At 33.3% G+C, this 57,671-nt stretch carries 52 protein-coding genes (2 of these 52 only partly in view); 21 read left to right on the plus strand and 31 right to left on the minus strand.

Annotated features, from left to right (window positions below; genetic code table 11):
- Positions 1-616 carry the end of an Ig-like domain-containing protein gene (locus DMA14_RS13610; protein WP_111425170.1) on the plus strand. It extends 1,073 nt beyond the left edge of the window, so only the last 616 of its 1,689 coding nucleotides appear in the window; the start codon falls outside the window, past its left edge; it ends in the stop codon at positions 614-616.
- On the opposite strand, the gene DMA14_RS13615 is transcribed toward DMA14_RS13610, so the two are convergent.
- The 5 genes from DMA14_RS13615 to DMA14_RS13635 all read right to left on the minus strand — a co-directional run bounded on the left by DMA14_RS13615 (position 613) and on the right by DMA14_RS13635 (position 5,981).
- Positions 613-1,380: a nitrilase family protein gene (locus DMA14_RS13615; protein ID WP_111425171.1), complete on the minus strand. Its 768-nt coding sequence runs from the start codon at positions 1,378-1,380 to the stop codon at positions 613-615. The genes DMA14_RS13610 and DMA14_RS13615 overlap by 4 nt on opposite strands.
- A 36-nt stretch (positions 1,381-1,416) precedes the next feature.
- Entirely contained in the window at positions 1,417-2,193 is a 777-nt protein-coding gene (locus tag DMA14_RS13620) for a DeoR/GlpR family DNA-binding transcription regulator (protein ID WP_111377477.1), read from the minus strand.
- 268 nt (positions 2,194-2,461) lie between these two features.
- A complete protein-coding gene (locus DMA14_RS13625) occupies positions 2,462-3,208 on the minus strand; it encodes a succinate dehydrogenase/fumarate reductase iron-sulfur subunit (RefSeq protein WP_111365707.1) in 747 nt (248 codons plus the stop codon).
- A gap of 95 nt (positions 3,209-3,303) precedes the next feature.
- A complete protein-coding gene (locus tag DMA14_RS13630) occupies positions 3,304-5,304 on the minus strand; it encodes a fumarate reductase/succinate dehydrogenase flavoprotein subunit (RefSeq protein WP_111425172.1) in 2,001 nt (666 codons plus the stop codon).
- Between the two features lie 11 nt (positions 5,305-5,315).
- Entirely contained in the window at positions 5,316-5,981 is a 666-nt protein-coding gene (locus tag DMA14_RS13635) for a succinate dehydrogenase cytochrome b subunit (RefSeq protein ID WP_111425173.1), read from the minus strand.
- Between the two features lie 356 nt (positions 5,982-6,337).
- Between DMA14_RS13635 and DMA14_RS13640 the strand changes: the two genes are divergently transcribed.
- Positions 6,338-7,699 carry a hydroxymethylglutaryl-CoA synthase family protein gene (locus DMA14_RS13640; protein WP_111425174.1) on the plus strand — a complete coding sequence of 454 codons (1,362 nt, stop codon included), beginning with the start codon at positions 6,338-6,340 and terminating at the stop codon, positions 7,697-7,699.
- Positions 7,700-7,924: 225 nt separating this feature from the next.
- Here the strand turns inward: DMA14_RS13640 and DMA14_RS13645 are convergent, their stop codons facing one another.
- From DMA14_RS13645 to DMA14_RS13655, 3 genes are all read right to left on the minus strand, one after another.
- Positions 7,925-8,407 carry a hypothetical protein gene (locus DMA14_RS13645; protein ID WP_238989971.1) on the minus strand — a complete coding sequence of 161 codons (483 nt, stop codon included), beginning with the start codon at positions 8,405-8,407 and terminating at the stop codon, positions 7,925-7,927.
- Between the two features lie 90 nt (positions 8,408-8,497).
- Complete coding sequence (locus tag DMA14_RS13650; protein ID WP_111425176.1) at positions 8,498-8,938, minus strand: GNAT family N-acetyltransferase; 441 nt, start codon at positions 8,936-8,938, stop codon at positions 8,498-8,500.
- 17 nt (positions 8,939-8,955) lie between these two features.
- Positions 8,956-10,443, minus strand: coding sequence for a bactofilin family protein (locus DMA14_RS13655; protein ID WP_238989973.1), 1,488 nt, complete (start codon positions 10,441-10,443; stop codon positions 8,956-8,958).
- 32 nt (positions 10,444-10,475) lie between these two features.
- Between DMA14_RS13655 and DMA14_RS13660 the strand changes: the two genes are divergently transcribed.
- Positions 10,476-10,892 carry a helix-turn-helix domain-containing protein gene (locus DMA14_RS13660; RefSeq protein ID WP_111425177.1) on the plus strand — a complete coding sequence of 139 codons (417 nt, stop codon included), beginning with the start codon at positions 10,476-10,478 and terminating at the stop codon, positions 10,890-10,892.
- Between the two features lie 56 nt (positions 10,893-10,948).
- Here DMA14_RS13660 and DMA14_RS13665 read toward each other — a convergent pair whose 3' ends face one another.
- The 3 genes from DMA14_RS13665 to DMA14_RS13675 all read right to left on the minus strand — a co-directional run bounded on the left by DMA14_RS13665 (position 10,949) and on the right by DMA14_RS13675 (position 14,264).
- Entirely contained in the window at positions 10,949-11,503 is a 555-nt protein-coding gene (locus DMA14_RS13665) for a hypothetical protein (RefSeq protein ID WP_111425178.1), read from the minus strand.
- Positions 11,504-11,716: 213 nt separating this feature from the next.
- Positions 11,717-12,751 (minus strand): hypothetical protein, encoded by a 1,035-nt coding sequence (locus DMA14_RS13670; protein WP_111425179.1) that lies wholly within the window; start codon positions 12,749-12,751, stop codon positions 11,717-11,719.
- A 337-nt stretch (positions 12,752-13,088) separates the two neighbouring features.
- Positions 13,089-14,264, minus strand: a complete 1,176-nt coding sequence (locus tag DMA14_RS13675) for a DUF5018 domain-containing protein (RefSeq protein WP_111425180.1) — start codon at positions 14,262-14,264, stop codon at positions 13,089-13,091.
- A 374-nt stretch (positions 14,265-14,638) separates the two neighbouring features.
- Here DMA14_RS13675 and DMA14_RS13680 point away from each other — a divergent pair, with 374 nt between their 5' ends.
- Positions 14,639-15,931 carry an aminopeptidase P family protein gene (locus DMA14_RS13680; protein ID WP_111425181.1) on the plus strand — a complete coding sequence of 431 codons (1,293 nt, stop codon included), beginning with the start codon at positions 14,639-14,641 and terminating at the stop codon, positions 15,929-15,931.
- Positions 15,924-16,838, plus strand: coding sequence for an alpha/beta fold hydrolase (locus DMA14_RS13685; RefSeq protein ID WP_111425182.1), 915 nt, complete (start codon positions 15,924-15,926; stop codon positions 16,836-16,838). The genes DMA14_RS13680 and DMA14_RS13685 overlap by 8 nt, the downstream gene beginning before the upstream one ends.
- A 303-nt stretch (positions 16,839-17,141) precedes the next feature.
- Here DMA14_RS13685 and DMA14_RS13690 read toward each other — a convergent pair whose 3' ends face one another.
- On the minus strand, positions 17,142-17,660 hold the full coding sequence (locus DMA14_RS13690; protein WP_111425183.1) for a ferritin: 519 nt from the start codon (positions 17,658-17,660) through the stop codon (positions 17,142-17,144).
- 89 nt (positions 17,661-17,749) lie between these two features.
- Complete coding sequence (locus tag DMA14_RS13695) at positions 17,750-18,106, minus strand: hypothetical protein (RefSeq protein ID WP_089057086.1); 357 nt, start codon at positions 18,104-18,106, stop codon at positions 17,750-17,752.
- Between the two features lie 179 nt (positions 18,107-18,285).
- Here DMA14_RS13695 and DMA14_RS13700 point away from each other — a divergent pair, with 179 nt between their 5' ends.
- Together DMA14_RS13700 and DMA14_RS13705 are read left to right on the plus strand one after the other, a co-directional pair.
- Positions 18,286-19,089 (plus strand): TIGR00266 family protein, encoded by an 804-nt coding sequence (locus DMA14_RS13700; RefSeq protein ID WP_111425184.1) that lies wholly within the window; start codon positions 18,286-18,288, stop codon positions 19,087-19,089.
- A gap of 165 nt (positions 19,090-19,254) precedes the next feature.
- Positions 19,255-20,031, plus strand: a complete 777-nt coding sequence (locus DMA14_RS13705; RefSeq protein WP_111425185.1) for an alpha/beta fold hydrolase — start codon at positions 19,255-19,257, stop codon at positions 20,029-20,031.
- Between the two features lie 170 nt (positions 20,032-20,201).
- Here the strand turns inward: DMA14_RS13705 and DMA14_RS13710 are convergent, their stop codons facing one another.
- Positions 20,202-20,534, minus strand: a complete 333-nt coding sequence (locus DMA14_RS13710) for a roadblock/LC7 domain-containing protein (RefSeq protein WP_238989974.1) — start codon at positions 20,532-20,534, stop codon at positions 20,202-20,204.
- Positions 20,535-20,806: 272 nt separating this feature from the next.
- On the opposite strand from DMA14_RS13710, the gene DMA14_RS22745 reads away from it, so the two are divergent.
- Positions 20,807-20,950, plus strand: coding sequence for a hypothetical protein (locus tag DMA14_RS22745; protein WP_157957707.1), 144 nt, complete (start codon positions 20,807-20,809; stop codon positions 20,948-20,950).
- Between the two features lie 6 nt (positions 20,951-20,956).
- Here DMA14_RS22745 and DMA14_RS13715 read toward each other — a convergent pair whose 3' ends face one another.
- The 7 genes from DMA14_RS13715 to DMA14_RS13750 form a co-directional block, all read right to left on the minus strand.
- Positions 20,957-21,631, minus strand: coding sequence for an ATP-binding cassette domain-containing protein (locus DMA14_RS13715; protein ID WP_111425187.1), 675 nt, complete (start codon positions 21,629-21,631; stop codon positions 20,957-20,959).
- Positions 21,632-21,928: 297 nt separating this feature from the next.
- Positions 21,929-24,691, minus strand: coding sequence for a PD-(D/E)XK nuclease family protein (locus tag DMA14_RS13725; protein ID WP_111425189.1), 2,763 nt, complete (start codon positions 24,689-24,691; stop codon positions 21,929-21,931).
- A gap of 63 nt (positions 24,692-24,754) precedes the next feature.
- Positions 24,755-26,218, minus strand: a complete 1,464-nt coding sequence (locus DMA14_RS13730; protein WP_111425190.1) for an OmpA family protein — start codon at positions 26,216-26,218, stop codon at positions 24,755-24,757.
- A gap of 113 nt (positions 26,219-26,331) precedes the next feature.
- On the minus strand, positions 26,332-27,525 hold the full coding sequence (kbl, locus tag DMA14_RS13735; protein WP_111425191.1) for a glycine C-acetyltransferase: 1,194 nt from the start codon (positions 27,523-27,525) through the stop codon (positions 26,332-26,334).
- 82 nt (positions 27,526-27,607) lie between these two features.
- Positions 27,608-30,766: a UvrD-helicase domain-containing protein gene (locus DMA14_RS13740; protein WP_111425192.1), complete on the minus strand. Its 3,159-nt coding sequence runs from the start codon at positions 30,764-30,766 to the stop codon at positions 27,608-27,610.
- Between the two features lie 84 nt (positions 30,767-30,850).
- A complete protein-coding gene (locus tag DMA14_RS13745) occupies positions 30,851-31,447 on the minus strand; it encodes a lipoprotein signal peptidase (RefSeq protein ID WP_111425193.1) in 597 nt (198 codons plus the stop codon).
- A gap of 119 nt (positions 31,448-31,566) precedes the next feature.
- Positions 31,567-31,782, minus strand: coding sequence for a hypothetical protein (locus DMA14_RS13750; RefSeq protein WP_111425194.1), 216 nt, complete (start codon positions 31,780-31,782; stop codon positions 31,567-31,569).
- Positions 31,783-31,963: 181 nt separating this feature from the next.
- Here DMA14_RS13750 and DMA14_RS13755 point away from each other — a divergent pair, with 181 nt between their 5' ends.
- Together DMA14_RS13755 and DMA14_RS13760 are read left to right on the plus strand one after the other, a co-directional pair.
- Positions 31,964-32,320, plus strand: coding sequence for a roadblock/LC7 domain-containing protein (locus tag DMA14_RS13755; RefSeq protein ID WP_109190909.1), 357 nt, complete (start codon positions 31,964-31,966; stop codon positions 32,318-32,320).
- 35 nt (positions 32,321-32,355) lie between these two features.
- A complete protein-coding gene (locus tag DMA14_RS13760; RefSeq protein ID WP_111425195.1) occupies positions 32,356-32,736 on the plus strand; it encodes a hypothetical protein in 381 nt (126 codons plus the stop codon).
- 259 nt (positions 32,737-32,995) lie between these two features.
- Here the strand turns inward: DMA14_RS13760 and DMA14_RS13765 are convergent, their stop codons facing one another.
- From DMA14_RS13765 to gdhA, 5 genes are all read right to left on the minus strand, one after another.
- Positions 32,996-33,376, minus strand: a complete 381-nt coding sequence (locus DMA14_RS13765) for a TraR/DksA family transcriptional regulator (RefSeq protein ID WP_008465297.1) — start codon at positions 33,374-33,376, stop codon at positions 32,996-32,998.
- A gap of 6 nt (positions 33,377-33,382) precedes the next feature.
- Positions 33,383-36,784, minus strand: coding sequence for an isoleucine--tRNA ligase (gene ileS, locus DMA14_RS13770; RefSeq protein ID WP_111425196.1), 3,402 nt, complete (start codon positions 36,782-36,784; stop codon positions 33,383-33,385).
- A gap of 130 nt (positions 36,785-36,914) precedes the next feature.
- On the minus strand, positions 36,915-37,628 hold the full coding sequence (recO, locus tag DMA14_RS13775) for a DNA repair protein RecO (RefSeq protein ID WP_111425446.1): 714 nt from the start codon (positions 37,626-37,628) through the stop codon (positions 36,915-36,917).
- A gap of 86 nt (positions 37,629-37,714) precedes the next feature.
- A complete protein-coding gene (porZ, locus tag DMA14_RS13780) occupies positions 37,715-39,997 on the minus strand; it encodes a type IX secretion system anionic LPS delivery protein PorZ (RefSeq protein ID WP_111425197.1) in 2,283 nt (760 codons plus the stop codon).
- 126 nt (positions 39,998-40,123) lie between these two features.
- Positions 40,124-41,467, minus strand: a complete 1,344-nt coding sequence (gene gdhA, locus DMA14_RS13785; protein ID WP_111365653.1) for an NADP-specific glutamate dehydrogenase — start codon at positions 41,465-41,467, stop codon at positions 40,124-40,126.
- Positions 41,468-41,794: 327 nt separating this feature from the next.
- Here gdhA and DMA14_RS13790 point away from each other — a divergent pair, with 327 nt between their 5' ends.
- Positions 41,795-42,586 (plus strand): THC0290_0291 family protein, encoded by a 792-nt coding sequence (locus tag DMA14_RS13790; RefSeq protein ID WP_111425198.1) that lies wholly within the window; start codon positions 41,795-41,797, stop codon positions 42,584-42,586.
- Positions 42,587-42,772: 186 nt separating this feature from the next.
- Here DMA14_RS13790 and DMA14_RS13795 read toward each other — a convergent pair whose 3' ends face one another.
- The gene (locus tag DMA14_RS13795) at positions 42,773-43,915 is read right to left on the minus strand and encodes a cystathionine gamma-synthase (RefSeq protein ID WP_111425199.1); all 1,143 of its coding nucleotides are present in this window, start codon (positions 43,913-43,915) and stop codon (positions 42,773-42,775) included.
- A 104-nt stretch (positions 43,916-44,019) separates the two neighbouring features.
- On the opposite strand from DMA14_RS13795, the gene DMA14_RS13800 reads away from it, so the two are divergent.
- Entirely contained in the window at positions 44,020-44,763 is a 744-nt protein-coding gene (locus DMA14_RS13800; protein WP_111425200.1) for a DUF3298 and DUF4163 domain-containing protein, read from the plus strand.
- Positions 44,764-44,840: 77 nt separating this feature from the next.
- Entirely contained in the window at positions 44,841-45,668 is an 828-nt protein-coding gene (locus DMA14_RS13805; RefSeq protein WP_111425201.1) for a hypothetical protein, read from the plus strand.
- A gap of 126 nt (positions 45,669-45,794) precedes the next feature.
- Here DMA14_RS13805 and DMA14_RS13810 read toward each other — a convergent pair whose 3' ends face one another.
- Positions 45,795-46,940 (minus strand): ATP-binding protein, encoded by a 1,146-nt coding sequence (locus tag DMA14_RS13810; protein WP_111425202.1) that lies wholly within the window; start codon positions 46,938-46,940, stop codon positions 45,795-45,797.
- A 108-nt stretch (positions 46,941-47,048) separates the two neighbouring features.
- Complete coding sequence (locus DMA14_RS13815; protein ID WP_111425203.1) at positions 47,049-47,804, minus strand: SDR family NAD(P)-dependent oxidoreductase; 756 nt, start codon at positions 47,802-47,804, stop codon at positions 47,049-47,051.
- A gap of 184 nt (positions 47,805-47,988) precedes the next feature.
- Here DMA14_RS13815 and DMA14_RS13820 point away from each other — a divergent pair, with 184 nt between their 5' ends.
- Complete coding sequence (locus DMA14_RS13820; protein WP_111425204.1) at positions 47,989-48,798, plus strand: DUF4382 domain-containing protein; 810 nt, start codon at positions 47,989-47,991, stop codon at positions 48,796-48,798.
- 124 nt (positions 48,799-48,922) lie between these two features.
- Here DMA14_RS13820 and DMA14_RS13825 read toward each other — a convergent pair whose 3' ends face one another.
- The gene (locus tag DMA14_RS13825) at positions 48,923-49,429 is read right to left on the minus strand and encodes a GNAT family N-acetyltransferase (protein WP_111425205.1); all 507 of its coding nucleotides are present in this window, start codon (positions 49,427-49,429) and stop codon (positions 48,923-48,925) included.
- 18 nt (positions 49,430-49,447) lie between these two features.
- Entirely contained in the window at positions 49,448-50,323 is an 876-nt protein-coding gene (locus DMA14_RS13830) for an aldo/keto reductase (protein WP_111425206.1), read from the minus strand.
- A gap of 212 nt (positions 50,324-50,535) precedes the next feature.
- Between DMA14_RS13830 and DMA14_RS13835 the strand changes: the two genes are divergently transcribed.
- The 7 genes from DMA14_RS13835 to DMA14_RS13865 all read left to right on the plus strand — a co-directional run.
- On the plus strand, positions 50,536-51,540 hold the full coding sequence (locus DMA14_RS13835) for an AAA family ATPase (RefSeq protein WP_111425207.1): 1,005 nt from the start codon (positions 50,536-50,538) through the stop codon (positions 51,538-51,540).
- Between the two features lie 139 nt (positions 51,541-51,679).
- Positions 51,680-52,543 (plus strand): DUF58 domain-containing protein, encoded by an 864-nt coding sequence (locus DMA14_RS13840; protein WP_111425208.1) that lies wholly within the window; start codon positions 51,680-51,682, stop codon positions 52,541-52,543.
- 188 nt (positions 52,544-52,731) lie between these two features.
- Complete coding sequence (locus tag DMA14_RS13845; protein ID WP_111425209.1) at positions 52,732-54,366, plus strand: hypothetical protein; 1,635 nt, start codon at positions 52,732-52,734, stop codon at positions 54,364-54,366.
- On the plus strand, positions 54,366-55,367 hold the full coding sequence (locus DMA14_RS13850; protein WP_111425210.1) for a vWA domain-containing protein: 1,002 nt from the start codon (positions 54,366-54,368) through the stop codon (positions 55,365-55,367). The genes DMA14_RS13845 and DMA14_RS13850 overlap by 1 nt, the downstream gene beginning before the upstream one ends.
- Positions 55,368-55,510: 143 nt before the next feature.
- Complete coding sequence (locus DMA14_RS13855; protein ID WP_111425211.1) at positions 55,511-56,545, plus strand: vWA domain-containing protein; 1,035 nt, start codon at positions 55,511-55,513, stop codon at positions 56,543-56,545.
- A 132-nt stretch (positions 56,546-56,677) separates the two neighbouring features.
- The gene (locus DMA14_RS13860) at positions 56,678-57,451 is read left to right on the plus strand and encodes a tetratricopeptide repeat protein (protein ID WP_111425212.1); all 774 of its coding nucleotides are present in this window, start codon (positions 56,678-56,680) and stop codon (positions 57,449-57,451) included.
- Positions 57,452-57,539: 88 nt separating this feature from the next.
- A protein-coding gene (locus tag DMA14_RS13865) for a BatD family protein (RefSeq protein WP_111425213.1) crosses the window boundary here: on the plus strand, positions 57,540-57,671 show its start. Its footprint extends 1,614 nt past the window's final position; 132 of the gene's 1,746 nt are visible here — the first part of the coding sequence; it begins with the start codon at positions 57,540-57,542; its stop codon lies off the right edge, out of view.

The raw sequence follows: 57,671 nt of genomic DNA on the forward strand, positions 1-57,671 counted from the left end.
CGAAACTCCTTTAGTAAAGTTTGACAAATCTAAAATCAGATTGGTTAATAAAGATTCTGTTGCCGTTCCTTACACTACAGAATATGACGAATTTGACCAAAAACTATATATTGATTTCAAAAAAGAACCTTTAGATAAATATAGTTTTACTTTCTTACCAGGCGCTTTGACCGATTTTTACGAAAAAGCAAACGATACTTTATCATACAAACTCGCCACTAAAGAATATGCCGATTACGGAAATATTACACTGAACCTAAAAAATGTAAAACGTTTTCCTATCATTGTCGAATTGACCAATAAGAAAGGAGATGTTGTTTTAGCCGAAGGATATTCTGAAGGCACAACTACTCTAGAATTCAATTTATTGCAACCTGATGTTTTTACTGTTCGCATTATTTATGACGACAATAAAAACAAACAATACGACACTGGTAGTTTCTTAGAAAAGAGATATTCTGAAGAAGTATTTTACAACCAAGAAGAATTTGATGTCCGTGCCAATTGGGATCGAATCGAAACCATTGACCTAAGCATTCCGTTTAATCCAGAAGTCGAGAAAAAACAAGACGATAAAAAGAGAAAAGAAGCCGAAAAGAAACGAAAAGCTTTCTAAAGCCTAATTTCGAACTGATCTTTATCGCTTAAAAAGTCTAATTTTTTACGCGTTTCATACATGGTGTTTTTGTCTAATTCTATGACAAAGACACCATTTTTTTCTTGTGGCTCTAAAATATAATTGCCTAAAAAATCTATTGCCTGCGAATGACCAATATGTTCAAAATTATGAGCATCCTTCCCTATTCTATTTACTCCAATTACATAAGAAAGATTTTCTATTGCTCGTGCTTTTAGCAAAGCATCCCAACCATTGGTGCGTACTTTTGGCCAATTGGCCACATACAAAATAAGGTCGTAATTTTCTGCATTTCTCACAAAAACAGGAAACCTCAAATCGTAACAAATCTGAAGACATATTTTCCAATCTAGATAATCTACAATTACTTTTTGATTTCCGCGCGTATACACTTTATCTTCGCCTGCAAGAGAAAATGAATGACGTTTATCGTAATATTGAACTTCGCCAGACGGAAAAACAAAAATCATTCGATTATAATACTTTCCATTTTCTGCAATGACTACACTTCCTGTAATTGCTGTATTTTTTTGTTTTGCTTTAAACTTCATCCAACCAATTGTTTCGCCTTGCATAGTTTCAGCAACTTCAGAAGCATTCATTGTAAATCCAGTTGAAAACATTTCTGGAAGTACAATCAAATCTACGTTCGAATCAATCTCATTAATTTTTGAATCGAAGTTTTCTCTATTTTTACTGGCATTCTGCCAAAAAAGATCGGTTTGGATTAAAGCAATTTTCATTTTTATAATGGTATGAAAGTCAAAAACACCTTAAAATTATACGACAATAAGACTCGGAACGGCACTTTTATAAGCCTGCAGTTTTTCATGATTCGGCTCTACTTCTGTGATTACATAATTTACCTCAGATAAATTGGCAATTTTCATTTTAAGAACCGTATTTAATTTTTCAGTAATGGTTAAAACCGCTGTTTTTCTAGAAGCATTAATCATGGCTTTTTTCACCTGAACGGTTTCCCAGTCAGAATCTGAATAACCTCCCTCAACATCAAGAGCATTTGTTCCTAAAACCAAAAGGTCTGCTTTTATGCTCGCTAATTGCTGAAAAGCTTCTCCGCTCACACACATTTGGCTGTAAGAAGAAATACTTCCGCCAATCATAATGGTTTTAATATTAGGTTTATCTAAAAGCTGAACAGCCGTTAAAGCAGTAATAGTAAAAACAGTCAGATTAAGATCGTTTGGTATTAAACGGATAAATTCACGAATGGTAGTTCCTCCGTCAACAATTAAAACCATTCCATCATGAAGAAGATCTACTGCTTTTTGCGCAATAACTTGTTTCGCTTCTACTGCATAAGTCTGATTCAATGAAGAATAGTGATAACCTTTGGTCATAGCACCACCTTTTACTTTAATTATAAGTGCTTCGGCATCAAGTTCGTTTATATCACGTCGAACGGTATCCTCAGAAACACCAAGTTTTGCCGAAAGAGTTTCAAAACTCACGCGCGTATGCAAGTTGATCTCTTTTAGGATATGATTTTTACGTTCTTCTTTGCTGTAATTTAAAACTTCATTTTCAGTGCTCATGCCAATTATTTTTTTCTTCTTACAAAAATAAACATTTCAACAAACAATTCATCGAAACAAAAAATCAAATTAGCGCATTACATCAATTTAAAACTCAACAGGAACACTTTTACTCCAAAAGCCAAAAATCACTTATCTCAAACCCTTTTATACAATAAATCGAGAACTTATATAGATATTAACCCAATTACAGAATAAATTGATAGAAAACAAAAAAAACGCTTCCGTCGTAACGGAAGCGTTTTCTAAATATATACTAAATTGTGTATTATCCTTTTAAGCTTGCTGCTAAATACTCACGGTTCATACGTGCGATATTTTCAAGCGAAATTCCTTTTGGACATTCGATTTCACAAGCTCCTGTATTTGTACAGTTACCGAAACCTTCTAAATCCATTTGGTGAACCATGTGTAAAACACGATCTGTTGCTTCAACTTTACCTTGTGGCAATAGTGCATATTGAGAAACTTTTGCAGCAACGAATAACATTGCTGAAGAGTTTTTACAAGTTGCAACACAAGCTCCACAACCAATACAAGCTGCAGCGTCGAATGATTTGTCTGCATCGTCTTTTGGAACTGGAATAGTATTCGCGTCGATTGTATTTCCTGAAGTATTTACAGAGATAAATCCTCCAGCGTGCTGAATTCTATCAAAAGAACTTCTGTCAACTACTAAATCTTTAATTACAGGGAAAGCTTTTGCTCTAAATGGCTCGATAAAAATTGTATCGCCATCTTTAAACATACGCATGTGCAACTGACAAGTTGTAACTCCTCTGTCTGGTCCGTGCGCTTCTCCGTTGATGAATAAAGAACACATTCCGCAAATTCCCTCACGACAATCGTGGTCAAATGCTACTGGCTCTTCTCCTTTGTTGATTAAACCTTCGTTAAGAACGTCTAACATTTCAAGGAAAGACATGTCTGGTTCGATTCCATCGATAGGATATTCTACAATCCCTCCTTTATCTTGAGCGTTTTTTTGACGCCATATTTTTAATGTAAGTTTCATACCTTTTTCGTTTGAAAGTCATAAAGTCGAAAGTCGAAAGTCGCTCGGCACATTTTGCCTTTTGACTTTAAGACTTTGGGCTTTCGACCAAATTCTTATTTATAACTTCTTTGAACTAATTTAATGTTTTCGTAATTAAGAGGTTCTTTGTGCAATACTGCATCACTTGGTTTTCCTTTGTATTCCCAAGCTGCAACGTATGCAAAGTTTTCGTCGTCACGAAGTGCTTCCCCTTCTTCTGTTTGATACTCCTCACGGAAGTGACCTCCACAAGATTCGTTACGGTGTAAAGCATCTTTCGCGAACAATTCTCCTAATTCTAAGAAATCGGCAACACGAGTTGCTTTTTCTAATTCTTGATTAAATTCGTAAGCACCTCCAGGAACTTTTACATCTTTATAAAACTCTTCACGTAAAGCAGCAATTTCTTCGATAGCTTCAGTTAAACCTTTAGCATTACGAGCCATACCTACTTTATTCCACATAATTTTTCCAAGTTTTTTATGGAAATAATCTACAGAATGTTTACCGTTGTTATTGATGAATTTATTGATTTGATCTACAACCGCTTTTTCAGCTTCAACGAATTCTGGTAAGTCTGTAGAAATTTCTCCCATTTTAATATCTGGAGCTAAATAATCTCCGATAGTGTATGGCAATACGAAATATCCATCAGCTAAACCTTGCATTAAAGCAGAAGCTCCAAGTCTGTTTGCTCCGTGATCAGAGAAGTTAGACTCTCCAATTGAGAAACATCCAGGAATTGTAGTCATTAAGTTATAATCAACCCAAGTTCCACCCATTGTGTAGTGAACCGCTGGGTAAATCATCATTGGTGTAGTATAAGGATCTTCGTCAACGATTTTGTAATACATTTGGAATAAGTTTCCGTATTTACTTTTCACGATTGCAGCTCCTAATCTAGTTACCAAAGCAGCATCTTTATCATCTAAACCTTTTACATAAGCATCTTCAGTTCCGTAACGTTTGATAGCTGCTGCGAAATCTAAGTAAACTGCTTCTCCAGTTTTGTTAACTCCAAAACCAGCATCACATCTTTCTTTAGCCGCACGAGACGCAACGTCACGAGGCACTAAGTTACCAAACGCAGGATATCTTCTTTCTAAGAAATAATCTCTTTCGTCTTCAGATAAATCAGTTGCTTTTTTCTTTCCTTCACGGATTGCCTGAGCGTCTTCTAATTTTTTAGGCACCCAAATACGACCGTCATTACGCAAAGACTCAGACATCAAAGTCAATTTAGACTGGTGATCTCCTGAAACTGGAATACATGTTGGGTGAATTTGCGTGTAGCAAGGATTTGCGAAAAACGCTCCTTTTTTATGAATTTTCCAAGCTGCTGTTGCGTTACTTCCCATAGCATTTGTTGAAAGGAAAAATACGTTTCCATATCCTCCAGAACCAATTACTACCGCGTGAGCAGAATGTCTTTCTATTTTTCCTGTGATTAAGTCACGAGCGATAATACCTCTCGCTTTTCCGTTCACGATTACAATGTCAAGCATTTCGTGACGGTTGTACATTTTAATTTTTCCACGACCAATTTGACGGTTCATTGCAGAATAAGCTCCTAACAATAATTGTTGTCCTGTTTGACCTTGTGCGTAAAATGTACGAGAAACCAAAGTTCCTCCAAAAGAACGGTTATCTAAAAGTCCGCCGTATTCACGAGCTAATGGCACCCCTTGAGCCACACATTGGTCGATAATATTACCTGAAACTTCAGCCAAACGATAAACGTTTGCCTCACGAGCACGGTAATCACCACCTTTTACAGTATCATAAAACAATCTGTAAATAGAGTCACCGTCACCTTTATAGTTTTTTGCCGCGTTGATACCTCCTTGTGCAGCAATAGAGTGCGCACGACGTGGAGAATCTTGGAAACAGAATGCTTTTACGTTATATCCTAACTCAGCCAAAGTAGCCGCAGCCGAACCTCCAGCCAAACCTGTACCAACTACGATAATATCTAAATTACGTTTGTTAGCAGGGTTTACTAAATTAATATGATCTTTATAATTTGTCCATTTGTCCGCTATAGGACCATTTGGAATTTTTGAATCTAATGCCATTATAATTGATATTAATTATTGAAATGATGAAATAAAGCGATAATTACGAAAAGCGCTGGAACTACAACTGCAAACCAGTAACCTACTTTTGATAAAAATCTTGAGTATTTGTTGTGCATCCCTACAGATTGAAGAGAAGATGCAAACCCGTGCCATAAGTGAAATCCTAAAAGGATGAAAGACACACAGTATAAAGCTGTACGAATTGGGTCGTGAAATTTGTGAACTAACTCACCATAATACCTTGTAGCATCTGGCGCTGTACCTGCAATATATTTGTAGGTAACTTCAGGAAACCAGAAATCATAAAAGTGCAATCCTAAGAAAGCTAAAATAACCAATCCAGAAATAATCATATTTCTAGAACTCCAAGAAGCATTCGCAGCTCCGTTGTATTTAGCGTACGCGATTGGTCGTGCTGCGCTGTTTTGAGCCGTAAGAATAAATCCCATTACGAAGTGGAAAATTACTCCAATTGCCAAAATTGGCTGCATTACGTACTGAATCAGCGGATTGTATCCCATAAAGTGAGAAGCTTCATTGAAAACGTCTTCACTAATAATAGAAATAAAATTTAAGGAAACATGCAGCGCTAAAAACGTGATTAAGAATATTCCCGAAAGAGCCATAGCTACTTTCTTTAAGATGGAAGCATTCAATAGTGCAGATTGTGCCATAAGTGTTAAGTAGTTTGTTTTAAAAAATTACACAAAAATAATTCAATTACAAAAGAACTACAACCATTTCGCTCTTATTTATAATGATTTTAAAATAGCCTTGTTCTACGTACTTTTACGTACAGAAACAAAGTTGCTAAAAAATAATTCACTATAGCAAACCGCAAAACACTGCTTTTTAACCAATAGCAAGAGAATTCAATTCTAAGTAGATTACCAAAAATTTATCATATTGTTATTTTATTCAAAGTTTTGATTTATTTTCTTCAAAAGTGCTCTTCAGCAGAAATTTTGTCTAAGTAAAAAATTGTCATTCCGTAACATAGTTTTACCTTTAGCGGCTCAAAAAAATAAGAATGAAAACAGGAATTGATGCTATTTCGTTTGATGTAGCAAACATACATTTACCCATAAAAACTTTGGCAATCGCCAGAAATATTGAACCAGAAAAATTAGAAAAAGGTCTTGGATTACTAAAAATGACTTTTCCAGACGTTCACCAGGACGCAGTTGTTTTTGGAGCAAATGCTTTAACCAAGCTTATCATTGATAATAAAATTGATTTAAAAGAAATAAGCCGAATCTATGTTGGTACCGAAAGCGGCATTGACAGCTCAAAACCAATTGCTTCTTATTTAATTAGTTTAATGGAGCAAAAATTTGGTGAAGATTCTTTGGCAGAATGTGATGTTGTTGACTTTACTTTCGCTTGTATTGGCGGAGTTGACGCTATGCAAAACTGTCTAGATTTTGTAAAACTGAATCCGACTAAAAAAGCAATTGTAGTTACTTCTGATTTTGCAAAATATGACTTAAATTCTGGAGGAGAATATACTCAAGGTGCTGGGGCGGTTGCCATGTTAATTTCTGCAAACCCAAAAATCATTGCTTTTGATGATAATTGGGCAACGAGCACAAAAGGTGTTTTTGATTTCTTTAAACCATACAGAACCATTTCTAAGGAAGAAATTACCAAAAACACTAACAACGATTCTTGGTTTGACAATTTAGAAGCCGAAATCGAAATCCATAAAGATCAGCCGGTTTTTGACGGACAGTATTCGAATCAATGTTATATGGATCGTACGCGCAATGCTTACTTTTCATTCAAAAAATTAAAAAATACTACCGAAACTTTATACAACACTTGGCATAGTATTGTAATGCACTTGCCATATTCTTTTCAAGGAAGAAGAATGTTATCTGAAATCTACGCTTTAGACAGTGCCGAAAAAATTATCGCCGATGATATTGCACCTGCAGATTATCAGACAAAAATTAAAGAAGTGGCAAAATCTGATGATTACAGAAGTTTTGTAACCGAGAAATTACAACCAGCAGAATTGGCATCTTCATTAATAGGAAATCTTTACACTGGTTCTATTTTTATGGGATTGTTGTCGACTTTGTCTCATTTTTATGATACAAACAAAGAAGTTTCAGGAACTAAATTCGGTTTCTTAGCTTACGGAAGCGGATCAAAATCGAAAGTTTTTGAAGGAACAATTCAGCCAGAATGGAAATCGGCTTTAGAAAACGTGAAACTTTTTGAAAATTTAGCGGAAAGTGTAGAAATTGATTTCAATACTTACGAAAGTCTTCATAAAAAAGAGCAAAAACAAAGCATAAGAACTCCTAAAAACGAATGGGTTTTAGATAGAATCGAAAAAGAAATTCCTGTTCTGATTGGAGCGAGATATTACAAATGGATTGACTAATTAAATTTCTCCCGATAGCTATCGGGACCAAATTCCAATAAAAAAGAACCGAAGCATCTTACTTCGGTTTTTTTATTTTACACACAGTTTGTCATTCTGAGGAACGAAGACACGAGCGATAGCGAACTGGCGAAGCAATCACACTAGGCACTCGACAAAGACTGGCGATTTTGCATGCGGAATCTCTAGTGTGATTCTTCGTTCCTCAGAATGACAAGATTGTGTTTAAAACTTTGACAAAGATCGTGGCACATAAAGCAGCAATCCCAATCCTAAAACAAAAACCGCACAACTTAAAACCATCAAAATTCCATTTTTCAAAGCAAAAAAAGAAAATCCCACAGCAACCGAACCAACAATTACCATTAAGGACTTTAAGGTTTCTGTTTTTATAAAAGCAAATGCATGCAAAGCCAAACCAAGAAAAAGTAAAGACGGACCAACAGCCACAAACGGATAAAAAATCAATGGTGAATTATTAATATGCTGACTTAACTGTTCTTTTGCAATTTCATTATTTCCATAACTTGACATGATAAAATCGATTGTACAAAGTCCGATATGCGCAATAACGCCTAAAGCTGTCAAAACTGAAGCTACTTTATTTGCCTTTGTTTTAGGAAATACATCATTAAACGAAAGCAAAAAACAGGCGCCAATTAAATTGAACCAATGCGCAAAATCTATCGATTCGCTTAAACTTGGCAAAAGTTTAGAAAAAAATAAATAACTGACTAGAAAAAAGGCTAACCCGATCAAGCAAAATTGTTTTGTATTCATAGTTTGTTTTCTCAACTTTTATAATTTATAAATCGTAAACTTATTATGACTCAAAGTAAAACCGAGATTTTCATAAATTGCTACATTCTCAACTCGCTTTTTATTTGTGGTTACTTCGATACTTTTTAAGTTATTTTTCTCAGCAAAATCTAAAATTTCATTTATTAATAATCTTCCAACGCCTTGACCACGAAATTTTTGATGAATAAAAAACTCCTGAATCTCGCCAACCAACCCGCAATGATGTAGCAAATTTTGGGTATGAAAACTAATAAATCCTAAACCTTCATTTTCGTTTTCAGCAATGAGATACAGATTTTTTGGATTTGAAATGTTTTCATTAAATATCATTTCGAAAACTTCAAAATCTAGAATTTCATTTTCGAGTTCACAGATTGATTTATAGACGAAGTCTAGGTCGCCGTTTTGTATTTTTCTGATTTTAACATTTAACTCCATAATCTACTTTACAGATTTTACAAATATTCATTCAACCCAAGTCGTTCAAATTTCTGTTTATACTTTTGTACATAATTATTCCACCCCTCATCATTTTTATAAACAGAAAAAGCATAATCAACGGTTTCTTTACTAAAATGATTTCCAAAAACATTATCTAAATATTCTATTCCAGAATCGATTACTTGTTTTAAAACCTGTAATTTATCAATTCCAGTTGCTTTACAAGCTTTATCCAGCCACAATCCTTTTCCAATTTTCACATATTCTACAAGGAGATTTTCTGTTATAAACGGAGAAGGAACATCGTTAATATCGGGTTCGTACCTTCCGTTTTTAAAAACCAACAATATCAGATCTTCCGAATAATATTCTGATGGAATTAATCTCAACATTGCACCGTTTTCTGCCGCTTTAAAACAAAGTTCTTTGGTGATAAATTCATCAGGAATTACCTGAATTGCAAAACCATCTTTACTGACTAATTTTTCGCAGAGCTCAGAAGTTATTAAATCCTGATCGATAAATGGCAAAGCATGAAAAGTAATATCTAATGCCAGATTGCAAAGTTCTTCGGTTTTAAACTGCTTCGGAACGAGTTTAAGATCTCGGTAATTTGCCAAAACACGATCACGCCAATATTCGTAAGTTTTAGCTGGCGGATTGTTTTGTTTTAAAACCAATTCGCCTCTTGCCAAATCTCTTTCTAATTCTTCAAAAGTTTCAATTAACGGATTATCGAGTAATTTTCTAAGTTCGTTTGAAATAATTTCTTCGTCGGTTTCATCGTCATATTCGCATTCATTTTTTGGATCAATTTCATCTCTATCATTATAATAAAACAAGTCTATTTTCTTTTCTGTAAATGCCGTATTGTGGTCTGTAATGATAAAAATCGGAGAATTTATCGAACCCAAACAATTGAAACTTCCATGATTGTAATACGTCATCACAACTTCTTTTGCTGTAATATTTCCCTTTACTTCAACATTCGCTCCGCCAAGCAAAAGGCTTTGACAATTTACGCTTCCACTAATGAAAACATACGGACCATAATCGCCTTCGGCATTAATAATTGAACCGCTTACAGAAAGATCTCCGTTTATAAAAATGCCTTCAATTCTTATTTCTTCAATATTTTTAGTCGGAAGATTTAGCAAATTGGCCAACCATTTTTTCTCTTTATTTTCATAAAGATCTAAATAAAAACTTCCTTCAAAATTGACATCTTCTTCTGCTGTCAGAAAAAAATCCTCGTCTTGCCATTCATCAAAATAATCGAACTTTTCATCTTCAGTTAAAAAAGGATATTTGGCTTTAATTTCGGCTATTGTAATTAATTTGAAATTGGAAGTCTGCATTTTATTGGTATTATTGGAAGTATTTTTTTGAATATCAAGATTACGTAATTCTAAATTCAAAACCAATTCGATAGTCAGAAAAATTGTATTTTTACTCCACAAAAAAGAACTTGCAACTGCAAACTTGTTTTCTGCATAAACCAAAAATGTAAAAGAATTTTAAATATCTTTGAATCATGAGCACAGCAATAAAACCAAAACATATCGGCAGAAACATTAGCCGAATTAGAGAACTGAGAGATATGAAGCAGGAAGCGCTTGCTATTGCACTTGGTGTTAGTCAGCAATCTATTTCTAATCTCGAAGGAAGTGAAAACGTTGATGATGAAAAATTAAACAGAGTTGCAGAAGCTTTGGGAGTTACACCTGAAGCAATAAAAAACTTTTCTGAAGATGCTGTTTTTAATATTATTGGGAATACTTTCGAAATAGAAAACAATACTGGTTCTTCGGTGATAAGTCATGGATGTACTTTTAATCCGATTGATAAACTTATTGAATCTTACGAAGAGAATAAAAAACTTTATCAACAGTTAATTCAAGCTGAAAAAGAGAAAGTGGCTCTTTTGGAGAAGTTACTTGATAAGAAATAGAAAATTCTTTTTATATAAAGAAAAAAACCGAAGTTTTGATTGGCTTCGGTTTTTTTTTATTGAAGATTTTTTAGCCAATCAATCCATTTTTTTTGAAGAACATTTAAATCTTCTGGAGTTGATTTCATCGAAACTGAGCCAAAATTTTCTCCTGTTATAATCGTCAATAATCTATTGGCTCTTCCAGCAATTGTAAATAAATCATCATTTACTATAAACCCATGTCCATAACTTTTTAAATCTCCACTTTCTATTCTTTCAAAGATGATTAAATCGGCACTACTCACAAGACCAACTTCTTTTTTGTTTGTTATTCGATTTATTAATTGTGGAATTATCTTTTCGTAATTAAAAGCTATCCAATATTCAGCATCAAACAAATACCCATATTCCTGATTATTATTGATTTTATCTAAAATAAATTCCATTGAATAATTTTTGATCTTTTCTTTATTGCTTTCATCAAGCCAATTGAATTGATTTTTTTGTTCATCTATTGCATTTTGAAACTTCTGAGAAATCTTTGGATCTTTTGGAAATTTCAAATTTAAAGCATTAGTCTGCGCAAATGAAATATTGGAGATAAATATTAAAATAAGGAGATTTTTCATTCCGTTGTTAGGTTTAGAATATTATTAGCCAATATACAAAATCGTTTAAAAGATAATTAAATGTAAATCTGCATGAAACAAAAATCGCCAATCTTTGTAGAGTTACTTGCGGAGATTTCTCGCTCCTCGAAATGACAAGATTGTGGTTTACTACAATTTTGAAAAAAAACCGAAGCTTTGAAATTTCAAAACTTCGGTTTTTCTTTAGTTATTCTATTTTTTAACTGACTCCATTTTTTTTATTTTGGTTTTCAGTATTTTTAATTCTTGTTCTTGTTTTTCACTTTTCTTATTTTGCTTTTCCAATTTCTTGTTTTGCTCTATTGTATATAAAGTTAATTCTTCAATTTTCTGCAAAAGTTTCATTTGAAATTCTTTCATTTCAAGTCCGTTTGCAATCATTTCTTTTGCTGGAGCAATTTCTGGAAGGTGCTTATTTTGAGTCACAAATTCTTCCAATTTATTCAAATCCATTAATTTATAATCGTCCTCAAAAACAAAATCACAACCTCCTAGTAAATCAACTTTTATCTCTTTTGCTCTAATTGTTCCACAAACATCAAGTTTATAAGCTGGATTGACTGTGCCAACTCCAACATTTCCATCTAAAGTAATAACCATTCTATCATAGTTAGTATAGTCTGAACCATTCCAAAATGTGGTATGAAAACGAAGATCTCCATATATAGAGCTTCCAGCTGGATTAGGATTTACAGAATAAATTCCTGGTCCACCTCTTCCAAAACTCAATCCTCCACGATATGTCACTTGTCCTCCCATTGGAGTAAGTGTTCCTGAAATTTTTTCACTAATAACCAGTGTAGGCTCTTTGCCATTTGGCAGAATATTATTTTCAGTTCTTCCTGAATAAGATGCAAAATCATTATAAACTGCTGAATTCCCAGTAATTTCCAATTTAGCACTTGGTACAATGTTTCCAATACCAACTTTACCATTCTCTGGCTGTATAACAGTTCCACTTCGAAAATATGAGGATCCACCATCAATAATAATACCCGTATTAAATGATAATTTAAGCTGTTGAAAATTTGGTGCAATCCAAGCTCCACCTGTTCTATATATTCCATACCCTAACGGATCACTCTTATACCAAGTTATCCCATCTGGCACATTACGTCCATCATCAACATTATTAAAATTAATTGAATTGTGCAATTCATAGGTTTGAGCATTCATAGCTTGAAATAAAATCAAAACCCAGAAAGCAAGTAAATTTCTAATTTTCATTTTTTTATTGTTTTTTTGAGTTAAATATTAAAGTCAGCAAAAATAGCATTTCACTTTACATATTGCGTCAAATAATCTAAAACAAATCTTACTAAAAAAGAAAGTCTTAAATTTTCTAATGAGAAAGCTTGAATAAAAGGAACATCATTCAAAACTCAGAAATGCGAGATTTCTATTTTTTTGAGATTAATAAATCTGTATATTACAAAATTGCCAAACTTTATAGAGTTACTTGCGGAGATTTCTCGTTCCTCGAAATGACAAGATTGTGGTTATTCCAACTTTTAAAAGAAAAAAACCGAAGTCTTATATTGACTTCGGTTTTTTCAGATTCTATTTATTCTTTTCCTACCAATTCTATATTAAAATGCCAATCATGGTCAAACCAAACATTTGCATCTTCGAGGCTATTATTTTTGCTAATTCTAGACTCTCCAGAATAACCACTGGTAAAACAGAATCCATCTCCAGCTTTAGTGTTAGCTGAACTAGCTGCATAAATACCTAATTTTTCTCCGTCAACTAAATACCAATAAAAACTATATTTCTTATTAGCTTCTAAATAAAGATTTAGCGCTTGCAGATCAAACGGAATAAATCCTCCATTAAAAGACTCAGAAACCTCTGTAGTTGTAGTGGCTAAAATATTACGATTTGCATCCTTGACAATTAATTTCAAAGTTACTGGTTTATTATATTTTTGTCTACCTTCATAATATACAAACCCTTCCTGAAGGTGAATTCTAAAAGTAGAAGGAACTAAATTTTTATCAACTATTACAGTTTGCCCAGTTCCAATATTTCTATCGAAAGGTAAAATATCTGGAGCATTTGTTCTGTTATCTCCACCAAACCATTTCGATGCATTTGATTCAGAACATGATCTAGATATATAATTATTCATATACTCTAATTTTACTTGATAAACCTTTTCTGCCCCAGATTCTGATTTAACAGTAAAATTTACTGGCTCAGAATAGTCTTTTATCGTTTTAGGATCTGGCGTTATAGTTGCATGTTTTGAAAACTTTAATTCTACATCCAAATTTTTAAGATCGTTAATTTCAGGAATTCTTTTGGTTACTAATCCTCTTTCATTATTAATATCAGCGCTCAACACTAAATTTGGAGTTTTCACATTCAATTCTAAGATAAAATTATCAGTGCTTGGCTCTCTTCTTATATCGGCCAAATAAGTTTTCACATCTCCATTTTCTGCCGTAACTACAAAAGTCAGAGGACCGCTAATAGACTTAATTGTTGCTGGATCTGGGTTTATATTTGCACCTTTAGGAATTGAAATTGCTAAACTTATATTTTCTAGTTCGAATGTGCTTTCTACGATACCGTTTATTGAGTTGCCTTCAATTGGAAACTCTTTTGTAATATTTTCTTTTGTTATGCTAAAAGATTGAATTGTATTATCGGCACTTAAACTTGCTTCTGATACGCAAGATGCCATTAAAAGGGAGGCAAAAAAGAAAATTGCAAATAGATTAATTTTAGTTTTCATTAGATTTAAGGTTAGTTTATTTTTTCTACAAATATTATTATTTATAAAATAATTTAATTACGGGAAACCGTATTCTCTAAAAATCATTTTTAAATCATGATAGATAATTATGAAAACGCAAAGAATTTGTGATATGAAAAGAAAAACCAAAAGCTTTGAATTGAAATTTTCTGATTTTTTCATATTCAACGTTTGAATCCTGCTTTGCGCAGATCCTTCGACTTCGCTCAGGAAGACAAAACAGGATGAAAAACTTCGTGCCCTAGCGCCTTCATGGCAAAAACAATAAATAAGAAAACTTTAATAAATCTGCTATACGCCACTAATTCAAAAATTAGTAATTTTGAAATTCGAAGTTCAAAAACGAAATAATTATGAAATATCATCAAATAAACAGCGCTCTTTTTGTAAAAAACCGCAGAAAGTTCATGGCTGAAATGAAACCTAATTCGGTTGCAGTTTTCAACTCAAATGACATTTATCCAGTTAGTGCCGACAGTACTTTGCCGTTTGCGCAGCATAGAGATATTTTTTACCTGAGCGGTGTAGATCAGGAAGAAAGTGTTTTGCTTTTGTTTCCAGATGCACCTTACGAGCACCAAAGAGAAATGCTTTTCTTGAGAGAAACCAACGATCACATTGCAGTTTGGGAAGGTGAAAAATTGACTAAAGAACGTGCTTTTCAAGTTTCTGGAATTAGAACGGTTTATTGGTTACAGGATTTTCATAAAGTTTTGAACGAAATGATGACGTATGCCGATACGATGTACATCAACACAAACGAACATTACCGCGCGACTGTTGAAACAGAAACTCGTGAAGCTCGTTTTGTAAAATGGTGGAAAGAGCGTTATCCAGCGCACAATGTTGCAAAAAGCAACCCAATTTTACAAAGATTACGTTCAGTAAAAGAAAGCGAAGAAATCGATTTGATTCAGCACGCTTGTGATATTACAGAAAAAGGTTTCCGTAGATTATTAGGATTCGTAAAACCAAATGTTACCGAATATGAAATCGAAGCAGAATTGGCTCACGAATTCATCAGAAACCGTTCTAAAGGTTTTGCTTATACGCCAATTATTGCTTCTGGAAACAATGCAAATGTTTTACACTATATCGAAAACAATCAGCAATGTAAAGAAGGTGATTTAATTTTACTTGATGTTGCTGCAGAATATGCTAATTACTCGAGTGATATGACTCGAACAATTCCAGTTTCTGGACGTTTTTCTGATCGTCAAAAAGCAGTTTATAATGCTGTTTTGAGAGTAAAAAACGAAGCGACAAAAATGCTTACGCCTGGAACGCTTTGGAAACAATATCATGTTGAAGTGGGTAAAATTATGACTTCTGAATTACTTGGTCTAGGTTTAATAGACAAAGCCGATGTTCAAAACGAAAATCCAGAATGGCCAGCTTACAAAAAATATTTCATGCATGGAACTTCTCACCATTTAGGACTTGACACACACGATTACGGATTGCTTCACGAACCAATGAAAGCGAATATGGTTTTCACGGTTGAACCAGGAATTTACATTCCAGCAGAAAAATTCGGAATCCGTTTAGAAGACAATGTTGTGGTTCAGGAAAAAGGAGAGCCTTTCAACTTAATGAGAAACATTCCTGTTGAAGCAGACGAGATCGAAACGTTGATGAATGAATAATATTCTGATGAAAAAGATTTTTCTTCTTGGCTTTTTATTAATTGCGTCAAATATTTTTGCTCAGACAGAGGGTTTTGCGTTGAATAATGATGGAAGTACAACCTATTACAAAACATTCGGAAAAGGCGAACCGCTTTTAATTATAAATGGGGGCCCAGGAATGAACAGTAATGGTTTTGAAGATATGGCGAAAGTTTTAGGCGAAAGTCAGCAAACGATTATTTACGACCAAAGAGGAACTGGAAAATCGAAACTTTCAAAATTAGACGCTAAGACCATTTCTATGAAAATAATGGCCGATGATATTGAATCCTTAAGAAAACATCTTAAAATTAAAAAATGGAATATTCTTGGGCATTCTTTTGGCGGAATGCTAGGTTCATATTATGCAACAATCTATCCGAATAGCATCAATAAATTGGTTTTATCTTCTTCCGGAGGTGTCGATTTGTCTTTATTAAAAGGTCCGAACTTGATTGAATCTAATCTTTCTCAAATTGAAAAAGATTCGATGAATTATTGGAACGATAAAATAGAAAAAGGTGACACTTCGCATAAAGCCCGTTTAGGACGCGGACGTGCGATGGCTCCAGCTTATGTTTACGATCAGAAATTTGTTCCAATTATTGCCGAAAGATTAACTCAGGGAAATTCGACAATTAATGGCTTGTTATGGTCTGATATGCAAAAAATGAATTTTGACTGTAAAACTAAACTGAAAGATTTCAAAAATTCCGTTTTAATCATTCAAGGAAAAGAAGATATTATTAGCAATGAAATTGGAGAATTAACACACCAGACTTTTCCAAATTCGAAACTGATTTTATTAGAACATTCTAAACATTATGGATGGCTTGATGCCAGAGAAAAGTATTTCTTGGATATTAATTCATTTTTAAAGTCATAAAAATTTAAAAAAAGCTGTCTCAAAAGGACAGCTTTTTTGTTAGACGAAATATTTACATAATTTATTCCATTTGTAAAAACCCCAGCGGGGTGAAATATTTATAGAATTGCAATAAGATAAATGAAAAAGAGCTCCAGAGGAGCGACATATATTATAGCTGTAGAAAAAATATGTCGCTCCTCTGGAGCTTTATGTTGTAACCTTTTGTGCTTTGCTATAAATATTTTGCTTCTCCGAAGCTTGCAAAAAATAAAGGAGCTATCTTTTTGAGACAGCTCCTTTTTAAATTTTATAATCGTTTATTTATCCGATTTTTGAAATCTGAACATCCAATTGGAATTTACCGTCAGCTTCGTTTCCATTGATTAATTCAAAAAGTTCTAAAGCTCTTCTTGCGTTTTTCTCTTCTTCTCTTTGTTCAGCTACATACCACATCATAAAGTCTTCAGTAGCATAATCATTTTCAGCTCTACATTTTGCAATTACTTTATTTATTGCTTGAGTAACTGCAATCTCATTTTGCAAAGCAATTTCAAATACTTCTCTAAAAGAAGCAAATTCTTGCTGTACTTCTGGAACAGATGGCGTTATTGCAATCCCTCCCATGTCTGTAATATATTTGAAAACTTTTAGGAAATGCTCTCTTTCTTCTTCAGCTTGCTTGTACAAATAAGATGCTGTATTTGCATAACCGTTTCTATCCAACCATGCCGCCATAGCTAAATATTTATTAGAAGCATCGCTTTCTATTTTTGCCTGTAAGTTCAATATATTTTCGATTCCTTCAACTAATGAAGTACTTGTTCTTAGTAAATCTTTCATAACCTTTAATTTTTATACGTGTAAAATTACAAAAATTAAAGCAGGCATCTGTAACTGCCTGAGAATTTGGATTTAATCTAAGTAAGAATCTAAATAAGCTCAACGTTTACCATATTGCAAAGCATCGAATGTAAAGTAAGAGTAAATTTAGTTCCGTTTAATAAATCCCTTAACTGCACTATTTCGCAGATAGTAAGATTTCTAGAAAAGTTTCTTTTGGTGGTTTCAATCAACTGTGCATCTGACTGATCAGATAAGTCGTAAAGCATGTTAAGAATGTCAACGCTATTAACCTTTCTTTGAAAAATCAAAAAATCCTGAATTTTATAACTTGACACTGTATCAACAAAATTGATAATTATACTATTGGTCAAATCACATTGATAACTGTATCCTTTTTCGGTTTCAAATAATACTTTGGTGGTCAAATCACTAACTAATGCCATTCTGATAAAATATAATAACGGTGCAAAAATATAGAATTTAAAGCAATTAAACACGTAATTAAGACTAATTTAAAATAACAAAATCGTATAATGTTCTTAAAAACAGCTTAAGTACGCTAAAGACTGTAACATTTTTCAGCATTATTAGTCTAATTTTAAAAACAAAAAATTTAGAAATTATGCAAGCGCACGAAATAGATTATCAGATTTTTGGAGAGGAAATGCAATATGTCGAGATTGAGCTAGATCCACAAGAAATTGTAATTGCCGAAGCTGGCAGTTTTATGATGATGGAAAACAATATCCAAATGGAAACCATTTTTGGAGACGGTTCTCAACAACAAGGCTCAGGTTTGTTTGGCAAACTTTTAAATGCTGGTAAAAGAGTTCTTACTGGCGAAAGTTTGTTTATGACCGCTTTTTTAAACCAAGGAAATACTAAAAGCAAAGTTTCATTTGCATCGCCTTATCCCGGAAAAATTCTTCCAATTGATTTAACAGAATTTCAAGGCAAGTTTATCTGTCAAAAAAGTTCATTTTTATGTGCTGCCAAAGGCGTTTCTGTCGGAATAGAATTCTCGCAGAAATTAGGACGAGGTTTATTTGGCGGTGAAGGTTTTATCATGCAGAAAATTGAAGGAGACGGAATGGCATTTGTACATTCTGGCGGAACAATGGCCAAAAAAGTATTAGACCATGGCGAAGTCCTAAAAGTAGATACAGGATGTATTATTGGTTTTACCAAAGATGTAGATTATGATATTGAATTTATAGGCGGAATCAAGAATTCTATTTTCGGTGGCGAAGGGTTATTTTATGCTACATTAAAAGGTCCAGGAACGGTTTACATACAATCGCTTCCTTTCTCTAGATTAGCCGATCGTATTATTGCATCGGCACCAAGATCTGGCGGAAACAGCCGTGAAGAAGGGAGTCTTCTTGGCGGGTTAGGAAATCTCTTGGATGGTGATAATAGGTTTTAATAAAAAATGGCTTTCGTTTCTGAAAGCCATTTTTTATTATTTCAAAACCAAAATGTTATAAATAAATTTATAGCTATTTTAAAGATTTCCCAATTAAATCAAGACATCACGATATTTTAGTTCAGCTTTCTTAACTTTGTACTTCAGAACAAAAAATCTTTCATTTTGAAAACTCTTTTATATAAAAACACTAAAATATCATACTCTGATTCTGGAACTGGAAACACAATAGTTTTACTTCACGGCTTTCTAGAAAACAAAAAAATGTGGAAAGATTATGTTGATTTTTTCTCAGAAAAATATCGTGTTGTTACAATCGATCTTTTAGGTCATGGCGAATCTGAACCATTAGGCTATGTTCACGAAATGGAAGATAATGCCAATGCAGTAAATGAAGTTTTGGAATATTTAAAAATTGAAAAAGCTACAATTGTTGGACATTCGATGGGTGGTTATGTTGGTTTGGCTTTCGCCGAATTGTATCCGAAGAAAATCCAGAAATTAGTTTTATTAAATTCAACTTCAAAAGAAGACAGTGCGGAGAAAAAACTAAACAGGACTCGCGCAATTAAAGCCGTAAAACAAAACTACGTTAGCTTTGTAAGTTTAGCAATTGCTAATTTATTCAGCGAAAATAACCGAACACGATTAGCTGAAGAAATAGAAAAAGTAAAAACAGAAGCTTTAAAAACACCTTTACAAGGAATTATTGCTTCTCAGGAGGGCATGAAAATCAGGAAAGATCGAGAATGGCTTTTAAAAGAGAACCGTTTTCCGGTTTTATTGATTCTAGGAAAAAAAGATCCTGTTTTAAACTACGAAGAAAGCCTTTCGCAAATCGAAGATACAACTGTAGAATTAATTTCTTTTGAGGACGGACACATGAGCCAAATTGAAAACAAAGAAGAATTAAAAATAGCTTTGTTGCATTTCTTTGAATAAAAATCTAAGTATTAAAATCGAAAAAGGCCATTTCTAACCTAGGGTTGAAACAGCCTTTTTCTCATTCTTGGGGGCAAAATATTGTTATAACTTTTAAGTAATATCTTTTTTGTATTTAGAAATCGTTCTTATTAAATCAAGATTCGTTTTAGGGATAGTTATTTTTTAAACTAGTTATTAAAAACAGAGTCCATTCTTCTTAGCAATAGTCCCATTTTACTCAAATCTTTAGAAAGCAGTGCAATGCACTTATCATCTTGACTTTTGTTTGCCACGACAATTCCATCTTTATTTTTGATCATAACTTGTTTAAGATCTCCATTGTTAACATCCTCAGACATTTCAAGACACATCTTTAAAATCATCCCAATCATTGCCGCAACATTTCCGTCGTATTCTAAATTAACAGACTCGTTCAAAATCCCATCAATATTAAAACTTAGCCCAGATTCTGCGCCAGTCTCTTCTACTAGTATTTGTAAATCGGTCATGTGTATTGTCATGTTTTTGGAGCGCCAAAGATATTTTAATATTGGTAATTGTGCAATAAACACTTGTTAAAAAAAGATCTGAATATAACGTTCTGAGTCACTTTTATTTATCAGCTAATTATTCCCGTTTTTTTGCAAAAGAAATGCAATAAAAATTAACATAAAAAGCAAATAACACTAAAAACATAACACTTTACTTGATAAAATTCATTTCTAAAATTAACATTTGCAGATTGTTGCATTTCGCTAAAGTTTTTCTATAGCTTTGCAAAAAAAATGTAAAAATGAAAACTATTGACGAATTACGCTTTGACTTAAATGTAAAATTGGAAAGGTTTAGAAGATTTCGCATTGAAAACGGACACATTAATATTACAGTTTCTGAAGAAAAATCTAAAAAAGGTTTTTTCAAGAAAATATTCAGTTAATAGCACCTAAAATTTTTCCGAATTTAACAAATAGCCTTCTTTAACGAGCTCACATTCATTCTTGATTATCTGCAACTTACCATCTTTCAACATATTTAAATCTGTGGCAATTTCTATCACTTTTTCATAATTATGATCAGTAATAATTATTCCTTTTACTTGAGAATTTTCTTTAATTAACAGTGATATAATTTCAATCATTTTTGGTGACAAACCGCTAAATGGCTCATCCAATACTAAAAATTTTGAATCATTAAAAAGAACCAACATAATCTGCAGATATCTTAATTCTCCAAAAGACAAATTCTTAATTTTTTGATTTAAAAGAGGTTTTAAAAAATCGTCTTCACAAATAACATGTGCTTTTTGTTTATCGAGCGACAACAAAACAGCTTGGAAAACTGAAAAATGACTTGGAATAAACTGGTTTTGACACAGATAACCAATTTCATTTAACAATGAAAATGAATTATTCTTCGAAATCCCATCGATAAAAATACTTCTATCTGAAGCTGTTGTTATTCCGACTATGATTTTGAATAAAGTAGATTTTCCAGAACCATTTTTTCCAAATAAACCAATTATTTGTCCCGTTTCTAATTTTAAATAAATATTCGAAAGCAATAATTTATTATTAAAACTCTTTTGGACGCCACTTATTTCGAGAATATGTTTTTTCAAGATACTTTTTGAATTGAGATTAGCACAACCTTAAACAAAAGCACGAATACAAAATTCAAGAAGAAGCTATAAAACAAAAGTCTTCTTTTCGAAAGACCGTTATTTCTATAAAATAAATATTCGTTTTGGCGATATGTCTCCTTAAACCCAATACTTGAGACAAAACCTACTGTGACTATCATTAGCAAAAAATAACCAACTCCTCCGAAAAAAAATGCAAAAGTAGAGACCGCTAAATTCACAATCAAAGTCGTCTTATAAAACTCAAATATGTTTCGAAATTTCCTGATAATACTTCTAGATTTTTTCCTCAAAAGGAATATTAACATCAAAAATTTCTCCCAGTAAATTGGCAATTTCTTCTAAATAAGCATTCAATATCTGAGGCGTTACTATAACATCTAATTCTTTTTCTTCTTTGAAGCCAAAAGGTAGAAATCCAGACTTTAAATTTTTGAATGAAATAATTCCAACTTCTATCGGAAGTCCTCCTGCTTCTTTCTCAAACATGAAAGCATAAGCCAAAACCTGAATGATTTTATCATTTTTACGCTCCTCCGTTAATCCGTTCCAAGTTTTCAAGACAACATTAGATTTCTCAACTTTTCCTGTCTTATAATCAATAATTCGAATTTTCCCATCTCGGCGTTCTATACGATCGACATTTCCTTTAATTAAAACAGGAAAGGGCAGTTTAGGATGAACAAACTCACGCTCAAAAGTTTGCTCTAAAGCAATAATCTGAATCGCTTCATTATTCTTTACTGATTCCAATTCCATTTTCAGGAAATTAGAAACATTTCGTTTTGCCACTTCAAAGGCCAGAAGATTTCTTCCTTTTTTAATTTCTCCTTCCTTATAAACAAGCTTAAATTGCTTTAAAACTTCATCATCCAACAATTTGAAACAATTTAGAAGATCTGTCTCAGAAATAAATTTCCCTATAAAAGGTTCGTAGAGCGCTTTTAAGGTTTCATGAATAATTGTTCCCAATGTATTCAAAGCAATATTTTCTTCAACCTCTTCTACTTCACGAATTCGCAATATCTTTTGAAAATAAAACTCAATCGGATTTCGTATATAGCTAGTCAAAGCCGAAGGTGAAAAGCCGTTAACAGCAATTTCCTTCAATCTTTCCATTACTAATTCAGATTTAGAAACAGAAATGGGTTCATAAGCCGTATTTGGCAATTCCGGATTATAAATATCAAAACTTATGTTATGATTTGATTTTTTCTCAACTTCCAATTGTGTAATAAAACGACTCCTTTCACCAGCGTCCAATCCGTCATTTTCTGTATTATAAATCAAATAAATATTTTTAGCTCTCTGAAGCAAATGATAAAAGTGATAGGTATAAATCGCATCCTTTTCTTTAAATGTTGGAAGCCCCAACTCTCTTTTGACATCATATGGAATAAACGAATTCTGAGATTTTCCAGCAGGAAATTTCCCTTCATTCATAGATGTTATAATCACCGTTTCAAAATCTAAAACACGACTTTCTAAAACCCCCATAATCTGAAGACCACGCAATGGCTCTCCTTCAAAAGATACTTCAGCCAAATCTATAATTTGTTTATAAATCGAATAAAGCGTATCGATATTATCAATATGATGGTGTTTCGAATAATAATTAATAAGCTTATTAATTACTTTAAAGACTCCGTACACAAATGCTTTTGCAATCTTTTCTTCTTCATTATCATTACTAAAATGATCTTTAATCGTAATTAATAATGTAGAAATATTCTTTAGAACAGCAATTGAACCATTTTCCCATCTTTCAAACAGCAAATTAAAAAAACTCGAAGACTCAGGATGGAGTTCCAAAATTTTATGATGAGTAATAAAAGTGTAGTTATTTTCTTTGATAATCCTTACCAACCTTTGTGCATTTGCATATGGCTCCACCAATGGATGTGTTAAAATATCAAGCACATCTTTATAATAAAAAACATAACTGCCCCCTTTACGAGAAAGTGCATTGGTATGCATCTTAAACAATTTAGCAACAAAAATCTGCGACGGATTGTTCTTTCCCGAATATCCCATTGTAATATTCAAAGCACCAACTGACGCAGGAAGAGAATACAAAACAGGAACTAATAAATTTTCTTCACCAAGCACAACTGCAACTTTATCTAAAGAAGCATCAGGATTTTGATCAATTAAACTTTCAATAATACTTCCAGCTAATTTGGCTTGCCCGATTGTTTTAGGAGTTCCAATCACCTGAATGTTTTTAAACTGCGAAAAATCATCCACAATCCATTCAAAAACATTTCCTTTATAGTGTTTCCAACTTTCTTTAAATCGTCTTAAAAACAGTCCAGCATCATGATATGGATCATTTAGAAAGGCTTGGTCTGCATCCCAATAAATCTTTGCCTGATCTAGCGCCAATAAATGCTGCACAATTTTTTCTTCGGCGGCATTCAAAGCATTGAATCCTGCAAAAATAAAAGTGCGATTTCCAATCGTATTTGAAAAATGATTCAAGTTATTTACTGCTTCTCTATAAATCAGCCCTTGATATCCAATCGATTTGAACAGCAAATGATTATATAATGACTCATAATACACAGGAAGTAATTTCCAGAAATCGATGTAATTTTCAAGAAGTTTCGTTTTTTGATCCACTTCGAGTCCCCATCTTTTTATATCTTCAATATCTTTTAAATAAGACAGAATATGTGAAGGGTCTAAAAGGTATCTGTCTATTTCATTAAAATCTTGAAGAAGAGTTTTTGCCCAATTTGCAAATAATTCAAATGACTGTTGATTATTTTTTTCTGTAATAGATAAGTATACCTCGTAGAATTCAAACAATAGTTCGATCGAATCTATAGCACGAATTGACGCAACATCTTGAACAAAATCTTCTATACTGGTAATCTGTGGTGCAATTATAGTTTTTGAAGTTGCATTTTTGAGTGCTTCAATCAAGAAAACCTTTGCTCTTTTATTAGGAAGAATTATGGTTATTTCAGAAAGTTTTCCAACATAATCCTGAATTACAACAGAGGCAATTTTTTGAAGAAAAGAATCATTTATCATAGTATAAAAATAAAAAAAGCCATTCAATTAAGAATGGCTTTTCATATTTATTTAGAAAACTAATTATAGTTTACCTTGGTATTTAGAACCAATGTGTCTAATTTCAGTTCTTCTGTTTTGTGCTTTACCTGCAGCAGTTTTGTTACTTGCAACTGGTTGGCTAGATCCAAATCCTTTAGACTCTAAGTTCTCTGGGTTAACACCTCTTTGAACTAATGCATCTAACACAGCTTTAGCTCTGTCTTCAGAAAGTTTTTGGTTGATTTTAGCAGAACCTGTACTATCTGTGTGTCCTTCGATAGAGAATTTCGCGTTTGGATAGTTTTTAAGGATTTCTTTAATAGCATCTAATCTAGCTGGAGTTTCTTTGTCACCAGTTTTGAAAGTAGCTTTTCCTGAGTTGAAGTATACCGCTCTAGCTTGAACTTTAAGATCTTCTAACGCCTCAGAAGTTACTTCTGGACATCCTCTGTTACTAGCAGGACCTGCAACTGTAGGACAGTCGTCATCTTTGTCAGCAACACCATCTTTATCAGCATCTAAGAATGGGCAACCACCATTTTCTTTAGGACCAGCAACTGTAGGACATTTATCGTCTTTATCAGCGATTCCGTCACCGTCAGTATCAGGACAACCTTTTAAAGCAGCTAAACCAGCAACATCTGGACAAGCGTCATCTTTATCAGCGATTCCGTCACCGTCAGTATCAGGACATCCGTTTAATGCAGCCAAACCAAATACATCTGGACAAGCGTCAGAAGCATCAACGATTCCGTCTCCGTCAGTATCAGGACATCCGTTGAATTGCTTTAAACCAGCAACATCTGGACAAGCATCGTCTTTGTCATAGATTCCGTCTCCGTCAGTATCTTTACCTCCGAATTTGAAAACTAAACCTGCCATGTGTTGGAAATGAGATGGTGCATCAGGAGTACCATTAGCATCTTCTCTATCACCACTAACAGACCATTTGTATCTTGTAGATAACTCTAATCCAATAGCATCAGTAAACCAGAAAGTAACACCAGCTCCTGGGTTAACTGTTCCGTAGCTGCTGTCTCCGAAGAAAGTATAACCACCACCTACAGATAACGAAGGATCAACCACTTTAGATTTGATTAATTCTTGGAAACTGTATTTGATAGTAGCATCAATTCCATAATACATTAAATCTCCAGGATTAGTAACATAGTTACCTCTTCCATCAACACCTGCGTGTGTCCAATCAAAAACAACATATTTATCAATTTTGTTTACAGACCCTTGTAAACCAACTGAGAAACCATGCCCTACATATCTATTTACACCAATGTAAGATAGAGAAGGAAGAATATTCCAGTTGTCTTTTACAGCGAATGGCTGAGAAAAGTGTTGGTCAAAGAAACCATGACCAGCACCTGAACTTGTTCTAGTATCCACAGCATTAACCCCGAAAGAGATCGCCCATGGATTGTTACTGTCTTGCGCGTGAGAACTTAAACCCATCGCCATCAATACAGCAACTAAAAGTTTGTTAAGATGTTTCATACTTAATTTTTTTAATTACAATTTAGTTAATTACAAGCAAAAGTAACACCAAATTTTTTAAATACAAAATGAAATGTTAAAAAAAACCTACAAAAATTTAACGGAAGTGGTAATTATATAACTTTTAACATTTTACCGACAACTGTAAAGGCATTTATAGCCTTATCCAAGTGTTCTTTTTCATGTGCTGCAGATAGCTGTACACGTATTCTAGCCTTCTCTTTAGGAACTACCGGAAAGAAAAAACCAATAACATATATTCCTTGTTTCAAAAGTTCGTTTGCCATTGTCTGAGATAATTTTGCATCGTATAGCATAACTGGAACAATTGCAGAATCTCCGTCAATAATATCAAAACCTGCTTTTTTCATACCTTCTTTAAAATAGTTGGTATTCCATTCTAGTTTGTCACGAAGCGCTGTATCTTTTTCTAACAATTCAAATACTTTTATTGAAGCACCGACAATTGCAGGAGCTAATGAATTTGAAAATAAATAAGGTCTAGATCGTTGACGCAACAATTCTATAATTTCTTTTTTAGCGGTGGTATATCCTCCCATTGCTCCTCCCAAAGCTTTTCCAAGAGTTCCGGTAATAATATCCACTCTCCCCATTACTCCTTTTGCCTCAAGAGTTCCTTTTCCTGTAGCTCCAATAAAACCAGCAGCATGACATTCGTCAACCATTACCATTGCATCGTATTTATCTGCCAAGTCACAAATTTTATCTAATGGCGCCACTAAACCATCCATAGAGAAAACCCCATCAGTAACAATCAATTTAAAACGAGTCCCAGCTTCATTAGCTTTAATCAACTGCTGCTCTAAATCTTCCATATTATTATTTTCATAACGATAACGAGCTGCTTTACACAAACGAACTCCATCAATAATAGAAGCATGATTTAAACTGTCTGAAATAATTGCATCATTCTCTCCTAATAAAGGCTCAAATACTCCACCGTTTGCATCAAAAGCAGCTGCATACAATATAGTGTCTTCTGTACCGTAAAAATCTGCAATCTTTTTTTCTAATGTTTTATGAATATCCTGTGTTCCGCAAATGAAACGCACTGACGACATTCCAAATCCATGCGTATCCATTGCGTCTTTTGCTGCTTGCACTACTTCTGGATGCGAAGAAAGCCCTAAATAATTATTCGCACAAAAGTTCAATACTGTTTCTCCAGTTGAAATTGTGATTTCAGCACCTTGTGGAGAAGTAATAATTCTCTCTTTTTTGAAAATTCCATTTTCTTCAATCGTCTGCAATTCTTTTTGCAGATGTTCTTTTATTTTACCGTACATTTTTTATTTATTTAAAACGTTAAAAATTAACAACTTAACCAAAATTAAGCTTCGTTTTTTCTTTAACATCTGATTAATTTTTTCACAAATTTACTACTTCAATTTCCTCTCCTATATATACAAGAGCTTTTTTTAACACTGTGTACCCTAAATCTTCAATTGCGTCCTGATATTCCTGAATTTGCTGCAGATATTTGGCATTAGACACTCCAGTTTTATAATCCAACAAATAAGCCTCTTTGTTTTCCAGAAATACAATTCGATCAGGCTTTAAAATTCTTCCTTCTTTCTGAACGATAGTCTGCTCATTGAGAACCGTGTGATTTCCATCAAAACATATATTAAGCTCTGGATGATTTACAATTTCCTTCAAAGTCTGCAGTACTTGATCCTTTTGATCATAAGTTATCAAACCATTTTCAAGTGATTTTGTAACAGCCAAATCAATATCCGACTTATCTTTAACAAAAGCCAAAATCTCATGAACAATGTTTCCATAAGAAATCGCTTCCTGCTGATGCGTTCCCCACATTAAAGCTTCGCGTTGGGCAATTTTAATATTTTTAGGATTTAAAACTTCTTTCACAATCTGAATAGACTTAACCATGTCAATTGTTTTTGAAGATTTTGACAACCTAGCCTTATTTCCAAATTCGTAATTGAATTTTTCTTCGTCATAAACTCCTTCATGAATCAAAAACTTAATAAAAAAGGAAGCCATATTATTCGGATATTCACCATCACTTTTAGCTTTTAGCGATTGAGAAATCACATACAATTGCTCTTCAGCACGAGTCAGAGCAACATAGAGCACATTTATATTATCTAAAAGCTCTTCTTGTTTTTTTAAATTAAAAACTGCCGATGCGCTTTCTCCAAAACTTTCAACCGCACTACTATTATCCACTAAAGCTTTTGGAACTCCCAAATCTATTTCTTCCGTGTCCAGCCATAACTTATCTTTTGGTTTTCGATTATAATCTTCATCTGCAAAAGGCATAATTACAACTGGAAATTCCAAACCTTTTGACTTATGAATGGTCATGATTCGAACAGCGTTATTTCCTTCAGGAGAAGGAATGCTAAATTTTTCCGCATTTTTATCCCAAAAAACTAAAAAATCTGAAACTCCCGCCTGGTTTCTAATATCTCTTTCCAAAACAATATCTAGAAAAAACTGTACATAAGCATTTCCTTCTGATGGAAGAATAAATTTAGAAATGATAATTTCAACCGCTTCGTACAAAGATTTTTTTCGAACATCTTCAAAAGAAAAAGAAACATCAAATGTTAAAAGCCATTCTTCAAATTCTTTTTCAAATCGATGATTCATTCCCATCGCAATAAAATCATGAACTGGCATTAACAAATCTTTCGTTGAAGCTAAGAAATGCAAAAAGTTAGCCTTTGATTCTAGATCTGAGCTATTATTTAAATATCTAAGGAGATGAATGATCAGACGAACTTCTGACGCATTCTGAATCATCAATGTTTCTGAAGACAGCAACGGAATTCCTTGTTCCGTCAAATAATTAGCAATTGCAATTCCCTGATCTCTTTTTCTAGTCAGGATTACAATATCTTTATATTCGAAACCTTGCTTAACCACTTCCTGAATCGTATTTAAAGTTGCCAAAACATACAAATCTGATTTCTCCACCACATCGTCTTCATCTGCAAAGTCATTTTTATCAATAATTGGAAGAAATGAAATGTTTACATAACCGCCTTTTTTTGAATTCGTGTTTTGAAAACTATGATTTTCGTACAGATTCTTATAATCTTCATTTAAAAATTCACTAGAAATCAATTTAAAAAAAGCGTTGTTAAACTCAATCACTTCGCTATAGCTTCTATAGTTTGTATCGAGATGCTTTACTACTTTTTCATGATGAAAAAAAGCTACCTCTTCTTTACTCAGTTCTATAAATTGCTCTGCTTTTCCTCCGCGCCAGCGATAAATAGATTGTTTCGGATCTCCAACAATCATAAGAGTTCCTTTATTACCAAAATCATCCAAACCAGAAAGCGAATTATCAATCAGCGGAATCAAGTTCTGCCATTGCATTTCTGATGTATCTTGAAATTCGTCAATAAAGAAATTTCGATAACGCTCTCCCAAACGTTCATAAATAAAAGGAGCTGGCTGATTCTGAATTTCACGATGTATTATTGCGTTGAATTCTGAAATAGATAAGACATTCTGCTCCGATTGAATTTTTGCAAGTTCATTACTAACAGTATTCAACAAGGAAAGTGGCGTAATATTTTTTAGAAAGGCTTTATAAAAATCTCTTTTTTCGAAATTCTGATAAATCTCTTTCAATATCTGAAGAAGTTCAGGTATGATATTTTCGATTAAAGCTCGGTCTTTTGCCGTTTTATTAATCGCAATATCATCAAACTCATGAAAGGTTTTATTTTTCGGATTAAATTTCCCGTCCCTAATACTTTGCAGATGATTTGGAAAAGTTCCTCTTGAAAATGATTTTGGATCGATTCCGTTTTTATCAATCAATTCAATTGCTTTTATTGCAAGACCTTCATTAGTTTCTTCCAGTTCTTTGCAAAGCGCCTGCATTTTCTTTTTAATTTCGACAAACTCTCCGATTGTTTTGTTTTGAAAATGCAGAATTTCATTTCGATTATTCTCATTCAAAACCAATCTTCCTGTATCGAGAATTTCGCGCGAGATATCCCAGCTTTTATCATCATCGGTTTTTTCCATTGTAAAATCGATGAGCAATTTGGTTAAAGTTTCATCTTCACCAGCTTGTGCGATAATGGCATCAACAGCTTCAACCAATAAGTTTTCGGTATCCAAAGTAACCTCAAAAGTCATTGGAAGATTTAAATCGTGTGCAAAAGCGCGGATAACTTTATGAGTAAATTTATCAATTGTAGAAATATCAAAAGCAGCGTAATTATGAATTAAGTGCTTAATAATTTGTTGTGATTTGGTTTTAATTTTAATGATCGAAAGCCCTGTATCACGAGACAAATCTTCCATCAAATCAGCCGCTTTTGGAGACGGATCGTCTTTTGCAAATTCAGATAGATTTCCAACAATACGGCTTTTCATTTCATGAACCGCTTTATTAGTAAAAGTTATGGCTAAAATATTTCTATATGCATCATTTTTTGGAGAAGAAAGAATAATTTTTAAATATTCTTTTACCAATGTATACGTCTTTCCTGATCCCGCAGAAGCATCATAAATGGAAAAAGACGGACTTTGCATAGTTTTGATTTTTTATATCGTAAAAATAGCACTTCTAGCGCATTATTAATTAAAAAATCAAATAAAAATGAGAAATCGATAAAATTAGTGTTTTGGAAAAGCTCTTCTGTTAAAAACCAAAAGTATTCCTACACCTGTAGAAATTGCTACATCGGCCACATTAAAAATAGCATTAAAGAAAGCAAAATGTTTCCCGCCAAATAACGGAAGCCATCCCGGAAGATTTCCTTCCCAAATAGGAAAATAGAACATATCTACAACCAAACCATGAAACCACGTTCCATAAGGAGCTGGAGAAAAAATTGTTGCAAGGTTGTGAGTACTGTCGTCAAAAATAACTCCGTAGAAAACAGAATCGATAATATTTCCTGCCGCTCCTGCAAAGATTAATGCAATAGCAACTACTAAATATGTAGAATGACGTTTTTTAATCGAATCAGAAAGCCACCAGCCAATTCCAACAACAGCAAAGATTCTGAAAACCGTTAGAATAAGTTTTCCGTATTCTCCTGGTATTTTTGTTCCCCAAGCCATTCCTTCATTTTCAATAAAATGAATTCTAAACCAATCAGCAATTACAACTTCTTCACCAAGAACGAAATTTGTTTTGACATAAATTTTAGAAAGCTGATCAACAATTAAAACTAGAAATATAAGGAAATACGCTTTTCGTAATGACATTTTATGATTTTTTGATGGGCAAAAATAACAATTAAATCAAAAAAAACGCTCCTAAAGGAGCGTTAATTCTTTTCTAACAAACTAAACAAGTTTATCTGCTAATCTAAACCTGGTAAAGTTTACTTTTTTACAGCAGCGTTTGCTGGTGTTTTTGGACTGTCGGAGAAAAAATCTGAAATCGACTTAAAGATTCCTTTGCTCTCTTTTCCGGCAGCCAGTTTCTTAGCTTCGCCCTTTTTTACATCTGCTTTAAATTTAACACGCAGTTTTTCAAATTCTTTCATTCTGCGCTCTACATCAGAGTTTACTTCCTTGAATTTCAATACTTTAGCCATAATGTAAGTTTTTCGTCGTAAATAATTAAAATTATTACTGATTTGGTACTACAATGATACATAATTTAATTTATATTTGTTAATAAAAATTAACACTTGTTTAGGATAACTTGCATTAATTTTTGAAAACGAATACCAACACAAACTAAATTTAACATTCCTCCCAAAATCCTACAAAATCATGAATGAAATCACAACTACACTAAACGACTTTCTTGTCAGCACAAAATCTACTGCTGCATTAATTTTGAACGGAAAAGGAAAACTTATCACTTCCTTAAATCTTGACTATGGCGACAGTATTGCCGCAATGAGTGCAGCTATTTTATCTATGAGCGAAAAATTTTTAATTGATTTAGAAAAAGGCTCTCTAAAACAATTATACCTAAAAAGCGCTGAAGGCGTTATTGTTGGAAACAAAATAAGCGGTTCTAATTTTATTGTTGCTTTTTCTAAAGAAGGAAGCAATCTAGCATTATTAATGCGCTCCACAGAAGAAGTCTCTGTTGAATTAAGCAAAAATTCTCTATTGAAATAACATAAAATTCTATTAACAAATAACCCAAATGAACTATGAGCAATGATTTTTTAAACGTGTTTTTAAACGAAATGAAAACTAACGTAAACGGCTTTATCGCTGTAGCAGTAACAGAGATCGAATCTGGATTAAGCTTTGGAAATTTAACTATCGATCCAAGTTTTGATCCTGAATTAGCCGCAGCGTACAACTTAGAAGTTGTAAAAGCTAAATTGAGCGCTGTAAAAGCACTTAACTTAAACCAGGACATCGAAGATATTTTGATTACATTATCGAATCAAATTCACATTATCGACATTTCTCCTAACAAAAAATTCATGATCTATCTTGCAGCTGATGCTTCAAAAGCAAATTTAGGTATGACAAGAGCTATTTTAAGAAAACACAAAGCAGACGTTGAAAAAAATCTAGCGTAAGAATGCAACAACTTTACTTTTAAAAAACCGTCTTTATCAAGACGGTTTTTTTTAGCTTATTCCAAAAAATTCTTAGGTAATTTCACCTATTAAATTCTTACAAAATACAGCATTGCAAAAATTGTTTTATTTTGACTAATTATAAATAATTTCTTTCAATAGTAATTTGCATCAGCAAATCTGAACTTCATTAAACATTAAACAAAAAAAACGCTCCCTTTTTAGGAGCGTTTTCTTTCTATCTAAAGATATTTTATAATTATCTCTGCAAGTTTTTAGCTTCGATGCTCATTGTAGCATGAGGAACGATTTTAAGCCTTTCTTTGCTAATTAATTTACCTGTTACTTTGCAGATACCGTATGTTTTGTTTTCTACACGGAATAAAGCATTTTTTAAATCGCGAATGAATTTCTCTTGTCTGATAGCCAACTGAGAGTTTGCTTCTTTTGACATGGTCTCACTTCCTTCTTCAAAAGCTTTAAAAGTTGGAGAAGTATCGTCAGTTCCGTTATTCAAATCGTTCATATAGGCACTTTTGATCAAATCAAGATCTTCTTGTGCTTTTTTAATTTTTGCTTGGATTATCTCTTTGAACTCTGCTAAATCTGCATCTGAGTATCTAATAATTTCATCTATCATTTTCTACTATTTTGAAATTAATATAATGGTTCTAATGTCATCAAACTCAATTTCTGTGCCGTTTTCTAACGTGTCAGCAAAAACCAGTTCGTCTGTTAATGTTTCAGACTTAATATAGTCTTCATTTTTTGAAACTGCATCTTCTAAAATACCGTCTCGTTTTATTTGAACTTTAATCTTATCCGTAACCTCAAATCCTGAATCTTTACGAATGTTTTGTATTCTATTAACTAATTCTCTAGCGATACCTTCATTTTTTAATTCTTCGGTAAGAGTAATATCAAGCGCAACTGTTATTCCGTTTGAATTAGCAACCAACCATCCTTCGATATCTTGTGATGTAATTTCTACATCTTCTAATGATAAAGTTACACTATTTCCTGCAATAACAATATCTAGCGTTCCCTGCTTGTCCAACTGATTGATTTGATCCGCAGAAAAACCTTGTATCTCCTTAGAAATCAAGCCCATGTCTTTTCCGAAACGTGGCCCAAGAGCTTTAAAATTAGGCTTAATCTGCTTCACTAAAATACCAGAAGCATCGTCCAAAAGTTCGATTTCTTTAACGTTTACTTCAGCTTTTACAAGATCAGAAATTGCTTCGATTTCAGCACGCTGGTTCTCGTCAAGTACTGGAATCATTACCTTTTGCAGAGGTTGACGAACTTTAATCATCTCTTTTTTACGCAGTGATAAAACCAAAGATGAGATCGTTTGCGCCTTCTGCATTTTGCTTTCCAACGTTTTATTAACAAAGTTTTCGACAAATTTTGGGAATTCTGCCAAGTGAACACTAGCAAAATCCTCGGTTCCCGTAGATGCTGTCAAATCTCTGTACAATTTATCCATAAAAAATGGAGCAACTGGAGCGCTAAGTTTGCTTATAGTTAATAAACAAGTATAAAGCGTTTGGTAAGCTGCAATTTTATCTTTAGCATATTCTCCTTTCCAGAAACGACGACGGCATAAACGAACGTACCAGTTACTTAAGTTTTCCTGAACGAAGTCAGAAATGGCTCTTGTTGCCTTTGTTGGTTCGTAATCTTCATAACATTCGTCAACAAATTTGATTAACGAATGTAATTCAGAAATAATCCACTGATCGATTTCTGGTCTTTCGTTTAACGGAATTTCAGCTTCGGCATATTTAAATCCGTCGATGTTAGCATATAACGAGAAGAACGAATAGGTATTGTAAAGTGTTCCGAAGAATTTACGTTTAACCTCAGCAATTCCTTCAAGGTCAAACTTCAAGTTATCCCACGGATTTGCATTCATAATCATGTACCAGCGTGTAGCATCTGGACCGTTTTCCGCAATGGTTTTAAATGGGTCTATAGTATTTCCTTTACTCTTAGACATTTTAATTCCATTTTTATCCAAAACAAGACCGTTTGAAACTACGTTTTTGTATGCAATTTTATCAAAAACCAAAGTTCCGATAGCGTGTAAGGTATAGAACCATCCACGTGTCTGGTCTACTCCTTCGGCAATGAAGTTCGCTGGAAAATCTTTGTTTCCATCAATTTTATCTTTGTTCTCAAAAGGATAGTGCCATTGTGCATAAGGCATTGCTCCAGAATCAAACCAAACGTCGATTAGATCACTTTCGCGCTTCATTGGTTTTCCAGAAGCTGAAACCAAAGTGATAGCATCAACAACATTTTTATGCAAATCAATTAAATCATAGTTCGACTGAGACATATTTCCAATCTCAAACCCTTTAAATGGATTTTCTTTTTGGAAACCTGCTTCGATTGACTTTTCGATTGCATTGTACAATTCTTCAACAGAACCGATAATAACTTCTTCTGTTTTATCTTCTGTTCTCCAAATTGGCAACGGAATTCCCCAATATCTAGAACGAGATAAGTTCCAATCGTTGGCATTTTTAAGCCAATTTCCAAAACGTCCTTCACCAGTAGATTTAGGTTTCCAATTGATAGTTTCGTTCAGATCGAACATTCTATCTTTTACATCGGTTACTTTGATGAACCATGAATCTAGAGGATAGTATAATAACGGCTCGTCTGTTCTCCAGCTGTGTGGATAACTGTGCACGTATTTTTCAACTTTAAAAGCTTTGTTTTCTTCTTTCAAACGAATAGCGATTTCAACATCTACAGATTTCTCTGGAGCCTGTCCTGCATCGTAATATTCGTTTTTAACATATTTACCAGCCAAATCACCTACATGAGAAGTGAATTTCCCTTGCAAATCAACTAAAGGAACAGCTGTTCCGTTTTCGTCAAGAACCAACATTGGCGGTACTTCTGGTTTTGCTTCTTTTGCTACTTTAGCATCGTCTGCACCAAAAGTTGGAGCTGTATGTACAATTCCTGTTCCGTCTTCTGTTGTAACGAAATCTCCAGAAATTACTCTAAATGCATTTTCAGCATTTTGATATGGCAATACATAAGGCAATAATTGCTCATAACGAATTTCTACTAAATCCGCTCCTTTTGCCTCAGTTAAGATTTTGTACGGAAGTTTTTTGTCACCGTTTTTCACATTGTCAAAATCAGCGTCGTCTTCACTTACGAAATATCCTTTTCCGAATTGTTTTCCAACTAAGTTTTTAGCCAAAATAACATTAATCGGCTCAAAAGTATATTGATTGAATGTTTTTACTAAAACATAATCGATTTTTGGCCCAACTGTCAAAGCTGTGTTTGACGGAAGTGTCCAAGGCGTTGTTGTCCAAGCTAAAATATGAATATCTCCAAAACCTTGTAAAAAGCTCGGAAGCGTTTCCGGTAAAGTTTTGAATTGCGCTACAATAGTAGTATCAGTTACATCTCTATAAGCACCAGGCTGATTTACTTCGTGAGAAGACAATCCTGTTCCCGCTTTTGGAGAATACGGCTGGATAGTATAACCTTTATACAACAAACCTTTATCATAGATTTGTTTCAAAAGCCACCAAACCGATTCCATATATTTTGGTTTATAAGTCACATACGGATCTTCCATATCAACCCAATACCCCATTTTTTCGGTCAAATCATTCCATACATCCGTATAACGCATAACGGTTTTTTTACACGCTTCGTTATATTCTTCGATAGAAATCGTTTTACCAATATCTTCTTTTGTAATTCCTAATTCTTTTTCGGTACCTAATTCTACAGGCAAACCGTGAGTATCCCATCCGGCTTTTCTTTTTACTTGAAAACCTTTCTGAGTTTTATATCTGCAAAAAATGTCTTTAATCGCACGTGCCATTACGTGGTGAATTCCAGGTAATCCGTTTGCTGAAGGCGGACCTTCAAAAAATACGAAAGGCTCAGCACCTTCGCGAGTTGTTACACTCTTTTCAAATATATTTTCTTTCTTCCAAAAATCAAGAACTTCAGACGCTACAGTTGGTAAGTCAAGTCCTTTGTATTCAGTAAATTTTGTACTCATTTTATCCTTTTCTTAAACGAGGTGCGAAAGTAAGGAATTTTGAGGAAAATAGATAAAAGATAAGGTAAAAAAGACCAATTCTTGGAAATTTTGAGTAGATTCCGCAACAAATAATATCTTTTTTATTGATTTAAGAGAAAACTTCCTTTAAAACCTCTAAAGATTTAGGTTTTTTGAATCCTTCTAAATGCAAACTGTAATAATCAATCAGAATTCTCAGCAGAATTTGTCTTTCCAAAACATGAAAAACTTTTTGATCATTATCAAATTTTAATTCAAGGAGTTTTTTAAACAGATTGGTTTCTTGTTCCGAAAGTACATTTCCATTTTGAAAAAGTGTAAAAACACCTTCATTCATTTCAAAAAAAGGAAGATTAACCTCTGACAAATCAGGATAAAAACCGAGGTATTTTGTAATTTCTAAAAGGAGTGTTAAATGAAAGTTAGAAATTTCATCATGATGATCCAACCAAGTCAATGCTGTTTCCAAAAACAAAAAAAGCTGTTCGTTTTTTTCTTCTTCTTGAATGGAATAATGAAGCATTTCTGAAAGAAACATTACCATTGTACTTTTCACAATATCAGTATGAATACTCTGAAATGGAATGGCCATTTTTATTTCTTTAAAATTTTCAAGCGTGCCTTTATTTTTATGGACAGCTTCAATTTCTAAAATCGAAAATGGCTGAAAATAGGCAATCTTCTGACTTGCCTTTCTGCTAGAAAAAGCATCACGCACGAAGTAAGATTTCAGTCCGCTTGAAAGTGTAAAGCATTTTACAATCAAACTTTTTTCCTGAAATTTTAATGATGAAATTACTATGGCTTTGGTTTTGACGAGCATTTTTAATTTTAGATTGTAGATTTTAGATTTTAGATTTCTATCCAAAACTAAAAACCGTGACTGTGACCGAAAACTGCGACTGAATACTACCGAATTATCATTACTTTTTTAACTTTAGTTTCTCCTCCATCTTCTGCAGAAATAAAAACCATGTAAACACCAGATGCGACTTTATATTTGCCAAAAGCAGTTGTATCCCACTCGATTGTTCCGCCTTCAGAAGTTGTCTCGTAAACTAAATTACCTGCAATGTCAGTAATTTTGACATTTGCTTTATCAATTAATCCAGCAACTTTTACTGTTCCGTTATAATTTGGACGAACCGGATTTGGATAAACATATACATTACTCAAATCATCGTTTGCATCTGTTGCAATTCCGTTAAATGAGACTAACCCTTTATCGGTTGCAATAAAAACTTCTCCCGTTTTAGCATTTATCTTGATATCGCTTATATAATTGCTCGGTAAAGGAGAATTATTTATGGTAAAATGATATTTGGTTTCCTGACCATTTGGCGAAACCATAAAAACTCCAGAATCAGCAGTTCCAATCCATTTATTGTTTGCACCATCCACTACAATAGAAGTAATAAACTGCTCATATAATAATTCTTGAGCCAAATCGTCTTCAATAATAATAATTGCATTTGCTTTTAACTGACTTTGCGACTGAAAACTTCCAACATTTGATAAAACTCTCAAACCTTTTGTTGTTCCAATCCAAAGTTGATTCTTTGTGTCCAAAGCTAAAGCTCTAACATCTGCAACAGGCAGATTTCCTGCATCAACTCCAAAAGTCATTTTTTTGAAAACATTACCATTTTCATTAAAACCAACAACTCCATCTTTATTGGTTCCAATCCATTTTACATTATTTCGATCAATAACCAAACTTGAATAATTACTTTCCCCTGCATTGTCTAATATAGAAGTCATGGCATAACTCCCCCATTGTCCATTTGTTTTTAAAACTTTGAGTCCGTTTTTAATTCGGCTGTTTGTTACCCAAAGATTTGCAGATTTATCAAATGCTGTTGCATTGATACGGATATCAATATAGTTTGGATCTCCTGTAGTTAAAGATTCTAAACCGCTATTTTTTTCATTGTATAAAAAACTTGGAACATCATTTTCAACTTTTACCAAACCAGAAAAAAATGAACTTGCATAAACTTGTTTTTCATTGTTTGGATTAACAAGAACCTTTGTAATTGATTTTGCATCATAAACTTCCGAATATGGAATATTCAGCCATCCTGAAGCATTATACTTGCTGATTCCATAATTATCCAAAGGATAAGGGTTATACGAAACATTATAGTCACCATAAACTGCCCACAAAACACTTGAACCTGCATCAATCGCAAAAATATTGTTGCGAACAGGCCCCGCTGGCGTATTATTCTCAAAAGCAGTAATATTATTAAGAGAAGAGACAAATAATCCTTTTTCTTTTGTTCCAATAAAAATCTGATTTCCAACTGTCGTTGAACAGCTAAAATTTAAAGTATTATCTAAAACCTGAGAATTTGTAATTTGTCGGTTCAGCACCATCTGATTATTATAAACATAAACCGTATTGGCAGTTGTAACAAATAAACTATGATTTTTCGCTCTTGTATCGACGGCTGCCTGAGGCAATTGCAAAAATCCGACAAATGTGTTTGAATTGAATCTATGAATATATCCGGAATCATTTATTGCAATAAGCTCAGTATCTAAAGCCTCTACACTAGACCAGTTTCCGCCATTCACAACCGACCATTGCTTATAATCTATAAGATTAGCATTTGTCTTATCTGCTTTTCTAATACCACTCGAAGTTGCTGCAAAAATAAATCCGTTAAATATAGTGGTTTGCTTAACGCTTATTTCAGCGCCGTTATCACCAATAAAGTAAGTATCTCCAAATTGTGAAGTTTTCAAATTAAACTGCACAATTCCAAAATCGCAAGAAACATAAACCAGCCCATTATCTTCCACAAAATGATTGATCTTTTTTGTGTTTGCTGGCAGTTGTTTATTAATTATATCAACTACTTTTAGAATACTTCCATCAAGATCATTAATTAAAATCATCAAGCCATTTTCGTACCCGATTATTGTTTTTTTGAATGCCTCGCTATAGTAAACTGCAGAAATGGTCTGACCTGATAGTCCGTCAACGGTGGTTGTGGTTTTAAGAATATTTGTCGCCGTATTTTTTGAAAATAATGCATTTTCTGAAGCTGCAAAAACACTTGTAGCTGACTCCGAAATATCTTTTATTTCATTAAATGAAAAATATCCCTGCCACGACAGTTTGCCTTGTGCCTCGCACAACTGAATGAGAAGTAAAAACAAACTGCAGAAAAATACTTTTTTCATCATTTAATGTATTCGATTAGGGCAAATATACTACAAACAAGATTTTATTTAATTTTTAGCACAAATAAAATACCCTCGATATCTTATGACGATAATCGAGGGTATTTTTATAATAGTGAATAAATCTTAAACAACACCTTGTGCAAGCATCGCATCGGCAACTTTCACAAATCCGGCAATGTTTGCTCCTTTTACGTAGTTCACATATCCGTCTTCTTCAGCACCGTATTTTTTACATTGGTTATGAATTCCGATCATGATTTCCTTCAATCTCAAATCAACTTCTTCACTAGTCCAGTTCAAACGGATAGAGTTTTGAGTCATTTCTAATCCAGAAGCAGCAACACCACCAGCATTTGCAGCTTTTCCTGGCGCGAATAATACTTTATTATCTAAGAAAAGTTTAATAGCATCTAATGTAGAAGGCATGTTCGCAGCTTCAGTCACACATAAAACGCCATTATCTATTAATTTCTTAGCATCGTCTCCGTTTAATTCGTTTTGAGTAGCACATGGAATTGCGATATCTACTTTTACTTCCCAAGGGCTTTTTCCTTTATGGAATATCGCGTTTGGATATTTCTCTAAATATCTTTCTGCTCTATTATCTCCAGTAGCTCTCATTTCAACCATATGGTCAATTTTTTCTCCAGAAATACCTTCTTCGTCATAAATGTATCCATCAGGTCCAGAGATTGTAACTACTTTACCTCCTAATTCATTTACTTTTAAAGCTACTCCCCAAGCCACATTTCCGAATCCTGAAATAGCAACTCTTTTTCCTTTAATCTCGTGACCGATAGTACGAAGCATTTGATCTGTAAAATAAACCACTCCATATCCTGTAGCTTCTGGCCTGATTAATGAACCTCCATAAGCCAAACCTTTACCAGTTAAAACTCCTGTAAATTCATTTCTAATTCTTTTATATTGTCCGAACAAATAACCGATTTCTCTTGCTCCAACACCAATATCTCCAGCAGGAACATCAAGATCTGGACCAATATGACGGCATAATTCTGTCATGAATGACTGGCAGAAACGCATAATTTCTGCATCAGATTTTCCTTCTGGATCAAAATCAGAACCACCTTTACCCCCACCCATTGGAAGAGTTGTCAAACTGTTTTTGAAAACTTGTTCGAAAGCAAGGAATTTTAAAACTGATAGATTCACTGTATGGTGAAATCTAATTCCTCCTTTATACGGTCCGATTGCAGAGTTCATCTGAATTCTAAAACCTCTATTTACAATAATTTCTCCTTTATCGTCTACCCACGGAACTCTGAATATTATTGATCTTTCTGGTTCAGCGATTCTTAAAAGAATATTCTTTCCATCATATTTTTTACGCTCAGATATAAACGGAATTACAGTTTCTGCAAATTCTCTAACTGCTTGAAGAAATTCTGGCTCATTTGGATTTTTTGACTCAACAAGAGCCATAAACTCATTTATTTTTTGTTCCATCTTTGAAATAAATTTTCAGATAATTTAGATTTAATTTTTACTCTTATAAAAATAAGAAAACCCGTTTAAGAAAACGTTTTCGTTTTAACTGACAAAGATATAGCAAATAATGATTCGATGTTACATTTTTCACTTTTTTGAAACGATTTGTGGTTTTTTCAAACATTCCAAAAAAAACACATTTTTCATGTAGGTGTTTACATGCAAATCACCTTTTAAAAGTTAGTAAATTAAGTATTTTGTTACTTATTTTTCAATACAGCAATTTAATATTTTGAATCGATTAGGTTTTTTATATATTTGCCTCGATTTGTAAGCCCCTAAAAAATGCCTAAGCACCTATTTATCACATTACTTGCCTTATTGGGCATCTCAACTGCTGTATCAGCACAAGGAATAGCCCAAGAGATCGGAATCTATGCAGGACCAGTAACTTTACAGTCCGATTTTGGAGAGAGAAACAACTTTGATAATAATGTTGGAAACACAGGTTTTGGCATTGGAGTCATGCACTTTATTAACTTCTCTGCCAATAACAATAGAGAAAACTTTTTCACAGAACATTTTAAAGTAAGATCTGATCTGTCTTATAGCAAAACTACTTTAAAGCACCATGGCCAATGGGTTGAACATAAACCTAATGGATTATTTGCTACGCAATTAAGAAACATGCACGCAAGCTCAAGCATAGTAAGCTTGGGAGCACAGATTGAATTTTCCCCTTTTATGAAAATTCACGATTTCGAAAACTCAGTTGGTAGCTTCAGTCCGTATGGAGCTTTAGGTATCCAAGCAAGTTATTATTCTGCAAAAGTTGGATCGCGTTTAGGAGACATTACGCTTCCTGCTAATACTCCAGGAAAATATTTAACACCATCTGATGGACGTGCACATGGTTTTTCTACTGAAACTGGCATGGCTTTAGCAGCTACAGCAGCAGTAGGTGTACATTACAAACTGACTGACATGAGTGATTTAATGTTTGAAACTCGTTTTCATATGTACAGCACAGACTGGATCGACGGATTAAACCCAAATAAAGACATTTACAAAGAAAACAAATCTAACGACTGGCAGGTTTGGTTTAACTTCGGATACATCTACTATTTAGAATTCTAAAAAGAATTAAAAACCAAGATATAAAATCCCAAATTCCAAAACTATTAAAATGGAATTTGGGATTTTTCATTAAACATATTTAGTATCTGAATATTCTAAAAAATTTTAAATCCTAAAATATAAAAATCCCAAATTCCAAAGTAATCAAAATTGGAATTTGGGATTTTAGTTTATTGGAATTTCTTTTTAAGAAAGTGCTTGTTCCAAATCGGCAATTAAATCTTCAGCATCTTCGATACCAACACTCAATCGAACCAAATCATCAGTTATACCAACTTCTGCTCTTTTATCTGCAGGAATAGAAGCGTGAGTCATTAATGCTGGGTGATTGGCCAATGATTCTACTCCACCTAAAGATTCAGCCAATGTAAATACTTTCAGTTTTTCTAAAAACGCAATAGAATCTTCTTTTTTGCCTGATTTAAAATCGAAAGAAACCATTCCTCCAAAAGCTTTCATTTGCTTCTTAGCAATTTCGTGAAACGGATGATTTTTTAAACCTGGATAATAAACCGTTTTAATTTTTGGATGCTTGCTTAAATACTCAACCACTTTTTCTCCATTTTCACAATGTCTCTGAACTCTTAACGCCAAAGTCTTAATTCCTCTTAAAACCAAGAAACTATCCATTGGTCCAAGAGTTGCTCCAGTTGCAAATTGCTGAAAATGTAATTGATCTCCAAGGGCTGCGTCTTTTACAATTAATGCTCCAGCAATAACATCAGAATGTCCTCCCAAATATTTTGTTGCAGAGTGCATTACAATATCAGCTCCTAAATCAAGAGGTTTTTGCAAATAAGGAGTTGCAAAAGTATTATCTACAGCAAGAAGAATTTTTTTCTCTTGAGTAATTTTAGCTATTTCTTGAATGTCCGCCAATTTCATTAACGGATTGGTTGGCGTTTCTACCCAGATCAGTTTAGTATTTTCGTTAATTAAACTTTTCAATTTTTCGATATTCGTCATATCAACAAAATGAAATTTAATACCCGAATCTTTATAAACACGAGAGAACATTCTGTATGTTCCTCCGTATAAATCATCCATCGCAATAATTTCGTCTCCGGCTTTAAACGATCTTAAAACGCAATCTGTAGCTGCAAGACCAGACGAAAATGCTAATCCTCGGGTTCCGTTTTCAATACTTGCCAAAGCGTCTTCTAAAGCAGTACGAGTCGGATTTGAAGCTCTACTGTATTCGTAATCTGCCAAAGGTTTTCCTGGACTTGTTTGTACAAATGTTGAAGTTTGATATACTGGCGGCATAACTGAACCAGTACTTGGATCATGATGCTGTCCGCCGTGTATTACTTTTGTATTGAATTTCATATAGTTATAAATTTAAATTCCTTAATTCTTTTACAAATTTACCGCTTAATTTATTTTATCGCGACACAACTTCTTACCTTTGTAGATAATTAACACTTTTTGATATGAAAAATTCATTATTTATACTCTTTTTGTGTTTGATTTTTACAAGTTGCAAAAAAGAGCTTTCATTTGAGAATGAAACATTTGAAGAGAAATCTACTGTCCCATGCAAAAATGATTGCCCAAAAATCACCATAGAAGTTCCCATTGCTAAAAATGTTAAAGTAACATCAGACAGCATTAATAAGAAAGTATTTGCCGTCATTAAAGAGATTGTCTTTTTTGAAGACGATTCGGTAAAAGTTGATGGCTACAAAGCATTGGCCAAATCTTTTATTGACTCCTACCAAGAAATGCATCAAAAGTTTCCAAACGATACTTTTGGCTGGGAAGCAAAAATAATTGGAAATGTCGAATTTGAATCTGACCAGATTTTAAATCTTAAAATTGATCATTATACTTTTACTGGAGGTGCTCACGGTTATCAAGGTTATCGATCCTTATTATTCGATAAAAAAACGGGAAAAACCATTTTCAATAATCAGTTATTTAAAAACGAAAACGAGTTTAAAACTTTCGCCGAAAAAACATTCAGATCAAAATATAAAATTCCAGAAAAAGCCAACATCAACGCTACCGGTTTAATGTTTGAAAATGATAAATTTCAATTGCCTCAAAACATTTTTTACACCTCTGAAGGTTTGCTTTTATATTATAACTCGTACGAAGCCGCATCTTACGCAGACGGCCCAAAAGAACTTGTGTTTCCGTATGAAGAAGTGAAAAAATATTTGAATTTTCAATAATAAAAAGAAAGAATATTCTTTCTTTTATATATATTGACTACATTTGCACCTACACATTTTATACTAAGAATTAGTACATGGATTCAAAACAACTCTTTAGATTTTATAAAAGTAAATTTCACTTATCAAATTGGCTTAACGAAGAAGGACAATTAGCTCAAAATGAAGAAAATATAAAATGGTTTTATTGTGGAGTTAACAAAGATTTTAATGCTGAAATAGTTAATCAGTCACTAAATAGCTTTTTTTTAGAAGACGAACTCTATCTGTGTATTTCGTCAAATAAAAGTTCGTTAGTTAAAAAGTCAAATATTATCGAAGAAATTAGTAAAATTCTTCATCGAAAGGAAGTCGGAATAATAAATAAATCATTCACTAAAATTATGGATTTTAGTTCGATTGGGGTATTTAAAATGGGCGTAATTCGGGAATTTCCAAAAGAACGTATAAGACCATCTGAAGAACCTCTGAGAGTATCATTTAATGCAAACATCACAGATGCTGATTACAAAAGTAAAATTGTCGATGTAATCAACAAGCATATCAGCGGTATTGAAAATGAATTACATAAGGATTATGGCGGTTGTATGGAACATCTCTGGATAGATTTTCAACTAATTGAAAGTCACAAAACCTACCCATTTCGATTTCAAAAAAGAGTGGAAATTCCTTCTTCATTCACAGAATTTTACTCCTATAATGTTGGTCATTACACTGTTAAACCCGATTTTGTAAAGTTGCAAATGTTATCATCAGAAGAAGAAATTTGTTCCTATGTGTTTGAACTATTATATAAATCAACTCAAATACTAGAGGAAAAACAGAAGAAACTAGAAGACTTTAATGTAAACGCATTTCGATTGGATTTACTGTCTGCTTGTAAAAAACTAGGATGCATAATTTGACGACGACTTATTTTGCAATTCAGAAGAAGCCACAGCGTATGCTGGAGGCTGAAAAAAAATCGTATTTCCTTACGACAAATCGAATATTAAAAAAAACTTAGAACCTTAGCATCTCAGAAACTTAGATCACTGAACATCATATTTCATCTTACGCAAAACCCTCAAAGCTTCTTTAAACGAAGAATACACATTCTTATAAGGCTTTAAAAGCAATTTGGCATCTATTAATTTTTGTCGGGCATCTTCGAAGCCATTCAAATGACAAATCATAAAAGTAGAAGGCAAGTTTTCTAGATCTTTCATTTCACGATCTGATAATGCAATTTCTTTTTGAAGTTTTCCGAGCAAAGCCATATTTGAATTATAAATATGGTACAGCATTTTTCTATTGAACTCTGGTGGCTGAAAAAGCATTTGGCGATCTATTTTATAATAACCGTTATCAAAAAAATAAATAGTTTGCTCTTCTAACGGATAATAACTTGTTTTGTCATTTAATCCCAGCGGAACATATTCTGTAATGGTAAAAGTATCATCGTTATATTCTATTGTAACAACATCTTGTGCGGAATAAAAAAGTTTAATTTGTTCGTTTATTAATTCGATATCTACGCGAGACAAATAGGTTTTATCACGCATTTTTTTCGGAACTCCAGCCCAGCAGATTACAAACAATTCTTTAAAAACATGATATTTCGGAGACATATCTTTATGTCGGAAATTCATAAAATCGATAACTCCGTCTAAAGTATATTGAATACTATTCCGAGAACTGTTTTCAATACCAATAACCGTTTCTGTATTCTGATTACTTTTTTCTATTTCTTCGTGTTCTTCTAAAGGGATCGAATTACTGCCACGTCTTATAAAAATGCTATTGGCAAGAATAGTGTGAATTCCTTTTTTAAAATAAGAGATTTTACTTTTAGGTTTGATAGTAACCAGACCGATTACTTTGTCTTTTGGAAGATTTGGAAAAGGGACGTTTTCGTATTGAATTTTCGGTGGATTTTCTAAAAAAGCATTCACCAAATTCTGAATTCGGCTATCATCAAAGAAGTCATCACCGACAATTTCGTTGTCTTGATCTTCTACTCCAACTACTATATAGGAATTATTGTTAGGATTGGAATTGGACAATGCGCAAATGTGCTTTAAAAATTTTCCTTTTCCTTCTCTGGAATGAAGATTCAATTGCCTTTTCTTATCATAAAAACTGCTTTCGTCATTATGAGCGAGGAGATTTTTAATTAAAAGGCGCTTATTAATCATGTCGGTTTTATTTTGCCACGAATTGCACTAATTCGCACTAATTTAATTTATTAAAACTTAAAATTAAAAAAAAGACGCACTACTGTGCGTCTCTACATTCAATTTTATTTAAATATTTTTCTTTACAATCGTCGAAGACGCCTGCGCTGTACTCATAACAACCAAATCTGCAATGTTTACATGATAAGGTCTCGAAACCACAAAGTGAATAATATCAGCAATATCTTCTGCTTGTAGCGGATCAAATCCTTTATAAACATTTGCTGCTCTTTCAACATCTCCTTTAAAACGAACTTCGCTAAATTCTGTTGCCACCATTCCTGGATGAATACCGCCAACTCTAATTCCAAACGGATTTAAATCGATTCGCATTCCAGCTGTAATGGCATCAACGGCGTGCTTAGAACCGCAATATACATTTCCGTTTGGGTAAACTTCTTTTGCCGCAGTTGAACCTATATTAATGATATGCCCCGATTGTCTCTCAACCATTTGCGGAATTACCGCTTTTGAAACGTATAAAAGTCCTTTTACATTAATATCAATCATCGCATCCCAATCGTCTAAATTTCCATTTTGAATTGGATCTAAACCGTGGGCATTTCCTGCATTATTAATTAAAACGTCGATTGTAGAAAAATCGTTTGGCAGAGAACCTATTTTTTCTAAAACTTCTTCTTTGTCACGCACATCAAATGCTAAAGAATAAACTTCTGTAAAAGCAGAAAGTTCTTTTTGAAGTTCTTCTAAGCGGTCTATACGTCTTCCGCAGAGAACAACTTTATAATTGTTTTTTGCTAAAATCTGAGCAGTCGCTTTTCCGATTCCGCTCGTAGCACCAGTAATTAAAACTGTTTTTTTCATTTTAAATTATTTTTTTTTGACACAGATTAAAGTAACATGTCACCTTTAGAGTTCATTTTTTTTACTTTATACAAAACCCAATTATCTTAAGATTAGATTAATTCAACACAAAATTACGGCATAAAAGCACTAAATGAATTTCGTTCTGCGTTATAAATTTACTAATTTAAAAACAAAGAGACTTATGAAAGCTGTAAACCTCAAATTTAGAATTTTTCTCTTGGCTTCATTATCTTCCTTATTATTTACAAGCTGTAGCAGTAGTGATGGTAATGATAGTTCACAAACTTCAAAAGTAAGTGTACGAATGACAGATGCACCGGGTGATTATGATCAGGTAAACGTTGAAGTTTTAGACGTAAAAATTAAAAGCAATTCTGAAACTGGCGAAGATGGATGGGTTAGCATAGGAAATATCAAACCTGGAGTATATAATTTATTGGATTTAACTGGTGGTGTAAATATACTTTTAGCAGATAACGAAGTTCCTTCTGGATATTTAGGTCAAATTCGATTAATTCTTGGAGAACACAATACTGTTGTAAAAGGTGGCGTAACTTATCCTTTAAAAACGCCAAGTGCTCAACAATCGGGTTTAAAATTAAAAGTCAACCAAACATTGACAGCTGGCGCAACTTATGACTTTTTATTAGATTTTGATGTAGAGCATTCTGTTGTTGTAGAAGCTGGCAATTCTGGCAACTTTAATTTACATCCTGTAATCAGAGTATCTACAAACGCAACATCTGGAATAATCAAAGGAATTGTAACGCCTTTTACTTTCCAGTCTTTAGTATCAGTTCAGGTTGGAGACACCACTATTTCAGCTTATACAGATGAGCTAGGAGTATTTCAGCTAAATGGTATTCCTGCAGGAACTTATTCCGTAACCATTACACCTGATGCAAGTTCACAATTACCTGCTTTAATTGTTCCTAATGTGGTGGTCGTAAACGGGCAAATCACAAACATGAACACTCTGGTTTTAAAATAAAAACTCCTTAAAGCATAAAAACAGCTATTCTGAAAAGTAGAATAGCTGTTTTTTTACGGTTGTTCATTTAAAGAATTAAAAAATGACTTCTAAATCTGTGAATATCTTTAATCTGTAAAATATTTTAATTCTTATTTTTCCATTCCTCTAAATTCAATACCATATTGAGCGCCGTCCAAGTTTCTCCATCTACTTCCCTTAAATATTTTTTATCGGGATTTAAAGTAAACCCAACTTTTTCATAACACTTTTGAGCTTCGATATTAAAATCAAAAACATTCAATTCAATATTTCTTTCTTTTCTGTTTTCAAAAATATATTGCAACAATAAAGTCACCATCTGCTCACCAATTCCTTTTCCTCTTTGGTTTTGATCCATAATCAAGATTCGTCCTAATTTCGCAAAACCATCATAAAAATAAATCTCACAATGTCCAATAGTATTTCTATTAGAAACATCTGCAACTCTAAAAGCAATTCTATTCTTATCAGAAAGAGTTTTATCTATTTGATTTTCTGTTAAAGGAAAAGTAAACTCTGGTCCACCAAATTGCATTAAATCTTTGGCATTTTTGACAGAATCGATCAATTCCGAATAATCTTTTTTTTCAAAATTTTCTAGGTATATCATTTTTCAGAATAGTATAAATTAAGGCACATCGTCGCCCATACTTTCTGTCCAGATAGCAAACCAATCTTGATTATCCATTTCCAATTCTACGGCTTTCATTAAAGATTGAATTCTGGCAATGTTTACTGTTCCCGCAATCGGAATTATTTTTGCAGGGTGTTTTAAAATCCAAGCCAATAATAAAGTGTCAGAACCTAAATGGTATTTTTCTACCAACTCAGAAAATAGTTTTTTCAGACGACGTGTTTTTTTGGTATCTTCTCTAAAAACAGTTCCAAGCGGATTCCAAGACAACGGACGAATTCCATGCGTCTGCATATAATCTAAACTTCCATCAGTCATTGCTTCATAATGCGTTGCCGAAAATTGCACTTGATTATAGCTAACTTCTGTTTTACTGCGGATTAATTCGGTTTGAGAGCTCGTAAAATTAGAAAGTCCAAAATCGATAATTTTTCCTTCTCCTTTTAACTTTTCAACTGCTTCTGCAATTTCGTCAGCCTGCATTAACGGACTCGGTCTGTGAAGTAAAAAAACATCTACATAATCTGTTTTTAAATTCTTCAAAGATGTTTCTACAGACTTAATAATATAGTCTTTAGAATAATCATAATGTTTGATTTTGTTTTCAGGGCGTTTTTCAGCAATCATCTGAATTCCGCACTTAGTAATTAGTTGTAATTTTTCACGATCAATCTTACTTGCGTGAAAGGCTTTTCCAAAATCGGCTTCGGTCGTATACGAACCGTAAATATCCGCGTGATCAAAAGTCGTAATTTTGTTTTCGATACTTACCTGTATCATGTTTTCCATTTCTTTGGTTGTAAGGTTTTTATCCCAAACTCCCCAATTCATAGTGCCCGAAATTATAGGCGATAAGACTGTTTTGCTCATAATAATTATGCGTTATTTTTGGTAATAATTATGCTTTCATAAAACATAATCATCAAAGTTCTTAAAAATATAAAAATAGATTCACAATTAGTCCTTAAAATTAGGTCTTTGGTCGAAGTTTTAACCATTCTTTAACATCTTACTTATCAAAAAATATTCAATTTGCACTCTCAAAAATAAGGCGTAAAAATCAAGGTTTTAAAAATATTTATATGGAAGAAAATACAACGACTTTAGACATTAGAGCGATAAATGAAAAAATTGAAAGAGAAAGTGCTTTTATAGACCTTCTTACAATGGAAATGAACAAAGTTATTGTGGGTCAGAAACATATGGTCGAGCGTCTATTGATCGGATTACTTGGACAAGGGCATATTTTATTGGAAGGAGTTCCTGGTCTGGCAAAAACTTTAGCCATCAATACGCTTTCTCAAGCGGTTCAGGGTTCTTTCAGCCGTATCCAGTTTACGCCAGATTTACTGCCTGCCGATGTTATCGGAACCATGATTTACAATATTAAAGCAAACGAGTTCTCAATTAAAAAAGGACCAATTTTCGCCAATTTCGTACTTGCAGATGAGATTAACCGTGCTCCTGCAAAAGTTCAGTCAGCACTTTTAGAGGCGATGCAAGAGAAACAAGTTACAATTGGTGACTCTACTTTTAAACTAGATCGTCCGTTCTTGGTATTAGCAACACAAAACCCAGTTGAGCAAGAAGGTACTTATGCACTTCCTGAAGCGCAAGTTGACCGTTTTATGCTAAAAACTGTTATTGATTATCCAAAAATTGATGAAGAGCGTTTTGTAATTCGTCAAAACTTAAAAGGAACTTTCGAAAAAGTAAATCCAGTAGTTTCTGTTGACCAGATTTTACGTGCGCAAGAAGCAGTTCGTGAAGTTTATATGGACGAAAAAATTGAGAAATACATCTTAGATATTATTTTCGCTACACGTTACCCAGAAAAATACAAATTAGCCGATTTAAAACCGCTTATCAGTTTTGGAGCTTCTCCTCGTGGAAGTATCAACTTGGCTAATGCTGCTAAATGTTATGCTTTCATCAAGCGTCGTGGATATGTAATTCCAGAAGACGTTCGTGCAGTTGTTCACGATGTATTACGTCACAGAGTTGGAATCACTTACGAAGCAGAAGCAGAAAACATTACTTCTGTAGACATTATCAACAAAATCGTTAACGAGATTGAAGTACCTTAAAAAAAGTGCTCAGTGTTCAGATTTTTAGTATTCAGTTCCCTACTAATACTTTTAACTGAACACTAATAAAGACAGAAAGACCTGTTGGAATTTGGACTTGACTGATCACTTTCTAACTGATCACTGAACACTAAAAAAAATGGATACAAAAGAGCTTTTAAAAAAAGTACGGAAAATAGAAATCAAGACGAAAAGACTGAGTAATCATATCTTTTCGGGAGAATACCACTCTTCATTTAAAGGACGAGGAATGACGTTTAGCGAGGTGCGTCAATACCAATACGGAGATGATATTCGTAACATCGATTGGAATGTAACCGCACGCTACAACGAAGCTCACGTTAAAGTATTTGAAGAGGAACGCGAATTAACCATGGTTTTAATGGTTGATATTTCGGGTTCGGAATCTTTTGGTTCTAAAAATCAATTCAAGAAAGACATCGTAACCGAAATTGCGGCAACGATGGCTTTTTCGGCTACACAAAATAATGACAAAATTGGTTTAATCTTATTTTCTGATACAGTAGAATTATATATTCCGCCAAAAAAAGGGCGTTCTCACGTACTTAGAATCATTCGTGAATTGATTGAATTTGAACCAAAAAGCTACAAAACAGATATCGCTCAAGCTTTGAAGTTTTTATCTGGAACTCAAAAAAAGAAAGCCATCGTTTTTATGATCTCCGATTTTATGTCTGATTCTTACGAGCATACTTTAAAAATTGCTTCTAAAAAACATGATATTACTGGAGTTCGTGTTTATGACATGCGCGAAGAAAAAATTCCAAATTTAGGAATGGTTTCTATGCTGGATTCTGAAACAGGAAAAATACAATTGGTTGATACTAGCTCTAAAGCAGTTCGAATGAATTATGAGAAGCACTATCAGGAGAAATTAAATTACTTCAAAGATACCTTCCGTAAATCTGGAGCAGGAATTGTAAATACCAGAGTAGACGAAAATTACGTTACTAAACTATTAGGCTATTTTAAATCACGATAAAGATTTTTGATTTTTAATAAAATCTTGCAAGCAAAAGAAGAAGTGAATCAGTTAATATCAATTTCGTTTCGAGTATCAAAACATCAAAAAATAATTCATAAAAATTAAAGATTACAATTTTAGAAAACTATTGACAATCCTTGGAAAAATCAAAAATCAAAAATCGTTAATCTTCAATCATAAATCAAATGAAATTTAAACTTTATATATTTTTATTGCTTTTTTCTACTATGATTTTTGCCCAGCAGAAACAAGTAGAAACAAGTATTGATACTACCAAAAATAAGATTGGTGCCGAGTTCAAACTCACGCTTAAAACGGTTGTAACTTCAACAGCTAAAGTTGAATTTCCGAAACTTAAAAATATTGGTCCGTTAGAAGTTATTCAGTCTTATCCGATTGACACGGTTAAGAAAGACGGTACGTATGAACTTATAAAAAAATATGGTTTAACGCAGTTTGATTCTGGCCGTTATACTATTCCAAGTGTTAAGATTTTAATTGACAAAAAGCCTTTTTACAGCGATTCGATTAAAGTTGAAGTTGCCAATGTAAAAGTGGACACTTTACAGCAAAAAATGTACGACATTAAAGATATTTCCACTGTTGACGAAGGAATCGGCAATTGGTGGATTTATGTTTTAATTGCTTTAGTGATTATCGGAATCGGAACTTTTGTTTATTGGTATGTTAAAAAACGCCAGCTGAAAAAAATCGAAGAGGAAGTTTACAAAACACCTATCGAAAAAGCGACTAGTTTATTAAACAATCTAGAGCAAAAAGAACTGGTTCAAAAAGGTGAAATTAAAGAATACTATAGTGAATTAACTGATATTGCTCGTAACTATATTGAAGAAGCTATTCATATTCCTGCGATGGAAAGCACTACTTCCGAGTTAATTCAAGCAATCAGAATAGCATCGACTCAAAAGAAAATGACGCTTACACCTGAAACGGTTGAAAATCTGGAGCGTGTTTTACGTCAGGCCGATTTAGTAAAATTTGCGAAATCGAAACCACTTGATTTTGAAATTACAGATGATAGAAACAAAATTCAGAAAGTAATTTTAACGCTTGACAATGCTATTCCGACAGAAGTTCCTGAGGATATCGAAGATCAGTTATTAAACGAAGCCCAAAGGCAAAAACAAATTCAGGCACAGCTTAAAAAACAGCGTAATGCAAGAATTGGTTATGCAGTAGCAGCTATCATACTTTTATTGTTTGCCACGACAACTTTCTTTATTGTTACCAAAGGGTTCAATTACGTAAAAGACAATATAATTGGCCACCCTTCTAAAGAATTATTAGAAGGCGAATGGGTAAAAAGTGCCTACGGAAATCCAGCTGTTCTTATTGAAACTCCAAAGGTTTTAAAAAGAATGGACGCGCAAAAAGTACTTCCTAAAGAAGCAATGGCGCTTATCAAAGAAATGCAACTTTTTACATACGGAAGTATGATTGACAATTTCTATGTAACGGTTTCAACATCTAAATTTAAACAGCCAACTGATATTGACTTAAACAAAACGCTTGAAGGCACACTAAAAATTATTGAAGCTCAGGGCGGACAAAATATTATTGTAAAACAAGAAGATTTTCAAACAAACGAAGGTATTCAGGGAATAAAAGGTTACGGAACAATGACTGTTTTGAATCCAGCAACCAAAACGAGTACAAAAGCATATTATGAATTACTGCTTTTCAAACAAGATCAAGGTTTACAGCAAATCATGATTCTGCACGAAGAAGGCGATACATATGCCAATGAAATCACGACCCGAATACTAAATTCTGTTGAACTTCAAAGAGCAAACAACTAATGAGCAAGATCACTTTTTTAAATCCAGAATTTCTTTGGTTGTTTCTATTAATTCCGATTGCAATAATCTGGTTTTTCTGGAAACGCAACCAGCAATCGGCTACCTTAAAAATGAGTTCGACTGCGGGATTCCAAAATAGCGAATCGTTTTGGACAAAATTCAAACCTGCTTTATACGTTTTTAGAATTCTTGCTTTATGTTCTTTAATTATAGCTTTGGCTCGACCAAGAACAGTAGACATTAGTAACCAGACTAAAACAACAAAAGGAATTGATATTGTAATGGCAATTGACGTTTCTGGATCTATGCTGGCAAAAGATTTAAAGCCAAACCGTATGGAAGCTTTAAAAAGAGTGGCTGCAGATTTCGTTGGAGAAAGACCAAACGACAGAATTGGTTTGGTTTTATACGCTTCTGAAGCTTATACTAAAACTCCAGTTACCAGCGATAAAGCCATTATTCTTGAAGCCATAAAAGGAATTAAATATGATACTGTTTTACAAGACGGAACTGGAATTGGTATGGGATTGGCAACCGCTGTTAACCGTCTAAAAGACAGTAAAGCAAAAAGCCGTGTTATCATTCTGCTTACTGATGGTGTAAACAATGCTGGATTTATCGAACCTGAAACTGCAGCTGACATTGCAAAACAATACGGTATAAAAGTATATACAATTGGTCTTGGTACAAACGGAATGGCAGAATCACCATACGCTTATGCGCCAAACGGAGGTTTCTTATTCAAAATGCAGAAAGTTGAAATCGACGAAAGATTGATGAAGAGTATTGCCCGCAAAACAGACGGAACTTATTTTAGAGCTACCAGCAACGATAAATTAGTAGAAATATACAACTCAATCAATAAATTGGAAACCACAGAAATTCAGGAATTGAAATTCTATGATTATGATGAAAAGTACAGGTTTTTTGTTTTATTTGCTGGCTTTTTATTATTGCTCGAAGTTGGATTAAGAAATACAGTTTATAGAAGCTTCATTTAATTTTGAAAAAATTAAAAAATTAAAAAAATGAAATTCCAAATAACAAATTGGAATTTGAAATTTTTAGAATTGGAGTTTAAAACAAGTTTGGAATTTGGAATTTATCTCAACAGTCATTTGAGATTGGAATTTTAAAAATATTTATGGAATTAGACGAAAAAAAATATTTATATCTCTTATTACTTATCCCAATTGTGGTATGTATTTTTCTTTTCAATATGTATTGGAAAAGAAGAACACAGCGTGAATTTGGTGATTTGGAAATGGTAAAAAGATTGAGCCCGGAGAAATCGGTTTTTAAACCTGTTTTAAAAATTGTAGTAATTCTTCTGGCACTTACTTGTTTAATTATTGGTTTGGTAAATCCGAAAATCGGAACCAAAATGGAAACCGTAAAACGAGAAGGTATTGATATTGTTTTTGCCGTTGACGTTTCTAAAAGTATGCTGGCAGAAGACGTTGTTCCTAGCCGTTTGGAAAAAAGCAAACAGCTCGTTTCTCAGATTATTAATAATTTAGGAAGCGACAGAATCGGAATCGTAGCTTACGCAGGAAGCGCTTTTCCTGTTTTACCAATTACATCAGATTACAGCGTTGCAAAAATGTTTCTACAAAGTATGAGTCCAGGAATGGTTTCGTCTCAGGGAACATCTTTGGACGAGGCGATTAAATTGTCTTCGACTTACTTTGATGAAAAAAGCAAAACCAGCAAATTACTAATTCTGATTTCTGATGGTGAAGATCATTCTGAAGGTGCAGCTGCGGCGGCAGAAGAAGCCAATAAACTAGGAATGAAAATCATTACAATTGGTGTTGGAACAGAAAGAGGAGGAACAATTCCGTTAAAAGAAAATGGTGTTGTAAGAGGCTATCAGAAAGATCAAAACGGAGAAACAGTAATCACCAAATTAAATCAAGAAGGTTTAAAAACAATTGCAAAAGCAACAAAAGGTGGTTATGTTTACGGCGGAAGCACAAAAGAGGTTTTAGAATATGTAAAAAATGCTTTAAACAATATTCAGAAAACAGAATTTGAAGCTACGCAAATGGCAGAATTTCAGTCGCAGTTTCAATGGTTTATCGGATTTGCATTTTTATTGCTTTTCCTAGACATTTTCTTATTAGAAAGAAAAACAAGCTGGATCAAAGAGTTGGATTTATTTAATGAAAAGAAATAAAAAAGTTAGCCACTAATTGCTCGAATTTACACGAAAAAACAAATTGTTTAATTTGTGAAATTCAAAAAGATAATAACAAAATAAATTAGTGCCAATTAGTGAAATTTGTGGCAAACAAAAATAAAAACTAGAATGAAAAATTTACTCCTTTATATTTTACTAACCGTTTCTTTTGCAGTTTCTGCACAAGAAAAAGATAAAACATTGCCTGCTGGGAATGAAGAATATAAGCAGAATAAATTTACTGATGCTGAGGCAAACTATAGAATTTCGGAATCAAAATTTCCTAAAAAATCAGCAGCACCTTATAATTTAGGAAATACCATTTATAGACAAAATCAGATTTCGGAAGCTAAATTTGCTTATGCGAAAGCGATAAAAAATGCCAAAACAAGACCTGAAAAACACAAGGCTTATCATAACCTTGGAAACACTTTCATGAAAGAGAAAGATTATACGCAGGCAGTTGAAGCTTACAAGCAAGCGCTTCGCAACGATCCAACAGATGAAGAAACGCGTTACAACTATGCTTACGCCAAACAAAAGCTAAAAGAAAATCCTCCTAAAAACGATCAGAAAGATAAAAATAAGGACAAAGACAAGGATAAGGATAAGGATAAAAACAAAGATAAAGACAAGGACAAGGACAAAAATAAAGATAAGGACAAGGATAAAAAAGACGATAAAGGCGACCAGGACAAAGACAAAAAAGATGGCCAAAATGATCCTAAAAAAGACGACAAATCGGACAATCAAGGCCAGCCAAAACCACAGCCTGGAGGAATATCAAAAGAGCGTGTTCAGAATTTATTAGATGCGGTTAATAATGAAGAAAAGAAAATTCAGGACAAAGTAAACGCTCAAAAAGTAAAAGGTAGTCCTAAGAAAACAGAAAAAGACTGGTAAAATAAGTAGAATCGTTTAACCGTTAATGTGTGTATCACAAAATGGTTAAACGATTAAACAGTTAAACAAACAACGACTAAAACAAGTAATGAAAAGATATTTAATTCTATTTCTAATCACTTTTCAAGGACTTATGGCTCAAGTACAATTTGAAGCCAGAGTCAGCAAAAACTCGCTTGGAATAAATGAAAGACTCCGCATAGACTTCATCATGAATGTG

Source organism: Flavobacterium sharifuzzamanii (assembly GCF_003254585.1).
GTDB classification, from domain to species: domain Bacteria; phylum Bacteroidota; class Bacteroidia; order Flavobacteriales; family Flavobacteriaceae; genus Flavobacterium; species Flavobacterium sharifuzzamanii.

Coding starts and splice junctions, on each gene's coding strand:
- DMA14_RS13630 (WP_111425172.1), bottom strand. CDS start 5,304: ATGGCATTAGATTCAAAAATTCCAAATGGTCCTATAGCGGACAAATGG.
- DMA14_RS13800 (WP_111425200.1), top strand. CDS start 44,020: ATGAAAAATTCATTATTTATACTCTTTTTGTGTTTGATTTTTACAAGT.
- DMA14_RS13840 (WP_111425208.1), top strand. CDS start 51,680: ATGGATACAAAAGAGCTTTTAAAAAAAGTACGGAAAATAGAAATCAAG.
- DMA14_RS13730 (WP_111425190.1), bottom strand. CDS start 26,218: ATGAAACATCTTAACAAACTTTTAGTTGCTGTATTGATGGCGATGGGT.
- DMA14_RS13830 (WP_111425206.1), bottom strand. CDS start 50,323: ATGAGCAAAACAGTCTTATCGCCTATAATTTCGGGCACTATGAATTGG.
- DMA14_RS13650 (WP_111425176.1), bottom strand. CDS start 8,938: ATGGAGTTAAATGTTAAAATCAGAAAAATACAAAACGGCGACCTAGAC.
- DMA14_RS13795 (WP_111425199.1), bottom strand. CDS start 43,915: ATGAAATTCAATACAAAAGTAATACACGGCGGACAGCATCATGATCCA.
- DMA14_RS13635 (WP_111425173.1), bottom strand. CDS start 5,981: ATGGCACAATCTGCACTATTGAATGCTTCCATCTTAAAGAAAGTAGCT.
- DMA14_RS13815 (WP_111425203.1), bottom strand. CDS start 47,804: ATGAAAAAAACAGTTTTAATTACTGGTGCTACGAGCGGAATCGGAAAA.
- DMA14_RS13810 (WP_111425202.1), bottom strand. CDS start 46,940: ATGATTAATAAGCGCCTTTTAATTAAAAATCTCCTCGCTCATAATGAC.
- DMA14_RS13660 (WP_111425177.1), top strand. CDS start 10,476: ATGAGCACAGCAATAAAACCAAAACATATCGGCAGAAACATTAGCCGA.
- DMA14_RS13845 (WP_111425209.1), top strand. CDS start 52,732: ATGAAATTTAAACTTTATATATTTTTATTGCTTTTTTCTACTATGATT.
- DMA14_RS13700 (WP_111425184.1), top strand. CDS start 18,286: ATGCAAGCGCACGAAATAGATTATCAGATTTTTGGAGAGGAAATGCAA.
- DMA14_RS13855 (WP_111425211.1), top strand. CDS start 55,511: ATGGAATTAGACGAAAAAAAATATTTATATCTCTTATTACTTATCCCA.
- kbl (WP_111425191.1), bottom strand. CDS start 27,525: ATGTACGGTAAAATAAAAGAACATCTGCAAAAAGAATTGCAGACGATT.
- DMA14_RS13680 (WP_111425181.1), top strand. CDS start 14,639: ATGAAATATCATCAAATAAACAGCGCTCTTTTTGTAAAAAACCGCAGA.
- DMA14_RS13695 (WP_089057086.1), bottom strand. CDS start 18,106: ATGGCATTAGTTAGTGATTTGACCACCAAAGTATTATTTGAAACCGAA.
- DMA14_RS13690 (WP_111425183.1), bottom strand. CDS start 17,660: ATGAAAGATTTACTAAGAACAAGTACTTCATTAGTTGAAGGAATCGAA.
- DMA14_RS13625 (WP_111365707.1), bottom strand. CDS start 3,208: ATGAAACTTACATTAAAAATATGGCGTCAAAAAAACGCTCAAGATAAA.
- DMA14_RS13755 (WP_109190909.1), top strand. CDS start 31,964: ATGAATGAAATCACAACTACACTAAACGACTTTCTTGTCAGCACAAAA.
- porZ (WP_111425197.1), bottom strand. CDS start 39,997: ATGAAAAAAGTATTTTTCTGCAGTTTGTTTTTACTTCTCATTCAGTTG.
- DMA14_RS13745 (WP_111425193.1), bottom strand. CDS start 31,447: ATGTCATTACGAAAAGCGTATTTCCTTATATTTCTAGTTTTAATTGTT.
- DMA14_RS13850 (WP_111425210.1), top strand. CDS start 54,366: ATGAGCAAGATCACTTTTTTAAATCCAGAATTTCTTTGGTTGTTTCTA.
- DMA14_RS13750 (WP_111425194.1), bottom strand. CDS start 31,782: ATGGCTAAAGTATTGAAATTCAAGGAAGTAAACTCTGATGTAGAGCGC.
- DMA14_RS13860 (WP_111425212.1), top strand. CDS start 56,678: ATGAAAAATTTACTCCTTTATATTTTACTAACCGTTTCTTTTGCAGTT.
- DMA14_RS13640 (WP_111425174.1), top strand. CDS start 6,338: ATGAAAACAGGAATTGATGCTATTTCGTTTGATGTAGCAAACATACAT.
- DMA14_RS13685 (WP_111425182.1), top strand. CDS start 15,924: ATGAATAATATTCTGATGAAAAAGATTTTTCTTCTTGGCTTTTTATTA.
- DMA14_RS13615 (WP_111425171.1), bottom strand. CDS start 1,380: ATGAAAATTGCTTTAATCCAAACCGATCTTTTTTGGCAGAATGCCAGT.
- DMA14_RS13740 (WP_111425192.1), bottom strand. CDS start 30,766: ATGCAAAGTCCGTCTTTTTCCATTTATGATGCTTCTGCGGGATCAGGA.
- ileS (WP_111425196.1), bottom strand. CDS start 36,784: ATGAGTACAAAATTTACTGAATACAAAGGACTTGACTTACCAACTGTA.
- DMA14_RS13670 (WP_111425179.1), bottom strand. CDS start 12,751: ATGAAAATTAGAAATTTACTTGCTTTCTGGGTTTTGATTTTATTTCAA.
- DMA14_RS13665 (WP_111425178.1), bottom strand. CDS start 11,503: ATGAAAAATCTCCTTATTTTAATATTTATCTCCAATATTTCATTTGCG.
- DMA14_RS13620 (WP_111377477.1), bottom strand. CDS start 2,193: ATGAGCACTGAAAATGAAGTTTTAAATTACAGCAAAGAAGAACGTAAA.
- recO (WP_111425446.1), bottom strand. CDS start 37,628: ATGCTCGTCAAAACCAAAGCCATAGTAATTTCATCATTAAAATTTCAG.
- DMA14_RS13725 (WP_111425189.1), bottom strand. CDS start 24,691: ATGATAAATGATTCTTTTCTTCAAAAAATTGCCTCTGTTGTAATTCAG.
- DMA14_RS13790 (WP_111425198.1), top strand. CDS start 41,795: ATGCCTAAGCACCTATTTATCACATTACTTGCCTTATTGGGCATCTCA.
- DMA14_RS13820 (WP_111425204.1), top strand. CDS start 47,989: ATGAAAGCTGTAAACCTCAAATTTAGAATTTTTCTCTTGGCTTCATTA.
- DMA14_RS13805 (WP_111425201.1), top strand. CDS start 44,841: ATGGATTCAAAACAACTCTTTAGATTTTATAAAAGTAAATTTCACTTA.
- DMA14_RS13760 (WP_111425195.1), top strand. CDS start 32,356: ATGAGCAATGATTTTTTAAACGTGTTTTTAAACGAAATGAAAACTAAC.
- gdhA (WP_111365653.1), bottom strand. CDS start 41,467: ATGGAACAAAAAATAAATGAGTTTATGGCTCTTGTTGAGTCAAAAAAT.
- DMA14_RS13675 (WP_111425180.1), bottom strand. CDS start 14,264: ATGAAAACTAAAATTAATCTATTTGCAATTTTCTTTTTTGCCTCCCTT.
- DMA14_RS13835 (WP_111425207.1), top strand. CDS start 50,536: ATGGAAGAAAATACAACGACTTTAGACATTAGAGCGATAAATGAAAAA.
- DMA14_RS22745 (WP_157957707.1), top strand. CDS start 20,807: ATGAAAACTATTGACGAATTACGCTTTGACTTAAATGTAAAATTGGAA.
- DMA14_RS13825 (WP_111425205.1), bottom strand. CDS start 49,429: ATGATATACCTAGAAAATTTTGAAAAAAAAGATTATTCGGAATTGATC.
- DMA14_RS13765 (WP_008465297.1), bottom strand. CDS start 33,376: ATGATAGATGAAATTATTAGATACTCAGATGCAGATTTAGCAGAGTTC.
- DMA14_RS13710 (WP_238989974.1), bottom strand. CDS start 20,534: ATGACAATACACATGACCGATTTACAAATACTAGTAGAAGAGACTGGC.